The sequence below is a fragment of the Geodermatophilus normandii genome, assembly GCF_003182485.1.
GTDB classification, from domain to species: domain Bacteria; phylum Actinomycetota; class Actinomycetes; order Mycobacteriales; family Geodermatophilaceae; genus Geodermatophilus; species Geodermatophilus normandii.
Genome location: NZ_QGTX01000001.1, coordinates 1 through 56,063 on the forward strand (window position 1 = coordinate 1; position 56,063 = coordinate 56,063).

Below are 56,063 nucleotides of genomic sequence, written 5' to 3' on the forward strand. Positions count from 1 at the left end.
TCCACCTGCACCTGCTCCAGGGTGAAGCGCGCCCGTCGAGGACGGTGCGGTCGCCGGGCTGCGGGCCGACCGGCTCCGGGGCCGCCGAGGTCGTCGGGGTGCTCGACGGCGGGGCCGCCGCGGCGCCGCCGCTCCCGCCGGTGAGCTCGCCACGGCGACCACCGCGACGACGACCAGCGCCAGCGCGGCGCGGCGAGCAGCACCAGCCGCGCCGGGCCGGGACCGGCGCGCGGACCGACCAGCGGCCGGGGCGGCGGGGCGGGACGGGCGCGGGGTGCGCGACGGGGGCAGGGGCGGCGGCGCGTCGGAGCCGGCGTCGGTGTCACCACTGCCGAAGAGGCCGCCGATGCCGCCGGTCTCGTCGGCCGGCACCTCAGCCACACCCCGCCGAGCTGCACGCCCGCGCCGAGCGGCGCCTCCCCGGCGGACGGCACACCGCCGCCGGACTGGGTGGCGGGCGCGGGGAAGCGGGCGGTGGCCGGGTGCACCGGCGGAGCAGGAGCCGGGCGGGGAGCGGCAGGCGCGGAGCGGCGGCGGGCGGCAGCGGGGGGCGCGGCCAGACCGGCCGCGGCCGGCGCGGCCTCCTCGTCGGCGCGGATGGCGGCCACGGCGACGGCGGCGGCCGCGAGCGGGTCGACCAGCGGCCCGGCCGGGGCGGAGGCGACGCGGTGGACCGGGATGGGCCCCGGCGCGACGGGCGCGGGGCGGCGCGGCCACCGGAGCCGCTGCACCGGCAGAGGCCGCCATCGCCGCGGGCGCGAGCAGCTCGCGCTTGCGCAGCACGTAGGGCGAGTACGGGAAGCCCTCGCCGTTGAGCTCCTCCACCGACGGCCCGCGGCCCTCGAGGCCGAGCGCGGTCAGCGCGGCGCGGACGTCGGCGGTGGTCCACAGCCGCGGGTTGTCCACCCCGGCGTAGCGGGCGGCGCGGAGATGCCCAGCAGAAGGGAGCGGGACTCCAGCAGCGCGACCTGGTCACCCTCGCCGAGGTCGCCGTCGGCCGGGGACCAGGCGGTGAGGTCGCCGACCAGCACGGTCAGCCGGGCGATGCGACCGGGCTCCAGACCGGCCCGCGCAGCCGCACCGCGGCGTCCATGCCGGCCCGCATCAGGCCGTCGAGGGCGTCGAGCCGCCGCCGGCCAGCTGCAGCACCTCGCCGGGACCGGCGCCGGGACCGATCGTCCAGGAGCCCTCCGGGGTCACGGTGACCACGCCGGCCTGCCGGACCACCTCGACCACCCGCACGACGGCGAGGCCCTCGGGCACGAACAGGACGGCGTCGGAGATGCGCCGTTCCATCGGCCCGTCGACCACGGGGATCGACGCGACGACGGCGCCCCGGACCGCACCGCCCCGGTCCCAGCGGGTCAGCTCGGCGAACAGCGCGCGCTCCCCGCCGTCTGCGGCGGCACGGGGGTCAGGGCAGCACGGGGTCCTCCTGGAGCGGGTGGGGTGCGAGGGGGCGCGGCGGTGCGCGGGTGGGGCCCGGGATCGGGGCCCGGGCAGGCGGCCGGGACCGACGTCACGTCAGGGAACGGCCGGTCCGGCTCGTCAGCGGGACGACGCGCCGCCGTCGGGATGGGCGCCGGCGAGGACGCCCTCGGCCGTACCGCCCGGCTCGACCGGACGGCGCCAGCGGGCGGACCAGGTGCTGCGCGCGAGCAGGTCGACCGCGGTCCACAGGGCGGTGAACGCGGCGACGACCAGGGCGATCGACCACCACGACCAGTCCCAGGGCGGCAGGATGCCCGCGGCGTCCTGCAGCCACCCGGCGACGTAGACGAGCGTGGCGGTCGCCGGGGCGGCACTCCATCCCGGCAGGCGGAGGGTCACCGCCAGGTCGATGCAGACGGCCCCGACCAGCAGGACCAGCGGCAGGACCGACGGCGGGAAGCGGTGGCGACCAGCCCGACCCACACGAGCGCGCGGTAGGCGAGGTACGTGCCGGCGATGAGGGTCGCGGTCCAGCGCAGGCCGACCACCTTCCGCGCGACGACGAGGGAGAGCAGGCCGGCGCAGAGGATCCACGCGGGGTGCACCCACGGCGGCACCGGCAGCATGAACGTGGTCGGCGTCTGCCCCTGGGCGGCGGCGAAGTCGAGCAGCTGCGGCTCGGCCGTCGTCTGCCCGGCCTCGTAGGCGCGCAGCGACAGGACGCCGTACTCCTGGTGCTGGTTGGGGAAGACGACGTTCTCGGCGAAGAACAGCCACAGGCCCAGCGCGACGAGGTCGCGGACCCGGCCGGGTGCGCGTACAGCCACCAGCCGCGGATCGCGCCGGCCAGCATGATCGCCGTGCCGATGTAGAGCAGCGCGTGGCTTGGGGCTCCAGCTGGTGATGTCCAGCCCGTTGATCCGGTGGTTGACGATGTCGATCGGGACCGCGACGAGGAAGGTGCCGATCCCCCCACTGCATCAGCCGCAGCGCCCGGCGGTCGACGCCGCGTCCGCTGTAGCTGTGGAAGGCCACCAGCGCGATGACGACCGCGGTGCCCGCCGAGTTGAGCAGGTGCGGGGGCGCCAGGTCGTCACGCAGCCAGCGGAAGTGCCAGGAGACGTCCCACGAGGAGCCCAGCATCTTGAGCAGGAACGCCCCGAGCCACGCGGTGTAGATCCAGCGCAGCTCGGTCTGCGGAGTCGGGCGCCCGGGGCGGCCCGGCGTCACGTAGGCGAGCCACAGCCAGTGCACCAGCGCGACGGGGTGCCGGAGCCCGGCGGCCAGCGAGCCCGGCGCCGGCGGCACCACTCGGGCGCGCGCGGCAGGGGCGGCGGGGTGGGGCACGGGGGGACTCCCAGGGATGCGGGGCGGGATGGCCCGAGACTAACGGCCGCCGCCGGGAAACCGACCCCCTGAGTGGCGCCGGTGTGGCGGGTGCGGTAGTGAGCAGGTACGCGAGGCGGGCGGGACGGACGGGACGTAGGGTCCTTCCACGTGGCGGACGCTGGCGGGCACCTGGTCTGGATCGACTGCGAGATGACCGGGCTGGACCTCACCAAGGACAGGCTCATCGAGGTCGCCGTCGTCGTGACCGACTCGGAGCTGCGCGTCCTCGACCCGGGCCTGGACCTGGTGATCTCCGCCGACGACGCCGACCTCGACGACATGGCCGACGTCGTCACCGAGATGCACGCGAAGTCCGGCCTCACCGAGGCGGTCCGCGCCTCCACGCTCACCGTGGCCGAGGCGGAGCAGCAGCTTCTCGCCTACATCAAGCGGTGGGTGCCCGAGCGGCGCACCGCTCCGCTGTGCGGCAACTCGATCGGCACCGACCGCGGCTTCCTCGCCCGCGACATGCCCGAGCTCGACGACCACCTGCACTACCGGATGGTCGACGTCAGCTCGATCAAGGAACTGGCCCGCCGCTGGTTCCCGCGGGTCTACTTCGCGCAGCCGCCCAAGGGCCTGGCGCACCGGGCGCTGGCCGACATCGTCGAGTCCGTCCGCGAGCTCGCCTACTACCGCCGGACGCTGTTCGTGGACGGGCCCGGACCCTCGACGTCGCAGGCCCAGCGGGCGGCCGGCGAGGTCGTGGCCGGCTTCGCCGACGTGCTCGCGGCGGCGGACGCCACCCCGCCGGCCACCGAGGCACCCCCGGCTGCGCCGGCGAGCTGACCGCCTCCGGTATCCTCGGTCCCGTTCCCGGCGCGCTCGTGCCGCCGGGGGCACGCGGTGGGTGTAGCTCAGCTGGTAGAGCACCAGGTTGTGATCCTGGGTGTCGCGGGTTCGAGCCCCGTCACTCACCCCACGAGGAGAGGCCCTGGTCGGTTCGCTGACCAGGGCCTTTCCCGTTCTCCGGCCCGGGCTGGGGGCAAGATCATGCCCGCTGCCCCTCGCTGGGGGCGGATCTGGGGAGGCAGTGGCGGGGCGATCGCGCACCGCAGGCAGCTCCCGACGGTGCGGCTGGCCGGTCCGGCCGGCGAGACGCCGATGCGCCCAGTCGCCGGGTCGATGCGGTGGGCTCGACGGCGCTCTCCGCATCGGCACCGGCGGCCGTACGCTGCGGTGGCGCGCGAGCTCCGCGCGGACATCCCGCCTCGCGGGGAGGGCACCGTGGCCGAACCGCCGACGCAGGTGGACTCCGCTGTCATCGCCGCCGCGCTGGGACGGCTCAGGGGCGCTCCGCCGGCTCCGGAGGAGCAGCTGTCGGAGGCGCTGGGCGAGCTGGAGGTCGCCTACGAGGAGCTGCGGGTCGCCGAGGAGGAGCTGCGCACCCAGCAGGAGACCATCGCGGAACTGCTGGCCACCGACCGGCGGCGCCGGGAACACCAGCTGGCCGACACACTGCCCGTGGCCCTGCTGCAGACCGACGCCGAGGGGCAGATCCTGCACGGCAACCCGGCCGCGGCGCAGCTGCTCGGCCTGCCCGCCGCGCGGCTGCCCCGGCGGGTGCTGCTGGCCTCGGTCGAGCTGGCCGACCGCGGCCCGCTGCGCCGGGCACTGTCGGTGCTGGCCACCGGCGAGCGCGGCGAGGTCCAGGTCGACGTCACCTTCCACGGCCGGGACGGTCGGGCCCGGCCGGTCCGGTCGTTCGGCTGGCCGGAGACCACCTCGCCGGAGACCACCTCGCCGGAGACCACCTCGCCGGGACCAGCGGTGCTGCGCTGGCTGGGCATCGAAGCGCCCGCTACCGGCAGCCCGGCCGCGCTGACCCCGGCCGGCGAGGCGGCGGCCACCGAGCCGACGCCCACCGCGCCGGTGGCCACGGAGCCAGCCGGCGACGCCGGCGGGGTGGGGATGGCGATGGCCCAGGCGTTCGCCGAGCTGGTCCTGCTGCCGCTGGACGCCGGTGACGAGCAGCGGCTGCTGCACCGGATCGTCACCGTCGTCCGCGGCGCGGTGCCCGGCGCCACTGCGCTGAGCGTCAACGTCGGCCCGCCGCTGGAACCGCAGCTGCTGGCCAGCGACGACACCGTCGCGCAGGTCTTCGACGGCCACCAGATGGTCGCCGGGGAGGGCCCCTGCCAGGACGCCTACGAGCAGCGGGCCGTCGTCGTCACCGCCGACGTCACCGCCGACGACCGCTGGCCGCGGCTACGTGGCCTGCTCACCGACGGCAGCGTGCGCAGTGTGCTGGCCGTGCCGGCGCAGCTGCCCGACCAGCGGTGGATGGTCCTCAACGTCTACAGCGACCGCCCGGGCGTGTTCACCGGCGGCAGCGTCCGGCTGGGTGAGATGGTCGCCGCAGCGGTCGCCGCGATCTTGCGGGAGGTCGCCGAGCGGGCCACACTTTCACAGCTGGCGGCCAACCTGGAACGGGCGCTGACCTCCCGGGCGGTCATCGACCAGGCCAAAGGCGTGCTGATCGCCCGCACCGGCGGCTCCGCCGAGGACGCGTTCGGCCGGCTGGCCCGGCTCAGCCAGGCCCTCAACGTCAAGCTCCGCGACCTGGCCCCGATGGTGGTCGCCGGCCACCCGGACGTGCTGACCATCCTCGACCGCATCTGACCGGGCCGCAGGCCGCCGCCGTCCTCCCCACCTCGCCCAGTCCCCGGCACTGAGCGCTGTGGCGCGGCCTCGCCCGAGTCGGCGGCCTCGTCCGACGTCGGCGGCGTGCTTCGTTTCCGGGCGAGTCCGCGCGGTGTGCCGTTCGCCTCCAGGGATAGCCGGCCGGTGGTCGGCCCGCGCACGCTCACCCCATGACGGCGGCACCCCAGCGGTCCCCGCTCAGCTGTCGGCGGACTGCGGCCGGGCGCCAGTCCGTCGAGGCGATCCGGGCGGCCGCCGCGACCGCCGCGCTGGTGGCACTGACCTACGACCACGTCGCGTTCACCGCGGAGCACGCCGCCAGTGACGCCGACGCACCTCAGCGGCACCGCGACCGGGCGGCGTGGGCGCGCCGGTACGCGGCCGAGGAACGCCGGGAGGCGCTGTACACGTGGGCGCGGGCAGCTGCGCTGGAGGCCGCCGTCGATTGACCCCCGGGGTCGCCGGGACGCGAACCGACACCCCCGCGGTGCGCAGCGACGCACCCCCATCCGTAGCCCGTGCCGGCGGCCGGCCGTTGAGTGGCAGCCGGTGCCGAGCGCCGCCGGCGCGCGAGCGCGGCCGGTGCTCCGACCAGTGGGCGTCGCCCAGGGCAGGTGCGCCCGGCCGCGCTCGGCACCGCCAAGGACGGGCCGGAGAAACCGGGTGGGTGCGATGAGCGAGTGCCGGATGCCGGGCGAGCGTCCCGGCTGGCCCTCGGCCGTCCGGCCGGCTGCCCGCCACGCCGAGGCCGAGCGGGCCCACCGGCGTGCGCGCGACCTCGCCGCCGAGGCCGGCGCCTGCCAGCAGCGGGCAGAGGTGTTGCGCCGGGGCGTGGAGGCCCGCCGGCTCCGGGCGGCTGGCGGCCACCGCTCAGGTGCGCAGGGTGGAGCTGGGGGTCACCCCGTAGGCAGCGCGGTAGTGCGCGGTGAACCGGCTGGGCGTGAACCCCCAGCGGGCGGCGACGGCAGTGACGGTCACTCCGTCCCCGGGGGTGGCCTCGCGTAGCTGACGGTGCGCCTGGGCCAGCCGCACCTGGCGCAGGTAGGCGGTCGGGGTGGTGTCCAGGTGCCGGCGGAAGGCCAGCTGCACCGCCCGCGGGGTGACGTGGGCGGCGCGGGCGATGTCGGCGACGCTGATGTCGAGGTCGGGGTGGGAGTCGATGAACGCGGTCGCGCGCCGCAGCGTGCCGGGGTGGCCGTCGAGGCTGTCGGCGGCCGCGGGTTCGGCGACGGCGGTGTTCGGGAAGATCGTCAGGACGGTGGCCGCGAGCAGCCGCGCGGCCGGCCCGAGCAGCAGCGGCGACGCGGCGGTCTCGGGCTCGGCGAGCAGGTCGTCGACGAACCGGGTGGTCCGGCGCCACCGTCCGTCGCCGCCGTCGATGGGCCGCAGGGACAGCAGCTCCCACGACCAGCCGTCCTGCGCGGGGTCGCTGCCGGCCACCTCGGTGAGCAGGGAGGCCGGCAGGCCGACGGTGTGCAGGTGCAAGGCGTGGGACCGGGCCACCAGGTCCTTCATGTGGGGGTGGTTGCCGATGCCGACGTCTCCGGGCCGGAAGCCGTGGCCGGCCTTGCCGCTGTCGTAGACCATGCTCCCGTCGAGGACGGTGTTGATCATGACGTCGTCCTGGCCCGTGGCCTCGAAGACGAGATCGGACGCCAGCCGGAAGTCGACGAGGGTGAGCGCTCCGGCCTGTACCTGGTCGAGGGTCACCAGCGGGCCGGTGTCAGGAAAGCCGCCCAACCGCAGCCGTGCCCCGTAGGCGCGGTCGAGGAAGTCGCGGGCCTCCATCCGGTCGGCCGTGGCGAACCGGAAGCGCCGCGGTGGGATGGGGGTCCCGGTGGCCATGACGCGTTCCTCCAATGGCTCGTGCCCCGGCACTCAGGTGCGCAGGGTGTGGCTGGGCAGGACGCCGTAGGTGGCGCGGTAGGCGACGGTGAACCGGTCGGGCCTGGCGAACCCCCAGCGCCGGGCGATCGCCGCGACGGTGTCGCCGGTGGTGGGGTCGGCGGCCTGCAGCTCCCGGTGCGCGCACTCCAGCCGCACCCGGCGCAGGTACGCCGTCGGGCTCAGCCCGAGGTGGCGGGCGAAGGCCAGCTGCAGCGCGCGCGGACCGACTCCGGCGGCGCGGGCGATGTCGGTGACGGTGATCGGCAGCGAGGCGTGCCCGTCGACGAACGCCACCGCCCGGCGCAGCACCGCCGGCGCCACCCCACCGGGGCTCCGCAGGTGGTCCGAGGTCATGGTGGTGTTCGGGAACGCCGCCAGCGCGGTCGCGGCCATCAGCTCGGCCAGCTGCGCGGCGACCAGCGGATGGGTCACGCCGGAGGTGGGGTCGGTGACCTGCTGGTGGACGAAGCGCATGAGCCCGAGCCAGGTGCGGCGCATCGGCTCGGACACCGGGCTCGTCCCGTCGAACCGCAGACCGGCCGCGGGTACGCCCAGCTGTTCCTCGGCCACCCGCTCCACCACCGCCAGCGGCAGCCGCACGGTGCTCATGTCCACGTCGTCCCAGTCGTTGGCGAACGGCACGCCGGTCGGGCACCGGAACAGCACACCGGGCCGCATGGCGACCTGCTCCCGGCCGACGAGGTACCGGCTCGCCCCGGCCACCGGACTCGCCACCATGAAGACGTCCAGCGGGGGCACCGCGCAGCGCAGGGCCGCCGAGAAGCGCAGACGGTCGGCGCCCAGGTCCCCGGCCGCTGCGAAGCGGATCTGGCAGGAGAACGACCGGTCGACCCCGGAGAACCCGAGCGGGCGCTCCAGCCGGTACAGAGCGGTCAGCACGGCCTGGGCCACATCCGGCTCGCGGGTGGACAACTCGAAGGTGTCGACGGGCACGATTCGGCTCCTGCGGTTCCCGCTCGTGGGCCGTGGCTGACCCGCCGGCGGCAGCACCGGCTCCGCCGACGCTAGCCCGCAACCCGTCAGGAGCGAAGGCCTCGCCGGGTGGAGCCCCTGTCAGCGCAGACCAGTGCTGGCCCACCTGTCGAGCACGTCGGCGGTGAGCAGCTTCGGCGCGTCCGGCGCCGCGGAGTGCGCGCCGCCGGCCGCAGCCCGCTTCGCCTGACGCTCCGTCATGAGCTCCGGCAGCATCTGGCCGATGGCCAGGATGTCGGCCCAGGTGAACCACACTCCGCGCTGCTGAACGCCGTCGGGGTGGCCGCTGCGCTGGTGCGGGATACACCGGGCGGTGACCCACCGCTTCAGCCAGGTCTCCGGGATGTTCAAGATCTGCGCCGCCTCGGCGCGGTCGTAGCGGCGGAGGGTGTCGAGCTGCTCGTTGGTCACCCTCGGACTGGTCCGGTGTCCGGCATCGGGGGCAGTCACCGCCCGAGCTTCGATGCCCCGGCCGGCGTCGAGACGGGCTTGCTCGAGCCGAGCTGCCGTCGCCGGAAGGCACCCGGGCACTAGGGGGCAGATTGGGGGGTGACTGACCGCTCAGGACCGCTGAAGACCGCTCAGGACCGCTCCACGACGTCCGAGCGCACGCGTAGCCTGCGCATTCGCCGGGCCACCAGGCCCGGGACCGGCCTCACTCGCGGGTTCGAGCCCCGTCACTCACCCCACGTCGAGAGGCCCCGGTCGCACCGACCGGGGCCTCTCCGCGTCCGCAGGGCGGGACGAGCCGGCGGTCAGCGGCGGCGGGTCTCCGGGAACAGCAGGTCCACGACGCGGGCGGCGACCGGTCGTGGGGCGTGGACGGTCAGGTCCGGCCGCGGGTCGGCGGCGACGAGGACGTGCCCCGGCCCGTCGGGAGCGGTCACGCGGAGGTCCAGGCCGGCGACCGGGACCCCGAGGGCCCGGACCGCGCGCAGGGCCGCCGCGGCGACGTCGGGGTGCAGCCGGTCGGTGACGTCCTCGACGGCACCCGGCCGGCGCACGGCGGCGGCGACCACCGCGTAGTCGACGACGAGGACGCGCAGGTCCTCCCCCGCCAGCTGCTCCTCCACGAGCACGTCGGGGCACTCCTGCCGGGCCCGCGCGACGGCCGACCGCAGGCCCGCCTCGTCCCGCACGCCGGCGGTGACACCCCGCCGCCCGCGGGCCGGCCGGACCGCGGCCTCGCCGGAGTGCCCGAGGAGGGCCAGGGCCGGCGCCAGGTCGTCGCCGCGCACCTCGGCGCCGGCGGGCACGCCGACCCCGGCGCCCGCCGCGATCCGGCGGGTCGCCCGCACGTCGTCGCAGCGGGTCATGGCCACGGCCGTGGTCAGGTCCGACAGCGAGCCCCGGGCGAGCACGCTGCGAGCGCCGAGCGCCAGGCGCGTCTCCCCTGCCTCCGCGTCGGTGACCTCGACCCGGATCCCCCGGCGCAGCGCCTCGTCGGCGAGGAGCCGGGCGGACGGCGGCAGCCGGTCGAGCCCGGGCGGGGCCGGGACGAACAGCCGCGCGTTGACCGCGTTGCGGCGCTTGACCACGAGCGCGGGCACCTGGCGGAAGCCGAGCCGGCGGTAGAGCGCGATCGCGCGCTCGTTGTCGTGCAGCACCGACAGGTCGAGGTAGCTGCGTCCCCGTGCGGAGTAGCGCTCGGCGAGCACCCGCACCAGCGCCTCACCGGTGCCCCGCGGCGCCTCGTCCGGATCGGCGGCCAGGCACCACAGGCTGCTGCCGCCCTCGGGGTCCCCGAACGCCCGGACGTGGTCCACCCCCGTGACCGTCCCCACCACCCGCCCGGTGCGCCGGTCCTCCGCCACCAGGTAGCGCACCGTGCGGGTGGAGTGGTTGTGCCAGACGGTGGCGCCGTCCCCGGGGACCATGCCGGTGCGCGTCACGATGCGCTCCATCTCGGCGACGTCGTCCGGGGAGGCGACCGTGCGGACGAAGACGTTCTCGACCAGGTCCCGGCGGGGGCGGTACCGGTGCAGGTCCAGCCGGAAGGTCAGCGACGGGTCGAGGAACAGCTCGCCGGGCGCCAGTCCCAGCAGCACCTGGGGATCGCGCGGGTAGATGCAGATGTCGCGCCGCCCCTCGGCCTCCCGGCCCAGCGCCTCGACCAGGCGCAACGGATCGGCGAAGGTCTGGCCGAACACCAGCCGGCCCCAGCCGAGGTCCAGGGCCGCCTCGGTGTCCATGCCCCGCAACTGGTGCTCCGACGGCGACTGCCAGGGAGCACCGGTGATCGTCGGGACGGCCGCCAGCGGCCGCCGCCGGGGCTCAGAGCGCGCGACCACCGGCCACCTCCCCGCCCTGCCGGGTCCCTGAGGAGGAGGTCGGACGAGCTGTCTCGGTCCACACGATGCGCTGCCACCCGGGGTCGGGCCGGCTCGTGGAGCGACGTGTTGCACCCCGGCCGTGCCGGAGGGACGTGCCCACCGTGCGGCGGACGAAACGGGTCCGGAACGATCAGCGCGGAACCGGGACGAGCCGGGCCGGTCCCGCCGGGACGAACGCCGTCCCGGCCCGCAGCAGTTCGTGCACCCCCTGACCGGCGGTCACCCACCGCCCGGCCGCCGGCTCCCCGCGCAGCCAGGTGGCGGCGGCCGTCAGCAGCTGCAGCCCGGCCATCGCCTCGAGGTTGAGGTGCACGGGCAGCGGGAGCACCCGCAGCAGGCCGGCCGGGTGGTCGGTGAGGAGGGTGTCGGCCAACCCCATCACGCCGGACGCGGACAGCAGCACCCTGGTCCGCGGCCCCCAGGGTCGGGTCCACGGCACGGTCACCAGCGCCACGGTGGTGAGCACGTCGAGGGCGGCGTGCGCCCGCGCCGGCAGCGGGCGGGCCGCTGCCAGCGGGTCCCCGGGCGCCGACCGGGGGACGACGTCGTGTCCGGCGGGGCCGGGAGCGTCCACCTCGCCGGCGAGGAACGCGGACACCAGGCGGGCGGACACGTCGGGCGCCGACCAGTGGGCGTTGTGCGCGGCGCCCTCGATGACGACCAGCCGGCCGTCGGGCAGCAGCCGGGTGACCTCCTCGGCCCACTCCTGCGACAGCGTCCGGTCGTGCCGCCCGCGCACCACCAGCGTGGGCGCCACGACGTCGGGCAGTCGCTGCTCGATCGGGTCGTCGGAGCTGCGCACGAGCTGCTGCACCATGCGGGCCACACCCGTCGACAGGTACTCCGACTGCAGCACCGGCTGCAGGCCGGGGACCTCGAACACCATGTTCCGCAGCACCTGCGGGTACTGCTTCCACGGCCGCCGGTAGCGGGGGTCGGGGGTCGACCCGGACAGGACCAGCCGCTCCACCCGCTCCGGGTGGCGGGCGGCGAGCTCGACGGCGACCTGCGCGCCGATCGAGTTGCCGAAGTAGGACGCGCGGGGCATGCCGTAGGCGTCCAGCCACGCCAGCAGCTGCCCGGTCTGCGTGGCGACGTCGGGCCCGCCGGGCCAGCGCAGGCGCGGGTCGCGGGGCGAGCGGCCGAACCCCGGCAGGTCGGGTGAGACGACGTCGTGGCCGAGCGCGGCCAGCCGGCGCCCGAGCGGGACCAGGTACCGGCTGGACAGACCCAGGCCGTGCAGCAGCACGACCGGCGGCCGGTCCCGGGCCGTTCCGGCGTGCCACGTCCGCGCGTGGACCCGGGCACCGAGCACGGGCACCTCGGTCCAGACGTGTCGCGGCGCGGGGCCGGCCGGACGGAGGGAGGACAGGAGGGGCACGGTGCCTCCGGGGGAGGGTGCGGACGTCCCCGGGGCTCGGGACGCGTCGCCCCTACCCACCGGACCGAGACCTGCACCACACGGTGCGGTTCCGGATTGGAACGGCGGGCGACGGGGCACCGGGAGGGGGCGGCCACGGGTGAACAGCCACCCCGTCCCGCTCCTCCTCCCCTGAGAGCTCCTCTGATGACGTCTGCCCCGACCCGGGCGACGGCCGTTGCCGTCCCCCTGTCCGACCGGACCCTCCGCGACCTCCCGCCCGAGGTCTCCGTCCCCACCTACGACCGCTCGGCCCTGCGCCCCGGCATCGTGCACATCGGCGTCGGCGGCTTCCACCGCGCCCACCAGGCCGTCTACCTCGACGAGCTCGCCCGCCGCGGGTCGACCGAGTGGGGCGTGGTGGGCGTCGGGCTGCACAGCCGCGAGATCGGCGAGGTCCTCGCCGGCCAGGACCGCCTGTGGACCGTGGTCGAGCGCGCCGCCGACGGCGACCGCGCCACCGTCGTCGGTGCGATGACCCGGTACCTGTACGGCCCGGACGACCCCGAGGCGGTGCTGACCGCGCTGACCGACGAGCGCACCCGCGTGGTGACGCTGACGATCACCAGCACCGGCTACCGCGTCGACGCGCACAGCGGCGAGTTCGACGCCGAGGACCCCCACGTCGCCTCCGACCTGGAGGACCCCGGCCACCCCGAGACGGTGTTCGGCTACCTCGTCGAGGCGCTGCACCGGCGGCGGCAGGCGGGGACCGCGCCCTTCACCGTGCTGTCCTGCGACAACATGCAGTCCAACGGCGCGGCGGCGCGCACCGCGGTGGTGTCCTTTGCCCGGCTGCGCGACGAGGACCTCGCCGGCTGGATCGAGGAGCACGTCACCTTCCCCAGCAGCATGGTCGACCGCATCACCCCCACCACCACCCCCGAGGACCGCGACGCCGTCGTCGCGCAGACCGGCGTCGACGACCGGTGGCCGGTGGTCACCGAACCGTTCCGCCAGTGGGTGGTGGAGGACTCCTTCTGCAACGGGCGGCCGCCGCTGGAGGAGGTCGGCGTCCGCTTCGTCGACGACGTCTCGCCGTACGAGACCGTCAAGACGCGGCTGCTCAACGCCGGGCACAGCGCGATCGCCTACCTGGGCTACCTGGCCGGCCTCCGGACCACCGCCGACGTCATGACCGACCCGGTGTTCCGCACGTTCCTCACCCGGCTGATGGCCGAGGAGATCGCCCCGTCCCTGCCCGAGGTACCCGGCGTCGACCTCGCCGACTACCAGGCCACGCTGCTCGACCGGCTGGCCAACCCCCGGATGGCCGACCAGCTGTCGCGGCTGTCCCGGCGCGGCTCGAGCAAGATCCCGAGCTACCTGCTGCCGTCGGTGCGGGCCGCGGTGGAGGCCGGCCGCCCGCACCGGCTGCTGTGCCTGGCGGTGGCCGGCTGGCTGCGCTTCCTGCGCGGTCACGACTACGCCGGCGAGGAGGTCCCGATCCAGGGCCCGCGCCCGGACCTCGTGCCGCTCGCGCAGGAGGCCGGCGGCGACGCCGGGCCGCTGCTGTCGGAGCGGTCGGTGTTCGACCACATCGGCCGGGACCCGCGCTTCGCCGACTGCGTGCAGGGGGCGCTGTCCGCGCTGGACCGGCAGGGGCCGCGCGAGGTCATCGAGCTGTTCCTCGCCGACGGGCGGGACCGGTGACGGCCGGGCGGTCCCGGCCGCTGGACCCGTCCGCGGTCACCACCCTGCTCTGCGACGCCGACGGCACGCTGTTCCCGTCCGAGGAACCCGCGTACGCCGCGTCGGCCGACGTCACCAACCGGTTCCTCGCCGGGCTGGGGGCCGGGCGCAGCTACGCCCCCGAGGAGCTCCAGCGCATGACCAACGGCAAGAACTTCCGGGCCGCCGCGGGTGAGCTGGCCACCGCGCACGGGCGGGAGCTCACCCGCGCCGACCTGGAGGACTGGGTGGCCGAGGAGAAGGACGTCGTCACCGCGCACCTGCGCACGGTCCTGCGCCCCGACCCCGCGGTCCGCGAGCCGCTGCAGCGCCTGGCCGGCCGGTTCGCGCTCGCGGCGGTGACCTCCAGCGCCGCGTCCCGGCTGGCCGCCTGCCTGGAGACGACCCGCCTGGCACCGCTGTTCCCCCCGGCGGGCCGGTTCAGCGCCGAGGACTCGCTGGCCGAGCCCACGAGCAAGCCGGACCCGGCGGTCTACCTGTACGCCGGCGCGACGCTCGGGGTCGGCCCGGCCGAGGCGGTCGCCGTGGAGGACTCGGTGAACGGCGCCCGCTCGGCCGTGGCCGCCGGCCACCCCACGATCGGGATCCTGCAGTTCGTCCCCGAGGCCGACCGGCGGGGCCGCGCCGAGGCGCTGCGCGAGGTCGGCGTCGCCGCGGTCGTCGGGTCGTGGGCCGAGGTGGAGGACCTGCTGGCCTGACCCGGCGGCCGGCCCGGGCGGGCTCCGTGGTCCGATCGGGACTGCACGGCACGCCCCCGCTGTTGCACTCGGTGACAGCGGGGGCGCGTGCCGCCGTGCCCTCCGCCGGACCGGCGACGACCGCACCAGGAGACCGACGCATGACCACGACCGCCCCGCCGCGCGCCGACGACGCAGGCCCGGCGCCGGCCGACGTCGTCGCCGAGGCCGCGCGGCGGCGCACGTTCGCCGTCATCAGCCATCCCGACGCCGGCAAGTCGACGCTGACCGAGGCGCTGGCCCTGCACGCCCGGGTGATCGGCCAGGCCGGCGCGGTGCACGGCAAGGCCGGCCGGCGCGGCACGGTGTCGGACTGGATGGACATGGAGAAGGCCCGCGGGATCTCGATCACCTCGGCCGCGCTGCAGTTCTCCTACCGCGACACCGTGGTCAACCTGCTCGACACCCCGGGGCACGCCGACTTCTCCGAGGACACCTACCGGGTGCTCACCGCCGTCGACGCCGCGGTGATGCTCATCGACGCCGCCAAGGGCCTCGAGGCGCAGACGATGAAGCTGTTCGCCGTCTGCCGGCACCGGGGCATCCCGGTCATCACGGTCGTCAACAAGTGGGACCGCCCCGGCAAGGACGCCCTGGAGCTGATGGACGAGGTCGCCGAGCGGACCGGGCTCACGCCGACGCCGCTGACCTGGCCGGTGGGCATCGCCGGGGACTTCCGCGGCGTGCTCGACCGGCGCGACGGCAGCTACCGGCGCTACACCCGGACCGCCGGCGGCGCCACGGTCGCCCCCGAGGAGGTCCTCCCCGCCGCCGCGGCCGCCGCGCGCGAGCCCGACGCGTGGCCGCAGGCCCTCGAGGAGGCCGACCTGCTGGCCGCGACCGCGGGCGAGCACGACCAGGACCTGTTCCTGTCCGGCGTCACCACCCCGGTGCTGTTCGCCTCCGCGATCTCCAACTTCGGCGTCGGCGCGCTGCTCGACGTCCTCGTCGACCTCGCGCCCGCGCCCGCCGGCCGGCCCGACGCCGACGGGGTGCCCCGGCCCGTCGACGCGCCGTTCAGCGCGTTCGTCTTCAAGGTGCAGTCGGGCATGGACGCCGCGCACCGGGACCGGCTGGCCTACATCCGCATCTGCTCGGGCGTCTTCGAGCGCGGGATGGTGGTCACCCATGGGCCGACCGGACGCCCCTTCGCCACGAAGTACGCCCAGCACGTGTTCGGCCGCGAGCGGGAGAGCATCGACGTCGCCTACCCCGGCGACGTCGTCGGGCTGGTCAACGCCTCCGCGCTGCACGTCGGGGACACGCTCTACGCGCAGCAGCCGGTGGCCTTCCCGCCGCTGACCACGTTCGCGCCCGAGCACTTCGCCGTGGTCCGCAGCCTCGAGACGGCCAAGCACAAGCAGTTCCGCCGCGGGATCGAGCAGCTGGAGTCCGAGGGCGTCGTCCAGGTGCTGCGGTCGGACCGGCGCGGGGAGCAGGCGCCGGTGTTCGCCGTCGTCGGCCCCATGCAGTTCGAGGTGGCCACCCACCGCATGGAGCACGAGTTCTCCGCGCCCGTGCGGCTCGAGCCGCTCCCCTACGCCCTCGCCATGCGCACCGACGAGGCCTCGGCCCCGCGGATCACCGCCACCACGGGCACCGAGGTGATGCAGCGCAGCGACGGCGAGCTGCTCGCGCTGTTCACGAACAAGTGGGTCATGGGCATCGTGCGCAACGGCAAGCCCGACCTGACCCTCGAGCCCCTGGTCGCCGCCCAGCTCGCCTGACGGCTCCGGCGTGACCCAGGTCGCAACACGCGATCGGATGTGTTGCGATGCAGGGAGGGGACCACCGAGCGCACCGGGAGCCCACGTGGACCGGAGTCAGCACACCGTCGCGGTCATCGGGGCCGGGACCATCGGACTGTCGTGGGCGGCGCTGTTCGCCGCCCACGGGCACACCGTCCGGGTGCAGGACCCGCGGCCGGGCATCGGCCCCGACGTCGAGGCGGCCGTGCGCCACCTCACCCGGCTCCAGCCCGACACCGGGGACGCCGCGGACCTGCTGACCCGCATCGAGGTCGTCGACGACGTCGAGGCCGCCGTCGCCGGTGCCGACGTCGTCCAGGAGAACGCCCCCGAGCGGCTGCCGCTCAAGCAGGAGCTGTTCGCCCGCATCGAGGCGGGGGTCGGCGAGCGGACGCTGATCGCGTCGTCGACGTCGGCGCTCATGCCCAGCGACCTCGCGCGGGAGATGCGCACGCCCGAGCGGCTCGTGGTGGGCCACCCCTTCAACCCGCCGGAGGTGCTGCCGCTGGTCGAGGTGGTGCCCGGCGAGCGCACCGCGCCGTGGGCGGTCGAGGCGGCGGTCGACTTCTACCGCTCGGTGGGCAAGAAGCCCGTCGTCCTGCACCGGGAGATCAACGGGTTCGTGGCCAACCGGCTGCAGTCGACGCTGTTCCGCGAGTGCGTGTGGCTGGTGACCCAGGGCGTCGTCAGTGCCGCGGAGCTCGACGAGATCGTCACCGAGTCGATCGGGCCGCGCTGGGCGACGGCCGGCCCGTTCGAGAGCTTCCACCTCGGCGGCGGCCCGGGCGGCATGCGGCACTTCCTCGAGCACCTCGGCCCCGGCATGGCGCGGCGGTGGAAGGTCGTCGAGCAGCCGGAGCTGGACGAGGCGACCAAGGAGCTGGTCAGCAGCCAGCTGGAGGAGCGCTTCGCCGGGCGGACCTACGAGCAGCTCACCGAGGCCCGCGACCGGGCGCAGCTGGCGGTCATCGAGGCGCGGAACGCGACGCGGGAGCGGAACGCCTGATGGACGCGGACGAGGTCCGCCGGCAGTCGACGACGCCGCTCGGGGCGCCGGCCTACCCGGCCGGCCGGTACCGCTTCACCGGCCGCGAGTACCTCAACATCCTGTACCGCACCGACGCCGAGGCGATGCGGCGCGTGGTCCCCGAGCCCCTGACCGTCGGCGACCCGCTGGTCAAGTTCGAGGTCATGCGGATGCCCGACGTCACGGGGCTGGGCTCGTTCACCGAGTCCGGGCAGGTGCTGCAGGTCGAGTACGAGGGCGAGAGCGCCGACTACCTGCACGCCATGTACGTCGACAGTCTGGCCTCGATCGCGAGCGGGCGGGAGATCAGCGCCTTCCCGAAGAAGTCGGGGACGCCGAGCCTCTACGTCGACTCCGACACCCTCGTCGGCACCCTGGACTACGGGACGCTGCGGGTGGCCACCGCGACCATGGGTTACAAGCACGCGCCGATGAGCGACGAGGACGCGATCGCCCAGATCGGCCGGCCCACCTTCGGCCTGAAGATGCTGCCCGGCTACGACCGGCGTCCCCGGGTCCTGGAACTGGCCCGCAGCCAGATCACCGACATCACGATCCGCGGCGCCTGGACCGGGCCGGCCCGGCTGCAGCTGTTCGAGCACGCGCTCGCCCCGCTCGCCGACCTGCCCGTGCGGGAGATCGTCGCGGCCAGCCACATCCTGACCGACCTGACGCTGGGCCGGGCGAGCCTCGTCTTCGACTACCTGAGCGACTGACGGCAGGAACGGACGGCGGAGAACGGAGGCACGGCGATGGTGGCACCGCTCGAGGGCGTGCGCGTGGTCGAGGTGGCCAACTGGATGGCCGCTCCCGGGGCCGCGGCGCTCATGGCCGACATGGGAGCCGACGTCGTCAAGGTCGAGCCGCTGTCCGGGGACGCGATGCGCGGGGCGACCCGGCAACCGCAGGTCCCCGAGGGGCAGGAGCCGATCGACGCCGCGTTCCAGATGGACAACCGCGGCAAGCGCAGCATCGCCGTCGCGCTCAACGACCCGCAGGGCGCCGACCTGGTGCGGCGGCTGGCCGCCCGCGCCGACGTCTTCCTCTGCAACCTGCTGCCCGGCCGGCAGTCCCGGTTCGGCCTGGACGCGCCGGCCCTGCACGCCCTCAACCCGCGGCTGGTGCACGCCACCCTCACCGGCTACGGCCCGGGCGGGCCCGACGCCGCCCGCCCCGGCTACGACCTCACCGCCTTCTTCGGGCGCGGCGCCGTCCTCGACGCGATGAGCGAGCCGGCCAACCCGGCGCCGCCGCGGCTGCGCCCGGCGCAGGGCGACCACACCGCGGCGCTGGCCCTCTTCGGCGGCGTCCTCGCGGCCCTGCGCGTGGTCGACGCCACCGGCGAGGGGCAGGTCGTGGACGTCAGCCTGCTCGGCGCCGCCGCGTGGACGATGTCCAGTGACCTGTCGGGCACGCTCATCGACGGCGTCCGGCCCACGCCCCAGGGCCGGGTGGCCCGGCCGCACGCCCTGCACGGCGGGTTCCGCTGCGCCGACGGCCGCTGGATCCTGCTGTTCATGCCCGAGCCCCGCTGGTGGGCGCCGTTCTGCGAGGCCGTGGGCCACCCCGAGTGGGCCGAGGACGAGCGCTTCGCCGGCTGGGCCGACCGGGCCCGGAACATGCCCGAGCTGACCCGGCTCATGGACGAGGCGTTCGCCACGCGGCCCTTGGCGGAGTGGTGTGCGGAGTTCGACGAGCGGGGCTTCATCTGGGGCCCGGCGTCGACCGTCTCGGAGTTCGCCGCCGACGAGCAGGCCGCCGCCGACGGGCTGTTCCCCGAGATCGCCGACGCCTCCGGCCGGCGGTTCCGCACCGTCCGCGCCCCGCTGCGCCTGCAGGGCGGCGACGTCGCCCCGCGCGGGCCGGCCCCCGCGGTCGGCGAGCACACCGAGGCCGTGCTCAGCGAGCTCGGCGTCGGCGGGGACGAGCTCGCCGCTCTGGCCCGCGACGGCGTGGTGGGCCTGCCCCGCTGAGCCGCTCAGGCCAGCCCGTCCACCGACACCCCGGCAGCGGCGAGCACCGGCAGCGGCAGCGCGCCGGCCAGCGACGGCGCGGCGGGACCGCCGCCGCGGGCGACCACCTGCCGGACGGCGGTGACCGCCCACGAGCCGTTGACCACGAGCGACAGGACCAGCGGGAGCGCTCCTGGCGCGAGCAGCTGGACGGCCTGCCCCTGCAGAGCCGGCTCACGGCCCTGCTGGTCCACGAGCTCGCGGCGGACCGCGTGCCGGGGCAGCCGCTGGACGTGACGACGGCGGCCGTGCGGGCCGTGGCGACGGCGGAGGGTCTCGACGCCGGGCAGCCCTGGATCGACGCGGCCGCCGCCCGGATCAGCGCGGGACCGCTCGGGAGCCCCGGGGCCTGACCCTCGTGTGCCCGGTGGGGCGGCTGGGACGCCTGCGCCGCCGCGATCCGGACACGCACGGCGCCGGTGCTGGCCCGGCGCGGTACCGCCTCGGACCCTGGGGTCATGACCACTGCCTACGCCTACGGAACCGCCCACGCGGTCGTGATGGTCGGCTCGGTCGGCAGCCCCGACGGCCTGCAGCCCCGGCAGATCGGTCCGGCGCACGCCACGATCGGCCGGGTCACCGGACGCAGCCGCAAGTCGCTGTGCGGCGCCTACGTGGCCGTGGACGAGCAGACGGTGTGGCCCCCGGAGGAGTACGAGGACTCCCAGCTCTGCGCCGAGTGCGCCGAGCTGGCCCGCCTCTGACCGGCGGTCAGCCCCCGGCCACCGAGGGCAGCACCTGCACCACCGCACCGGCCGGCACCGGCGTCGCCGGACCCGCGGCGAAGCGGACGTCGTCGCCGTCGACGTAGACGTTGACGAACCGGCGCACCTGCCCCGCCTCGTCGCGGATGCGCCGCTCCAGGACCGGGTGGGTGGACGCCAGCGCGTCGAGCAGCCCGGCCAGCGTGCCGTCGGCCGGGTCCACCTCGAGCCGCCGCGAACCGCCGGCGAGGTCGGCCAGGACGCCGGGCAGGAGCACCTGCACGCTCACGACGGGCCGCTCACGGCAGCGCCGCCGCCCGGACGCACAGGACGTCGGGCAGGTGGTCGGCGACGAGCGTGAACGAGTCGCCCTCGTCGCGGCTGGAGTAGACGCAGCCGTCACGCGTCCCCACGTGCACGCCTGTCGGGTCGCCCTCGTCGACGCAGACGGCGTCGCGCAGGACCGCCGTCCAGGAGCCGTCGGGCAGGCCCGCGCCGAGCTCGGTCCAGGTGGCGCCGGCGTCGCGGGTGCGGTGCACGCGCAGCCGCCCGCCGGGGGGCACCCGCTCGGCGTCGGCGACCAGCGGCACCACCCAGGCGGTGCCCGGGGTGCGCGGCGAGGCCACGACCGGGAAGCCGAAGTCGACCGGCAGCCCGCCGGCGATCGACGTCCACGACGCGCCGGCGTCGTCGGTGCGGAGGACGCCGAAGTGGTTCTGCGCGTACAGGCGGTCGGGATCGGCGGCGTCGGCGGCGACCTTGTGCACGCACTGGCCGTACTCGGGCGCCGGCCCGGGCAGGAACGGCGTGGGGATGCCGGAGTTCCGCGGCTCCCAATTCTCGGCGCCGTCCTCGCTGACGTAGACGCCGCCGGTGCTCATGGCCACCAGCACCCGGTCGGTCGTGGGGTGCGGGATGACGGTGTGCACCGCTCCCCCACCGGCGCCGGGCGCCCAGTCCGGCCGGTGCGGGTGGTCCCAGAGGCCGCGGACGAGGGCGAAGCTGCGGCCGCCGTCGTCGCTGCGCCACAGCGAGTGCGGCTCGCAGCCGGCCCACACGACGCCGGGACGGTCGGCGGTGTCGGGACGGATCTGCCAGACGCGGGCCAGCGCGGCACCGGTGTCGGCCGGGAAGCGGATCGCGCCGTCGTCGGTCTCGGTCCAGGTGCGGCCCAGGTCGTCGGACCAGGTGACCGTGGGACCCCAGTGGCCGTACTGCACCCCGGCGAGCACCCGCGGGACCGGTCCGCGGGTGTCGACGGCGAGCGCCGCGACCTCCCGCGACAGCAGGTGCGGCCCGTCGAGGGTCCAGGTGCGGCGGTCGTCGTCGCTGCGGGCCAGCCACAGCCCCTTGCGCGTGCCGATGGCGAGCAGGTCGGCCACGGTCCCTCCGAGGGATCGGCGGGGCCCGGCGGACCCCTCCCGACACCTCTGACCGCGGCCGCCCCGGGAACTGAGCGGTGTCCCGCTCAGCGGCGGGTGGCGCCCCCGGGGCCGTCGCCGGTGACCGGGGCGGAGCCGTCCGTGTGCCGGCCGGTGTGCCCGTCGGCCAGCCCCGGGGCGAGGCGCTCGGCCTCCGCGCGCAGCTTCTCCGCCGCCGTGGCGTGCTCCCTGGCCGCCTCGGCCCGCTGCCGGGCCTCCTGCTCGGCCAGGCGGGTGCGCTCCTCGACCTCGGCGCGCTCCCGGCGGGCGCGGGCGGCCTGCTCCTCGGCGGCCGCCTGCTCCTTCTCCGCCTGTGCGCCGCGCAGGCGGGCCTCCTCGAGGTGCTCCCGCGCCTGGATGCGCTGCTGCTCCCGGCGCTTCGCGCCGGCCACCCGGCTGCGCTTGGCCAGCGCCAGACCGACCAGCGCGAGCACCACCAGTGCGACGACGACGATCAGGACGATCAACCAGGTGTCCACGACGCTCCCCTTCCCAGAGACCGTCGGGATCTTCCCGCCGCGCGGTCCCAGGAAACGGAGATCACTTGAGCGCGCTGCCCGCCTGCCACTGGTCCCACGGGATCGTCCAGTCGGCGATGCTCGAGGTCAGCGGTCCGGCGTCGGAGTTCTGGATCTCGACGACGTCCCCGGGCTGGGAGAAGTCGTAGAACCAGCGGGCGTTCTCGGTCGAGAGGTTGATGCACCCGTGCGAGACGTTGGTGTTGCCCTGCTGGGCCACCGACCACGGGGCGGCGTGCACGAACTCGCCGTTGTCCGACAGGCGCACGGCCCACTGGACCGGGGTCCGGTAGCCGCCGGGGCTGTCGGCGGGGACGCCGTAGGTGCTGGAGTCCATGATCCGGTCGGCGTTGAGCTCGGTGACCACGTGCGGGCCGTTGTAGCTCGGGTTGTCCGGGCTGCCCGCGCTCATCGGCCAGTCCTGCACCAGCCGGTCGCCGTCGTAGACCTGCATGCGGTGGGTCGAGGCGTCGGCGACGGAGACGTGCCGGTCGCCCACGTGGAAGGACACCGTGCGGTCCTTCTCCCCCCAGACGCCGTTGCCCATGTCGACGCCGTAGAGGTCGGCGTCGACGGTCACGTCCGTCTGCGCCGGCCAGTACTGCGAGGGCCGGAAGTGCACCTCGGTGTCGCTCAGCCAGCTCCACACCCCGTCGGTCGGGGTGGAGCTGGTGACGCGCAGGTGGCTCTCGACGGCCGCCTTGTCGACGACCGGCTGCTCGAAGTAGACGCGGATCGGCATGCCGACGCCGACGGTCTGGCCGTCCAGGGGGCCGATGGAGGGCGTGGTCACCGTCTCGGGGGTGGCGGTGGTGAAGGTGCTGGTGGCCTCGGCCGGCTCCGCGTCGGCGCCCTCGGCCGTGGCGGTGAGGGTGTAGGTGGTGCCGTAGGCCAGCGGCTCCTGCGGCGTCCACACCTCGGTGCCCTCGGTGGCGCCGTCGGTGACCTCCCCGGGCACGGCGGCACCCGCACCGTCGCTGACGCTGACGCCGGTGAGCTCGCCGTCGGTGACGGAGATCTCCACCGGGTCCGCCGGGGCGACGTCGGCCGCCCCGTCGGCGGGCGCGAGCGAGAGCTGCACGGGCGCGGCGGGCGCCGAGGACGAGGCGCTCGAGGAGGCCGACGACGGGCCGCCGTCGTCCCCGGTGCACCCGCTGAGCAGGGCCAGCGCCCCCACCGCGATCAGCGCAGCTGTCCGTCGCACCCTCGTCGTCCCCTCGTCCCGCCTGACCGGGCCCGGCAGCGGGCACGGCTGTACCCGCACCAGTGTCCACGCTGATCACGGAACCGGGGCGTTCGCCACCCGGGACCCCCGGGCGGGACGCCGCCGGCCGCTGGTATCGTTCTCCCTCGTGGCCCGGTGAGCCGGGAGACACGCGCCATTAGCTCAATTGGCAGAGCAGCTGACTCTTAATCAGCGGGTTCGGGGTTCGAGTCCCTGATGGCGCACCAGGCCGAGAGGCCCATGACCTGCACGTCGACGTACTCCCGTAGCAGAGGCGGGGGCGTTGCGGGGAGCCCGCGTCACGGACCTGGTCGCCGGTCGAAGCGCATGTCCATCCACGGCAGCCAGACGCCGCCCACACCTCGCGTTCCCGGCAGGGGCGCCACGTGCTCGTCGCGCATCCTGCTCACCTCGGTCGTCAGCGGGTGGCGTAGCGCTGCAGGGTGATGCCGCTGACGAAGGCCCGCGAGCCCGTCAGCCGCAGCCGCGGGACCTCGTAGCCGTCGGGGAAGAGCCGGCGCCCGCGGCCCTGCACGGCCGGGTAGACGAAGAGGCGGTACTCGTCGACCAAGCCTGCGGTGATGAGGGTGTGCGCCAGGCTGATGCTGCCGGTCAGCACGATGTCCTGGCCCGGCTGCTCCTCGAGCGCCGCGACCTCGCTCACCGGGTCGCCGGAGAGGACGGTCGAGTTCTCCCACTGCGGGTCGGTCAGCGTCGTGGAGACGACGTACTTGTGCACCCGGTTCAGGTGGTCGCTGACGCCGGTGGGGTACTCGGTCTGCTGCGGCCAGAAGTCGCGGAAGTCCTCGAAGGTCTGCCGGCCCAGCAGGAGGGCGTCGGCCTGGCTGTCCTGCCGGTGGTTCTCCTCGACGAGGTCGCTGGTGTCGGCGTCGCCGGAGCCGAGCGGGGAGAACCAGTCGGTGATCATCTCGATGGACCCGTCGACGGTGGTGTTCTGCGTGATGGCCAGCGTGCGCACGTCGTCCCCTCCTCCGGGCGCACCCACCCGACCCCCGGTGGGCGGTCGGTGAGGCGCCGTCACGGTGCGGTCACCACCAGGGACCCCTCCGCCGGCCGGAACTCGTCGTCCGCACCGACGGACCATCGTTGGCACACCAACCGTTGGCGCCACCGGAGTCATAGGCTGGCCGGGTGACGACCAGCGAGACGCCTCAGTGGCCGCTCGAGTCGGAGGACGTGCTCGCCCTCGACCGGCAGGTGTGCTTCGCCCTGTCGGTGGCCGCGCGCAACGTCGTGGCCGTCTACCGGCCCGTCCTCGAGCCGCTGGGTCTCACGCACCCGCAGTACCTCGTGATGCTGGCGTTGTGGCAGCACGGGTCGCTGTCGGTCAAGAGGCTGTCCGGGCTGTTGCAGCTGGACCCCGGCACGCTCTCGCCCCTGCTCAAGCGGCTCGAGGCCGCCGGACTGCTGCGGCGCGAGCGGGATCCGGAGGACCAGCGCAACCTGGCCCTCACCCTCACCGACAGGGGCCTGGCGCTGCGCGAGCAGGCGGAGAGGATCCCGGCCGGCATCGTGCACCGACTCGGCATGCCGCTGGACGACCTGGTCAGCCTGCACGGGGCGCTCACCCGTGTCATCGCGGCCTCGCAGCAGGCGCTCGCGGGCACGGCGGACGGCGCATCGCCGGAGACGACCGTCGCGTGACCTGCGCGGCGGCGGAGACGGCCTGTTAGCCTGCTAACAGTTGGTGCCCCAATCCTTTGTCCCCCACGGGATGCGGAGGACCATGAGGACGTGGCCGTCATCGAGCAGGAGCACGCGAACGACATGAGCAACCCCACGGCGGGAGCCGCCTCCGACGAGCCGATCGTGCGGCCCGCCGTGCACCGGTGGCTGTGGTACGCCCTCGGCGGCGGCCTCCCCCGGCGCAACCGCGGCTGGGTGCTGTTCGACACCACCACCGGCACCTGGTGGGCGCGGCACGTCGTGCGCAGCCTGGTGCAGATGGCGGTCCCGATCCTCGCCGTGATGCTGGTGCTGCCGGCGGGATGGGGGCTGCGGATCGCCGTCGCCGGCGGTGGCGTCGCCCTCGGGCTCGTGTACTCCCTCGCCTACATGGTCGAGGCCACGGAGAACCGGGTCGTCAAGGCCGGCTACCCCGTGGGCATCGCCGGCGCCATCCGTGAGGAGCGGTGGGAGGCGCGGGAGGAGAAGGACCGCGCGCGCCGCCGGGCCGCCGCGGCGAAGCGGGCCGCCCGCTACCGCGACCGCACCGGTCACTGACCCGACCGGCTCCTCGACGGCGGCCCCAGGGCCGGACGACGGTCACGCGGTCGGCAAGGCGGCGACCCGGCGAGGGCGGGCATACTCGTCCGCTGTTCGGTTGTGCGCGATCGGTCGGGGCGGGTGAGCGTGACGATGACGGGCCCACGGTCCGCGCAGGACGGCACCGTCGACGTGGTGCAGATGCTCGACCGGTTCGAAGGCGTCGCCGGCTTCCTCGACTCCCTGGTCCGGTGGGCGGTGGAGCGGACCCCGGGTGCCGAGGCGTGCGGGTTGACCCTCGAGCAGACCGGCGGACCGCGGACCGTCACCTACAGCGGCGAGCTGGCCGCCCGGGGGGACGAGCGCCAGTACGAGCTCGACGACGGCCCGTGCCTGCAGTCCCTGCGCACCGGTCGGGTCGTCCGGGTTCCCGACATGGCCCGCGAGCAGCGCTGGGGCCGCTATCCCCGGCGGGCCCTGGACGCCGGCGTGCACGCGTCCCTGTCCTTCCCCCTGACGGTGGGCACCCGCGGCCGGGGCGCGCTCAACCTCTACGCCAGCCGGCCGGACGCCTTCACCGACGCCGACGAGCGGCTGGGCCGGTCCTGGGCCGCCCAGGCCAGCGGTGCGCTCTCGGTGGCCTGGCGGATGGCCGCGGGAGAGGAGACGGTGGACAACCTCACCCAGGCCGTGACCACCAGGCAGGAGATCGGCCAGGCCGTCGGGCTGCTGATGGCCCAGCGCCGGTGCACCGCCGACGAGGCGTTCGCCCTCCTCAAGGGCGCCAGCCAGCGCAGCAACGAGAAGCTGCGCGAGGTGGCGCAGCGGATCGTCGCCGGCCACGAGGACGACGTCCGCGCCTCACGCTGACCGACCCACCGGGCCGGGGCGGGTCAGCCGAGGCGCAGACCGTGGGCGGCCAGCGCCTCGTCGAGGACGCGCAGCGCCTTCGGGCCCACGCCGTGCAGCGCGGCCAGCGTCGCGCGCGGGACACCGGCCAGCTGCCCGAGCCCGGTGTAGCCGGCCAGCTGCAGCGCCCGGGTGGCCGGCCGCCCGATCGGGGGCAGCTCGCCGAGCGGCGTCACGGCGCGGACGCTCTCAGCCGCGGACGGCGCGGACCAGCTTCCGCACCCCGAGGACCGCACCGCCGACGCCGGCGACCCACGGCCCCAGGACGACCACCGGGTCGAGCAACTGGTGCCGGACGTCGGAGCGCCCGCGCCGCGACCGCAGCCCGCCGCGGGTGAGCTCCGTCCTCAGCCCGGTCGCCGGCACGTCGGGCCGGCCGGAGGCGAAGGACCGCAGGTGGTGCTCCCACGCGTCCACCCGGTCGCCGACCACCAGCAGTCCCCAGTGCGCCAGCCGGCCCTCGCTGAAGCGGGCGTAGGCGAACCGCCGGATCGCCCCGGACAGGCCCTTCAGCGGCTGGGCGGTGCCGAACACCGGCGTGACGAAGGCGTGCTCGATCGAGTGCTCGCGGCCCTCGCTGCCCGGCTGCCGCTCCGGGAAGTCCCAGTGGGCGCCGGTGTCGGCCGGGTACTGCAGCCGCGGGTACGACGGCCGGTCGGCGGGGTCGAGGTCGGCGCCCCAGCCGGGGATGCGGGCGCGCAGCTCCTCCCGGCTCGGCGGAGGCGTGCGCTTGTCCCGGACGTAGGCGCTCGGGACGTCGCCCGGGACGTCGGTGCTGGTCATCGTCGCTCTCCCTCAGGCCGCGTCGGGCACGATCAGCGGCTTGATGCAGCCGTCGAGCTTGCTGGAGAACACGTGGTAGGCCTCCGCGATGTCCTCGAGCGGGAAGCGGTGGGTGACCACCTCGCGCGGGGTCAGGTGGCCGTTGCGCACGTGCTCGAACATCCGCGGCCACTGCCGCTTCACCGGCGTCTGGTTCATCCGCAGGGTGAGGCCCTTGTTCAGGGCGTCGCCGAACTTCACCGCGTTGGGGATCGGCCCGTAGGCGCCCACCACCGAGACGGTGCCGCCCTTGCGGACGCCGTCGATCGCCCAGTTGAGCGCGACCGGCGACCCGCCCTGCAGCTTGAGCTTGGTGCCCGTGACCTGCTGGAGGAAGTTGCCGTCGGCCTCCGCGCCCACCGCCTCGATGACGACGTCGGCGCCCAGGTAGTCGGTCTGCTTCTTCAGCTCGACGACGACGTCGTCGTACTCGTCGTAGTCCAGCGTCTCGGCGTGGGCCATCGTCCGCGCCTTCTCCAGCCGCTCCTGCAGGTGGTCGACGACGATCACCCGGCCCGCGCCCATCAGCCACGAGGACTGCGCCGCGACCAGTCCGACCGGCCCGGCGCCGAGCACGACGACGGTGTCCCCCTCGGCGATCTCGCCGAGCTGGGCGCCGAAGTAGCCGGTCGCGGCGGCGTCGGTGAGGCAGACGGCGTCCTCGTCGTGCATCCAGTCGGGGATCCTCGCGGGGCCGACGTCGGCGAACGGGACGCGCACGTACTGCGACTGGCCGCCGTCGTAGCCGCCGGTGGTGTGCGAGTAGCCGTAGATGCCGCCGACCGCCGTCGCGTTGGGGTTGACGTTGTGGCAGTTCGAGTACAGCCCGCGGGCGCAGAACCAGCAGGAACCGCAGAAGACGTTGAACGGCACCATCACCCGGTCGCCGACCTGCAGGTTCTGCACCGACGGGCCGACCCGTTCCACCACGCCGATGAACTCGTGGCCGAACGTGTGGCCGATCCGGGTGTCCGGCATGAGCCCGTGGTAGAGGTGCAGGTCGGAGCCGCAGATCGCGGCCAGCGTGACCCGGACGATCGCGTCGTTCGGGTGCTCGATCGCCGGGACGTCCTTGTCCTCGACCCGGATCTTGTACGGGCCTCGGTAGACCATCGCGCGCACGCCGTACCCCTCTCGTTCGTCGTGCCGGGCCCCGGTCCTCGGCGTCCCCGCAGCCGTGCCCGCCGTCTAGAGCCCGGAAACCGCTCGACGCGGTCCCTAACGTCGGGCGCATGACCACTCCCCCCGTGCTCGAGCCGGTGCACCGTCCGGAGGACGGCGAGCTCGTCGGCCACCTGACCGCTGCCGCCGGCCGCGACGGGTGGACCGCGCACGCCGTGTTCGGCGCACCGCTGCGGACCCTCCGCACCCGCGAGGAGGCCGTGTCCTTCCTGCGCACCCGCGGGCTGGCGCTGCTCGCCGACCGCTGGACCTACACGCCCGCCGACGGCGAGCCGCGCACCGCGTGGCTGGTCGAGGCCCGCCCCGGCGCCGTCGTCGTCCGGTTCGGGTACGACCCGGCGTCGGTGCCGCTCACCGGCCCGGAGCTGGAGCGGCTGACCCCGGCATAGCCGGCGGGCCCGCCGGCGTTCCGCGGGTGTGAGCAGCCCGCGGGACGTCGACGTCGTGGTGATCGGTGCGGGCCAGGCCGGCCTGTCCGCCGCGTACCACCTGGCGCGGCAGGGGTTCGCGCCCGGCAGCGGCTCCGTCGTCCTCGACGGCGACGCCGCACCGGGCGGGGCCTGGCAGCACCGCTGGCCCTCGCTCACCCTGGCGACGACGCACCGGGTGCACGAGCTGCCCGGCCTGCCCTTCGCCCCGGCGTCGGAGGAGCTGCCCGCGGCCGAGGCGGTGCCGGCCTACTTCGCCGAGTACGAGCGGCGCTTCGGCCTGGCGGTGCAGCGGCCGGTGCGGGTGTCCGCGGTCCGCCGCGGCGGTGACGGGCGCTTCCTCGTCGAGTCCGACCGCGGGGTGTGGCGGGCGCGCGGCGTCGTCAACGCCACCGGCACCTGGACCCGGCCGTTCGTGCCGCACTACCCGGGCCGGGAGACCTTCCGCGGCCGGCAGCTGCACACCGTCGGCTACCGGGGCGCGGCGGAGTTCGCCGGGCGGTCGGTGGTGGTCGTGGGCGGCGGGGCCTCGGCGGTGCAGCTGCTCGGCGAGATCGCCCCGGTCGCGCGCACCACCTGGGTGACCCGCCGCCCGCCGGTGTGGCGCCAGGGCCCCTTCGGCGAGCAGCAGGGCCGGGAGGCGGTGGCGCGGGTCGAGGCCGCCGTCCGCGCCGGCCGGATGCCCGGCAGCGTCGTCGGCGTGACCGGCCTCGTGGTCACCCCGTGGGTGCGCCGGGCCCTGGACGACGGCGTCCTCACCCGGCTGCCGGTCTTCGACCGCCTCACCCCCGACGGCGTGGCCTGGGACGACGGCCGCTTCGTGCCCGCCGACGTGGTCCTCTGGGCCACCGGCTTCCGCGCCGCGGTGGGCCACCTCGCGCCGCTGCGGCTGCGCACCCGCGACGGCGTCATCCCGGTCGAGGGCACCACCGCCGTCGACGAGCCGCGCCTGCAACTGGTCGGCTACGGGCCGAGCGCGAGCACCATCGGCGCCAACCGGGCCGGGCGCAGCGCGGCGGTGGCGCTGCGCCGCCAGCTCGGCGCCGGCCTCGCCCGGACCGCCTGACCCGGGCGATCCCCCGGAGCCGGGTGGGGGTCGGTCCAGGGTCGGGTCGGGGGTCCTCCCGGATGTGCCGGGGACACCCCTGCCGGGAGCCTTCCCGTCCATGACCTCCTCGCCCTGCCCCACCCCGGCGGTGACCCGGTGATCGTCGCCAGCGGACTCACCAAGCGCTACGGCGACCGGGTCGCCGTCGACCGCGTCTCCTTCACCGTCCGGCCCGGCCGGGTCACCGGTTTCCTCGGGCCCAACGGCGCGGGCAAGTCGACGACGATGCGCATGGTCATCGGCCTGGACCGGCCCACCGAGGGCACGGTCACCGTCGACGGCGTCCGCTACCTCGACTGCCCCGCTCCCCTGCGCGCGGTCGGCGCCCTGCTCGAGGCGCGGGCACTGCACCCGGGCCGCACCGCCTGGGCGCACCTGCGCTGGATGGCCGCGTCCAACGGCATCCCCGCGTCCCGCGTCGACGAGGTGCTCGGCCTGGTCGGCCTGGAGGGGGTGGCCGGCCAGCGGGTCGGCCGGTTCTCACTCGGCATGGGCCAGCGGCTGGGCATCGCGGCCGCGCTGCTCGGCGACCCGCCGGTCGTCGTCCTCGACGAGCCGGTCAACGGCCTGGACCCCGAGGGCATCCGCTGGGTGCGCACCCTGGCCCGCGACCTCGCCGCCGAGGGCCGCACGGTGCTCGTCTCCAGCCACCTCATGGCCGAGATGGCGCTGACCGCCGACCACCTGGTCGTCATCGGCCGCGGCCGGGTGCTCGCCGACCTCCCGACCGCCGACTTCATCGCCGAGCACGCCGCCTCCCACGTGCGCGTGCGCACCCCGCAGCCCGGCGAGCTCGCCGAGCTGCTGCGGCGCTCGGGCGCCGACGTCACCCGCGACGGCGACGAGCTGCGCGTGCAGGGCGTCGACGCCGCCGCCACCGGCGAGCTCGCCGCGGGCGCGGGCCTCGTCCTGCACGAGCTCGGCCTCGTCCGCTCCTCCCTCGAGGACGCCTTCATGACCCTGACCGCCGGCAGCGTCGAGTTCGCCGCCGCCCGTCCCGCCGAGGTGACCCGGTGACCGCTCCCGCGCTGACCTCCCCCCGCACCGCGCCCGCGCCCGCCCGGGGCGCCGGCCTGCCCCGCGCGCTGCACGCGGAGTGGATCAAGCTCTGGACGGTGCGCTCGACCGGCTGGTCGGTGGCCGCGATGGTCGCCCTCGGCGCCGGGCTCACCACGCTGGTGTGCGCGCTGGTGGCCCCGGAGCTGGCCGGCGGCCAGGAGAGCGAGCCGATCGGGGCCTTCATCACCTGGGGGCTGCTGTTCGCCCAGGTGACCGCCGTGGTGCTCGGCGCGCTGACCGTCACCGCCGAGTACGGCACCGGGATGATCCGCGCGACGCTCGCCGCCACGCCGCGCCGCGGCACGGTGCTGGCCGCCAAGGCGCTGGTGCTCAGCGGCACGCTGTTCGTCGCCGGCGTCGTCACCGCGTTCCTCGGCTGGCTGGGCGGCAACGCGTTCCTGTCCGCGGAGGGCATCGGCATCTCCCTCGGCGACGACGGGATGCTGCGCTCGCTGCTCGGCAGCGGCCTCTACATGGCCGGGCTGGGCCTGCTGGCGATGGCCGTCGGCCTGCTGCTGCGCTCCACCGCGGCGGCGGTGTCGGTGGTGCTCGCGCTGGTGTTCCTGGTGGGCAACCTGGTGATGCTGCTGCCCGGCTCCCTCGGCGAGTGGCTGACCAAGCTGATGCCGGGCAACGCCGGGTCGCGGATCGCCATGCCCGAGTCGTTCAACCCGCTGCTGCTCGACCCGTGGCCCGGGTTCGCCGTCTTCGCCGCCGAGGTCGCCGTCGTCCTCGCCGTCGCGGCGGTGACCTTCTCCCGCCGGGACGCCTGACGAAGGACCCCCTCGCCCCCGGACCTCGCACGCTCGGTCCGGGCCCCTGCGAGGGGGCCTTCCCCGCACGGCACAGTAGGGGGGTGACCTCCCCCGACCCCACCGCCCTCGGCCGCGAGCGCGCCGACCAGTTGCTGGCCCGGCTGGAGGACGGCGACGGCCCCGGTGCCGACGCCGTCCTCGCCGACGTCGACGAGGTGCGCGACCTCGTCTACGTCGGCGCCGCGCTCACCTCGCGGGCACGCAGCGAGGCGCGGGCGCTGCCGCCGGCCCAGCGGGCGCAGGCCAACACGCGGCAGCTCAACCTGGGCACCGTCCGCGACGCCGCCCGCAACGACCCCGCCGCGCTGCGCGCCTGGCTGCGCCGCTCGGCGGAGGAGCTGCTCCTGCTGCGCTCCCTGAAGGCCGCCGCCGACCGCATCGCCGGCTGAACCCGTCGGGTCAGGACGGGATGGGGCTGAAGGCCGACACCATGCCGAAGAGGTCCTTGGGGTCCTCCGGCTCGGCCACGAGGTCGATGTCGTCCACCCAGGGGGTGCCCCGGACGGCGTCGCGCACGTAGCGCAGGGCCGAGAGGTCCTCGATCGCGAAGCCGACCGAGTCGAAGACGGTGACCTGCGACGGCGAGGTGCGCCCGGGCGCGCGGCCGGTGAGGACCTGCCAGAGCTCGGTGACCGGGAAGTCGGCCGGCATCGCCTGGATCTCGCCCTCGATGCGGGTCTGCGGCGGGAACTCGACGAAGACCTCGACGTCGTCGCGCAGCAGGATCGTGGGGTCGAGCTCGGTCTTGCCCGGGCAGTCGCCGCCGATGGCGTTGACGTGCACCCCCGGCTCGATCCAGTCGGCCGACAGCACGGTGGCGCGGGCCTTGTCGGCGGTGCAGGTGGTGACGACGTCGGCGCCGCGCACCGCCTCGCGGCCGGACGCGGCCACGTGCACGTCGAAGCCGAGTGGCTCGAGGTTGCGGGCCAGCTTGGCCATGGCCGCCGGGTCGGTGTCCCAGACCGCCACCTCGCGGATGCCGAGGGCGGCGCGCATGCCGAGGGCCTGGAACTCCGACTGGCTGCCGGCGCCGATGAGCGCGAGGCGCCGGGAGCCGGGCCGGGCGAGGGCGCGGGCCACCATCGCCGAGGTCGCCGCGGTGCGCAGCGCGGTCAGCAGCGTCATCTCGGCGAGGAACACCGGGTAGCCGTTGGAGACGTCGGCGAGGGCGCCGAAGGCGCTCACCGTCTGGAAGCCGCGTGCCGGGTTGCTGGGGTGCCCGTTGACGTACTTGAAGGCGTAGGTCTCGCCGTCGCTGGTGGGCATCAGCTCGATGACGCCGAACGGCGTGTGGCTGCCGACCCGGGCGATCTTGTCGAAGGACTCCCACCGCCGGAAGTCGTCCTCGATGTACCGGCTCATCCCGGCGATGATCGCCTCGGGGCCGGTCTCGGCGGTCCAGCGGACCATGTTGCGCACGTCGACGAACAGCGTCATGGCCGAACGCTATTGCTGGGCGATCTGCACACACAATGAGCGAAGAGCGCGCGTTGTGCGCAGGGACTGCTCAGATCGTGGTGATCATCTGTACCTTCCGTGCATGGCTGACCTGAGCGACCTCGACCGTCGGCTGCTCGCGGCCCTGCGCGAGGACGGCCGCGCCCCGGTGGCCGGGCTGGCCCGCCGCCTGGGGGTCACGCGGGCCACGGTGACCAGCCACCTCGACCGGCTCGTGGCCGAGGACGTCATCGTCGGGTTCACCGCGCGGGTGCGGGACGAGTCCGCGGCCGGCGGCGTGCGGGCGGTCTCGCTCATCGAGGTCGAGGGCCGCTCCACCGACGACGTCATCCGGCGGCTGCGCGGCTTCCCCGAGATCGAGTCGATGCACTCCACCAACGGCGCCTGGGACCTCGTCGCCGAGCACCGCACGACCGACCTCGTCGAGTTCGACCGGCTGCTCAACCGGATCCGGTCGGTGCCCGGCGTGATCAACAGCCAGACGAGCCTGCTGCTGACCTCCGTCCTGCGCTGAGCGGTCAGGCCGGCCGGGTCGCCGTCCGCGCCAGCGGCAGCCCGACGAGCAGCAGGCCGGCGACGAGCACGAGGGTCCACGGCAGGCCGACGCCGGCCGCGACCAGCCCGAGGACCAGCGCGCCGATGGCCGTGCCGGTGTCGAACGAGGCGTTCCACATCGCGCTGGCCGCCGTCGACCCGCCCTCCCCCGCGCGGGCGAAGGCGGTGACCAGCGTCAGGTTCTGCACCGCGCCGTAGCCGGCGCCGAACACCGCCGCACCGGCCAGCACGACGGCGTCGGCGGTGCCCAGGCCCAGCGCCACGGCGGCCAGCCCGGCCGCCCCCACCGCCAGCGCCCCCGGCAGCAGCCGCCCGGTGCCGAGCCGGTCGGCCAGCAGGCCGGCCCGCCAGCGGGTCAGCGCGCCGGTGACGCCGAACAGGAGCAGGGCGGCCGTGGCGAGGGCGCCGTCGGGGCGCTCGATCGGCAGGAACGTCAGCAGCCCGCCGCCGGCGAGGGTGACCAGCAGCAGCACCGCCGAGGGCGCCAGCGCGGACCGCACCGCCGCGCGGGAGGACCCGCCGGCCGCGCCCTCCCAGTGCACGGTGCGTGCCAGCTGCGGGACCAGCGGCACGGCCAGCACCGGCGCGGCCGACAGCCAGGCCAGCCAGCCGGCGTGCCCGTCGAGGACCAGGGCGACGCCGGCGGGCACGGCCAGCAGGTTGGGGACGGCGATCGCCAGCCCGTAGAGGCCGATCGACTCCCCACGGCGCTCCGGCGGCGCCACCTGCGCGGCGAGCACCGCGCCGAGGACGGTCAGCACGGCGAACCCCGCGCCGCGCACCGCCGAGACCGCCGACAGCCACAGGACGCCGTCGCCGAGCACGTAGAGCGGCGACGGCGCACCCAGGGCGAGCAGGCCGCCGGCGAGCACCGGCCCGAGGCCGAACCGCGCGGTCAGGGCGGGGACAACCGACTGGCCGGCGACGGTGACCAGCAGGAAGACGGCGGTGACGACGCCGGCGGTGTCGGCCGAGGCGCCGCTCGCGACCGCGTACGCCGGGAGCGAGGCCAGCGTCAGGCAGTAGCCGACGAAGCCGAGCCCGGTCGCGCCCACCAGCGCGCGCATCGCCGGCAGCCGCCACAGCGAGCCCCGCGGCGTCGTCGTCCCCCTGGTCACACCGCTCCCCTCCGCGGGCGTCCTCACCCGGCCGTCCAGCATGACCCGCCGTCAGCGGCGCGTGGGTAGGGGGTGCCCGTGCTGCTCACCGTGGGCCACGGGCCCGACGACCGGACCGCGCTCGGGGCCCGGCTGCGGGGCGCCGGCGTGGAGCGGCTGGTCGACGTCCGCCGCTTCCCGGGCAGCCGCAGCAACCCCGACGTCCGCCGCGAGGAGCTCGCCGGCTGGCTGCCCGACGCCGGCATCGGTTACCGGTGGGAGGAGCGCCTCGGCGGCCGCCGCCGGCTGCCGCCGGGCGAGCCGGTGACCGACGGCTGGTGGACCGTCGGGCAGTTCGCCGCCTACGCCGCGCACACCCGGACGCCGGAGTTCGCCGCGGCGCTCGACGAGGTGCTCGGCGAGGCGGCCGCGGCGACCGTCGCCGTCATGTGCAGCGAGAGCGTGTGGTGGCGCTGCCACCGGCGGATCGTCGCCGACGTCGCCGTCCTGGCGCGGGGTGTGCCGGTGACCCACCTGATGCCCGACGGCCGGCTCGCGCCGCACGTGCCCTCCGCCGGCGCCGTGCTCGCCGAGGACGGCGCGGTGCACTGGCCGGGGCCGGGGTGACCGCCGGCCCCGGGCAGGTCAGCGCGGACCGCTGGAGCGCGCCACCGAGCGGGCCAGCGCCCAGGCGGTCAGGGCCAGGAACACCGCCGCCTGGGCGGCGAGCACCCCGAGGTCCAGAGCCCAGCGCGCCGCGGTGGGCGTGAACAGCGGGTCCGGCTGGGGGCCGGCCAGCGGCTGCAGCTGGGACGTCGAGGCCATCGCGGCGTAGCCGGCCCGGGCGGGCAGCACCCAGGCGAACTGCTCCAGGCCGGCCCGGCCGGCCACCGGGAACAGGCCGCCGCAGAAGACCAGCTGCCCCATGACGAGGGCGACGAGCGCCGGCATGGTCTGGTCGGTGGACCTCGCGAGCGCGGAGACGGCCAGCGCGGCGATGGCCATCGTCACGCCCACCGCGGCCGCGGCCACGGCGATCTCGAGCCGGCCCCAGGGCAGCACCCGCGGGTCGTCGGGCCCCGGCAGCCCGACGAGGGCCAGCAGCGTGAACGCCACCGACTGCAGCGCCACCGCCCCGCCCAGGACGACGACCTTGCTGGCCAGGTAGGCGGCGGGCGAGAGGCCGACGGCGTGCTCGCGGCGGTAGATCGGACGCTCCGCGACGAACTCCCGGACCGCGAGCGCGGTGCCCATCAGCGCCGCGCCCACGACCAGCACGATGATCCGCTGCTGCGCCTCGGCGGGGTCCCCGCCGGCGGCGCGCACCGACAGTCCGCCCTCTCCCGGGAAGGCGTGCGCCATCAGCGCGAGGAGCGCCGGCATCCCGACGAGCAGGGCCAGGAAGAGCCGGTCGGCGGCCACGACGGCGAGGTTGCGCCGGACGAGCGTGACCAGCTGGCGGACCGGGGCCGGCCGCATCGGCGGGGGCGCCTCGCCGGCCGGCGGCGGCATCGGGCCCGCCACGGACGTCGCGCCCACGTAGTCCCGGCGCAGCGACGACCCGGCGAAGCGGCCGACCCACCCGGGATCGTCGAGCGCGCGGAAGACCGCCGCGTGGTCGGGCACCCCGAAGAAGGTCAGCAGCTGCTCCGGCGGGCCGTAGAAGGCGACCCGGCCCCCGGTTGCGAGCAGCAGCACCCGGTCGCACTGGTCCAGGGCGAGCACGCTGTGGGTGACGACGAGGACGACCCGGCCGGCGTCGGCGAGTGCCCGCAGCCCCTCCATGACCTGCCGGTCGAGCCCGGGGTCCAGGCCGGAGGTGGGCTCGTCGAGGAAGAGCAGCTGCGGCGCGGTGAGCAGTTCCAGCGCGATCGACGTGCGCTTGCGCTGGCCACCCGAGAGGGAGTCGATCCGCTGGTCGATCTGCTCGGTGAGGCCCACCTCCGCGAGGACCCGGCGCACCCGCTCGTCGCGGTCGGCGGCGGGAGTGTCCTGCGGCAGCCGGAGGCGCGCGGCGAACCCGAGCGCCCGACGGACGGTGAGCTGCCGGTGCAGGACGTCGTCCTGGGGCACGAGTCCGATCTGGTGGCGCAGGTGGTCGTACTCCGCGTAGAGGTCCCGGCCGTCCCACGTCACCCGCCCCATCCCGGCCGGGCGCAGGCCGGTGAGCGCGCCCAGCAGCGTGGACTTGCCGGCGCCGGAGGGGCCGATGACCGCCACCAGCTGGCCCGCGCGGACGGTGAGCGAGACGTCGTCGAGCAGGCGCTTGCCGCCCCGGGTGGCCACGGCGAGGTGGCGGGCGCTGAAGGTCGGGGTGCGCCGCCCGGGGAGGGTGGCCACGCGCCCGTCCCAGGTGATCGTCGTGCCGCCGACCCCGATCGTGTCGCCGGGGGTCAGGGCCGCCGGGGCCGACAACCGGGACCCGTTGAGGTGCGTGCCGTTGGAGCTGCCCAGGTCCCTGACCAGGGCGGTGCCGGGTCCGGTGACGGAGATCGCGGCGTGGCGGCGCGACACCATGGGGTCCCCGGCGACGACGAGGTCGCAGCCGGGGTCCCGACCGATGACGACGACCCGCTCCGCGGCCGACGCGGCGACCGCCGGGCGGCGGGGCGGGACGGGCGCGTACCGGATGAGCAGCTCCGGACCGGCGTCCCCGCCCACCCGCACTCGGTGCTCCGGCCCGGGCTCGAGCGGCCGCTCGGCGAAGCCGTGCCCGTCCGCCGTGCCGGGCGGGAGCACCGTCCCGTCGACGACCGTGCCGTTGCTGCTCCCGAGGTCCCGCAGCACCCAGGCCCGTCCCTCGTGCCGCAGCGCCAGGTGCATCCGGCTGACCTGGACGTCGGCCAGCTGCACGTCGCACCGCGGGTCCCGGCCGACCACCACCGGCCGCGACCCGTCGAAGGTCCACACCCGGCCGTCGACGGACAGCTGCAGGGCCGTGCCGTCCGGTGGTCGGTCGGTCATGACCGGGACTCCTCGCTCGGGGGCGTCGGGTCGAGGGCCTGGCGTCCCTGCGCTGCCAGGACCGCCCGGCACGGTCCCCGCCGGTCCCGGTCGGCGTCAACCGCCCCCCGGCCGCCGCTCCCGCCGGACACCGCCGGCCGGGGCCCCGGCCTGCACGCCGTCACGCTGCGCCCCGGGCCGGGTCCGGTCCGGCACCCCGCCGCCGACCGCCGGGCGGTCAGCCCATGTGCGGGTAGCGGTGGTCGGTCGGCGGGTCGAACGTCTCCTTGATCGAGCGGGTCGACGTCCAGCGCTGCAGGTTCTGCGCCGCGCCGGCCTTGTCGTTGGTGCCCGAGGCGCGCCCGCCGCCGAAGGGCTGCTGGCCCACGACGGCGCCGGTCGGCTTGTCGTTGACGTAGAAGTTGCCCGCCGCGAAGCGCAGGACGCGCTGGGCGTGCGCGATCGCCGCGCGGTCCTGGGCGACGACCGCGCCGGTCAGCGCGTACGGCGCCGCCGACTCCATCTGGGTGAGCACCGCGTCGTAGTCGGCGTCGTCGTAGACGTGCACCGCCAGCACCGGGCCGAAGTACTCGGTGGTGAAGACCTCGTGGCCGGGGTCGGTGCCCTCGATGACCGTCGGGCGCACGAAGAAGCCCTCGGAGTCGTCCTTCTGCCCGCCCGCCACGATCGACAGCGCGGGGTCGTCGTCGACGCGGTCGATGACGCCGGAGAGCTTGGCGTACGACCTGCGGTCGATCACCGCGCCCATGAAGTTCGAGAAGTCGGTGACGTCGCCCACCGGGAGGGACTCGGTGACGCCGACCAGGTCGTCGCGCAGCCGCGTCCACACCGACCGCGGCACGTAGGCGCGCGAGGCCGCCGAGCACTTCTGCCCCTGGTACTCGAACGCGCCGCGGACCAGCGCGGTGCGCAGCACGTCGACGTCGGCCGAGGGGTGGGCGACGACGAAGTCCTTGCCGCCGGTCTCCCCGACGATCCGCGGGTAGCCGCGGTAGGAGGAGATGCGCTCCCCCACCGTGCGCCACAGGTGCTGGAACACCGGGGTCGACCCGGTGAAGTGGATGCCGGCGAGGTCGCGGTCGGCCAGCGCGACGTCGGAGACGGCGATCCCGTCGCCGGTGACCATGTTGACGACGCCCGGGGGCAGGCCCGCCTCCTCGAGCAGCCGCATGAGGAAGTGCGCGGCGAACTGCTGGGTGGGCGCGGGCTTCCACACCACGGTGTTGCCCATGAGCGCCGGCGCGGTGGGCAGGTTGCCGGCGATCGCGGTGAAGTTGAACGGCGTGACGGCGTAGACGAAGCCCTCGAGCGGGCGGTGGTCGCTGCGGTTCCACACGCCGGGCGCGGACTCCGGTTGGGCGGAGAGGATCTCGCGGGCGAAGTGCACGTTCCAGCGCCAGAAGTCGACGAGCTCGCACGCGGAGTCGATCTCGGCCTGGTACGCGGTCTTCGACTGCCCGAGCATCGTGGCGGCGTTGAGCGTCTGCCGCCACGGCCCGGCCAGCAGCTCGGCCGCGCGCAGGAACACCGCGGCACGGTCGTCGAAGGACAGCTCCTGCCAGCCCGGCGCGGCGGCCTTGGCGGCGGCCACGGCCTCCTCGGCGTCGGCGTGCGTGGCGTTGGCGGCGGTCCCGAGGACGGCGGCGTGCCGGTGCGGCTGGACGACGTCGAACCGCTCGCCGCCGGCCATCCGCTGCTTGTCGCCGATGGTCACGGTCAGCTCGAGCGGGTCGGCGGCCAGCTCGGCGAGGCGGGCCTCGAGCGCGGCGCGCTCGGGCGCCCCGGGTGCGTAGGTCAGCACCGGCTCGTTGCGCGGCGGGGGGACGCGGGTGGTGCCGTCCATGGGGTCCTCCTGGGGAGAGGCGGCAGGAACGGCCGTTCCTGCCGCGGGGGGTCAGCGGGAGACGAGGGCGCGGAGGAAGAAGCGCAGGTTGGCCGGGCGCTCGGCCAGCCGGCGGACGAGGTAGCCGTACCAGTCGGCGCCGTACGGGACGTAGGCCCGCACGCGGGTGCCGGCCGCGGCGAGCCGGCGCTGCTCGTCGACCCGGATGCCGTGCAGCATCTGCACCTCCCACGAGTCGGCGGCGCGCCCGTGCTCGGCGGCCAGCCGCTGCGCCAGCGCGAGCATCGCCGGGTCGTGGCTGCCCACCATGGGGTAGCCCGGCCCGCGCATGAGGACGCCGAGGCAGCGGGCGTAGGCGGCGTCGACGTCGTGGCGGCCCTGGTGGGCCACCGACGGCGGCTCGTCGTAGGCGCCCTTGACCAGCCGCACGCGCGAGCCCGGGGTGGCGAGCGCGGCGGCGTCGTCCTCGGTGCGGTGCAGCGCGGCCTGCAGCACCGCACCGGTCTGCGGGTGCTCGCGGCGCAGCTCGGCGAGGACGGCGAGGGTGGCGTCGACGGTGGAGGACTCCTCCATGTCGAGGGTGACCGTGGTGCCGATCCGCGCGGCGCACTCCACCACCGGCCGGACCAGCTCCAGCGACAGGTCCTCCCCGCCCGGCAGCGCCTGCCCGAAGGCGGAGAGCTTGACCGACACCTCCGCGCGCGGGCCGAGGTCCAGCGGCGCGAGCGCCTCGAGCAGGGCCAGGTAGGCGTCGCGGGAGGCGCGCGCCTCGCCGGGGTCGGTCACGTCCTCGCCGAGGTGGTCGAGGGTGACCTCGATGCCCTCGCCGGTCAGCCGGCCGACGACGGTCAGCGCCTCGGGCAGCGTCTCCCCGGCCACGAACCGCTCGACCACCCTGCGGGTGACCGGGGTGCCCACGAGCACGCGGCGCAGCGCGGGGCGGCGGGAGGCCCCCAGCAGCAGGGTCTTCGTGGAGAGCACGCACCCACCTCCGTCGTCGTCCGTGACCCCAGACGCTAGGAGCGCGCGGCCCCGCCCACCAGCGACGGACGTACGGATTCCCGCAGCCCGCTCTCATACAGTCGTACGGTGCGCGACGACCTGCAGGACGTGGTGGACGAGGTCGCCCGGCTGCTCGGGGCCCCGGCCACGCTCGAGGACGTCGACTTCACCCTGCTCGCCTTCGCCGCTCACCCGCTCGACGACGGCGAGACCGCGATGGACGCCGTCCGCACCCGCTCGATCCTGGGCCGCGGCTCCGCCCCGGCCACGCGCCGCTGGTTCGAGGACCTCGGCATCGCCCGTGCGGAGCGCCCGGTGCGCACGCCCGCCGACCCCGCCGCCGGGATCCTCACCCGCCTCCTGCTGCCCGTGCGGTCCGGCGGCCGCACCCTCGGCTACCTCTGGCTGCTCGACGGCGGCCGCACCGACCCCGACGACGACGCCGACCCGGCGCTGGCCGCCGCGGTCGCCCTCGCCGCCCGCGCCGGGCGGCTGCTGGCCGGGCGGGACGACGACGGAGAGGTCGGCGACGCCCTGGCCGCGGCGCTCACCGGCACCACCGCCGCGCGCGAGCGGGCGCAGCGGACGCTGACCGCCCGCCTCGGCGAGGACACCCCGCTGGCCCTCGTGGCACTGCGCCCGCCGCCGGGCGGCCTGCCCGGGGGGTGGCGGCTGCCCCCGGCCGCGGCGGTGGTGGCCGGCGGGGACCCCGCCGTCGCCGTCCTCGTGCGGCTGGCCCGCGCCGGCGACCTGCGCCCGGCCGCGACCACCGCGTCGGCCGCGCTGGCCCGGCTGCCGGGCGCCTCCGCCGGGGTGTCGGAGCCGGCCACCGGCCCGGCCGACCTGGTCGCGCGCTGGGCGCAGGCGCACACGGCGGCCCGGGTCGCGGCCGTGGCGCCGGGGCTCGCACCCGTGGCCCGGTGGTGCGAACTCGGCGGCTGGCGGGTCGCGGCGGCGCTGCCGGCGCCCGACCCGGCGGTGGCGCCGCTGCTGGCCGACCCGGTCATGGCCGCCACCGCCGAGGCCTACCTCGACGCGGCCGGCAGCGTCGTCCGGACCTCGGCGGTCCTGTCGGTGCACCGCCAGACGCTGTACTACCGGCTGGGCCGGATCACCGCGCTCACCGGCCTCGACCTCGCCGACGGCGACACCCGGCTCCTGGTGCACGCCTCGCTGCGCCGCGCGCGGCTGCCCTGAGCCGTCAGCCCCGGGACCGCAGCCGGCGCTCGGCGTCGCGGAGCACCCGGGGCACCAGCCGGCGGTGGACGGCGGACGCCGGCGGCCACACGACCCGGCCGCGGAGGCCCTCGGTGTGCAGGCAGGTCGTCCACGACACGCGGCCGGGCCCGGTCTCGACGTGCATCTCGGCGCGGAGGAACGGGGACGCCGTGTCGAGCCGGACGGCGTCCGCGGTGCGCGCGCCGACCCGCCACCCGCCCACGGTGTCCGGCGAGCGCCCGGAGCTCAGCCGGAAGCCGAGCAGGCCGCGCCAGATGGCCGTCTCCGCCGCGCTCGGGACGTCGCCGAACATCGCCCGCGCCCACTGCTCGGGGGTTGCCCGCACGTCGGTGGGCAGGTCGAACCGGTCGGCGTAGTCGATCGCGGGCAGCGAGCTGGCCGCACGGAGCGACGCGGGGACACCCCGCACCACCCCGGCACTGCTGAGGACGTCCACGGTCTGCCTCCTGTGTCGTATACGGTTCCGTACAGAGGACGCTAGCGCGTTTATACGGTGGCGTACAGAAGACAGGGGGTCCCGTGGCCAGGATCCGCACGACGCGTGAGCGGTGGATCGAGGAGGGCCTGCGGGCGCTGGCCGCCGGCGGTCCCGACGCCGTCCGCGTCGAGGCGCTGGCCAAGGACCTCGGCGTCACCAAGGGCGGGTTCTACGGGTCCTTCGCCGACCGGGACGCGCTCCTCGAGGCCATGCTCGACACCTGGGAGCGGGAGGCCACCGACGAGGTGCTCGCCCGCGTCGAGCGCGAGGGCGGCGATCCGCGCACCCGCATCACCCGCGCCGGCGTGCTCACCTTCTCCAGCGACCGGCTGCTGCCCCTGGACCTCGCGGTCCGCGACTGGGCCCGGCGCGACGCGGCGGTGGCCGAGCGCCTGCGCCGGGTGGACGAGCGGCGCATGGGGCTGCTCCGCGAGCTGATCGGCACGCTGTGCACCGATCCCGACGAGGTCGAGGCCCGCAGCCTGCTCGCCTTCTGCCTGGCCATCGGCGAGCACCTCCTCACCACCGGCCACGGCGACCGCACCCGGGCACAGGTCCTCGCCCGCGCCGCCGACCTGCTCGTCGCGCCGTCCTCCTGACCGGGACGGGCGAGACTGTTGCGTATCGCACCCGTCCTGCCGCGACGCTGTCCCGGGGGTGACCTACCCTCGGGGGGCTGATGGCTGCGGGAGGAGAGGCGTTGCCTCGAGACGCGGGCGGCGCCGGCGACGTCCTCCGGGACCTGCGCACGGCCACCGCCGCAGAGCACGAGCAGGTGGAGGCCCTCCTCGACCTGATGGACCCCGCGCTGGACCGCGACCGCCTGGTGGGCGTCCTCGCGCGGCTGCACGCCTTCTGGGCCGCGGCCGAGGCCGGGCTGGACGAGTGGGCCGCCCGGCACCGCACCGACGCCGCCGCCCTCGACTGGACCCGCCGCCGCCGCACCGGGCTGTACGCCGCCGACCTGGCAGCGCTCGGCGGCTCCACCGTCGACGACCGGCCGGACCTGCCCGCCGTCGGCGGCACCGACGAGGCGCTGGGGCGGCTCTACGTCCTGGAGGGCTCGACCCTCGGCGGCACCGTCATCGACCGCCACCTCGCCACCCTGCCCGGGCTCGCCGGCGGGCCCCGGGTGCGGGCGTTCAGCCCCTACGGCGGGGACACCGGCGCCATGTGGGCGGCGTTCCGCCGGTTCACCCGCGCCCACGTCGAGGGCGGCGGCGACGCCCGGCGCGTGGTCGACGCGGCGCGCCAGACCTTCGCCGTCCTCGCCGGGTGGTGCGCCCCGGCCGCCCGGGCGCGGGAGGCCTGCGCGTGACCGACGTCGACGCCACGTCCGGTCCCGATGTCGCGTGGCTGTCGCCGGACGAGCCGGTCGACCTCGACAACTGCGCCCGCGAGCCGATCCACGTCCCGGGCAGCATCCAGCCGCGCGGCGTGATGGTGGCCGTCAGCGAGCCCGATCTCGTCGTCGTGCAGGCCTCGGAGAACCTCGCCGGGCTGACCGGCGTCGTGTGGTCCGACGCGCTGGGCCGGCCGCTGGCCGACGTGCTCGGCGTGGCGCAGACCGGGGCCGTCGTCCGCTCGGCCAGCGCCTTCGGCGACCTGCGCGAGCGCAACCCGGTGGAGATCACCCTCGAGGTCGACGGCGACCCCGTGCCGGTGGACGCGATCCTGCACCGCGCCGTGCTCTCCGGCGGCCGCGACGAGCACGGGCAGCCCCGCGACGGCAGCCCGCCGCTGACCAACCTCGTCGTGGAGCTGGAGCCGTCGCGCGGGCCGCGGCCGTTCTCCTTCCCGAACACCTACCAGGCGGTGCGCGGGACGGTCGCCGAGCTGAACCGGGCCTCCTCGCTGCAGGACCTCTACGACATCACCGCCCGCGCGATCCGCAGCCTCACCGGGTTCGACCGGGTGATGGTCTACCGCTACGACGCCGACTACAACGGCGAGGTCGTGGCCGAGGCGAGGGCCGAGCACCTCAACTCCTTCCTCGGCCTGCACTACCCCGCCTCGGACATCCCGGCGCAGGCGCGGGCGCTGTACGAGAAGAACTGGATCCGGCTGATCAGCGACGTCGACTACGTCCCCAGCCGCCTGCAGCCGGTCGCCCACCCGGCCATCGGCCGCCCGCTGGACCTCACCTACTCGACGCTGCGCAGCGTCTCCCCCATCCACGTCGAGTACCTGCAGAACATGGGCGTGCGCGCCTCGATGTCGATCTCGCTGCTGCGCGACGACCGGCTGTGGGGGCTCATCGCCTGCCACCACTACTCCGGCCCGCACCAGCCGCCCTACGCCACCCGGGCCGCCGCGGAGTTCCTGGGCTCGACGCTGTCGCTGCGGCTGGTCGACCGCACCGCCGAGGACGAGGTGCACCGGGCGCTGCAGGTCCGCTCCACCCTGGCCTGGCTGACCGCGGCCACCCTCGACGAGGACCGCCCGCTGGCCGACACGCTGCTCGGCACCACCAGCCTGCTCGACGTCCTGCCCGCCGACGGCGTCAGCGTCTGCCTGCAGGGCAGCACCGGCACCAAGGGCGCCGAGCTGCCGGACGACGTCGTCGAGCGGGTCGTCGCCTGGGCCGTCGCGCGCGGCGGCGACGTGGTGGCCACCGACGCCCTGCAGCGCGAGGCGCCGGAGCTCGGCATCCCGGTCGACGTCGCCTGCGGCGTGCTGGTGCTGCCGCTGCCCGACGGCCAGCACGTGCTGTGGCACCGCCGCGAGGCCGTGCGGCACGTCGACTGGGGCGGCGACCCGCACAACAAGGCCCTGGCCGAGCGCGAGGGCGACGACGTCCGGCTCAGCCCGCGCAAGAGCTTCGACCGCTGGCGGGAGACCGTCCGCGACCGCTCCCTGCCGTGGACGGCGCAGGAGCGCGCCGAGGTGCTGCAGCTGCGCGGCAACCTGCTGGAGGCCCTCTACGCCCGCTCCCGCAGCATCGTGCGCGCCGCGGAGACGCTGCAGCGCAGCCTGCTGTCCGAGCCGCCGGAGCCCGACTCGCTGGAGATGGCGGTGCGCTACGTGCCCGCCACGCGGGAGGCCCAGGTCGGCGGCGACTGGTACGACGTCTTCGTCCAGCCCGACGGCTCGACCATGCTGGTCATCGGCGACGTCGTCGGGCACGACGTGCAGGCCGCCGCGTGCATGGCGCAGCTGCGCGGGCTGCTCCGCGGGATCGCCTACGACAGCGGCCAGAGCCCCGCGCAGGTGCTCGCCCGCCTCGACGCGGCGATCGAGGGGCTGGGTCTGGGCGCCATGGCCACCGTGCTGGTCGGCCGGCTGGAGCAGACCGACGACGAGCGCGCGGCCGGGGTCAGCCGGCTGCGCTGGGCCAGTGCCGGCCACCTGCCGCCGCTGGTCGTCGGCCCCGACGGCACCGGCACCACGCTCACCGGCGGGCGCCCGGGCCTGCTGCTGGGCGTGAGCCCGCAGGCGGTGCGCGCCGACGCCGAGGTGGTGCTCGCGCACGGCTCGACCGTCCTGCTCTACACCGACGGCCTCGTCGAGCGCCGCGCCGAGGGCTTCGACGACGGCGTCGCCCGGCTGGGGCAGGCCCTCGCCGAGCTGCGCGGGCGGCCGGTCGGCGAGGTGTGCGACGAGGTGCTCGCGCGGATGGTCCCCGACGGCGCCGAGGACGACGTCGCGCTGGTCGCCGTCCGCCTGCTCGGCTGAGCGGCCCCGCGGACCGGGGCCGCTCAGGCGTCACTCCGGGTCGCTGAACTCCGCAGTCAGCCCGTCGTCCTGCGGGCCGCCGTCGTCGGGCAGCGGAGCCTCGTCCTCGGCGGCGCGCACCTGCGCCTCCGTGCCGGCGGGCGCGGCGTCGTCGACACCGCGCTCGAGCTCGGCGAGCAGGCGCTCCTCGTCGGGGCGCAGGTCGCCGGCGCCGAGGTGCTCGCCGGGCTGACCGGCGTCCGAGCCGGAGGCCATGCCGCTGTCGGGGAGGTCGGGATCAGTCATCGCAGGCCCTCTCAGCGGGGGAAGTTCGGCTCGAGGCGCGGCACGATCTGCATCTCCGGCACGAACGCGGCCGGGTGCAGCAGCAGCAGCGTGCGCACGGTGTCGGCCACCGCCGACGGCGGCATCATCAGGTGCCCCGGGATGCCCCACTGCTCCATCATCGGCGTGTCCATGGCGGCCGGGATGACGGCCTGCACCCGGCACGGGAAGGGCCGCTCGCTGCCGTCCTCCTGCGTCACGGCCTTCTCCCGCAGCTCGCGCTGGATGCAGCGGGTGGCGTTGAGGAAGCCGGCCTTGGACCCGTTGTAGGCGATGGCGCCGCTGCCCGAGGTGATCGCCGACAGCGACACGATGTGCACGACGTCGGCGGTGCGGCCCTCGGGCAGGTGCTGCACCCGCTTGACGAACTCGCTGGTCAGGAAGATCGGCCCCTCGCAGTTGACCGCCATGACCCGGCGGTAGTCGTCGAGGTCGATGTCGGTGACGTAGCCCGGCCGGTCGATGCCGGCCACGTTGACCAGGACGTCGAAGGCGTCGCCGTGCTGCTCGAAGAGCTGGGCCACCACCGCGCGGCGGCTGGCGTCGTCGGTCACGTCGAGCGCGACGACGTCGGCACTGCCCCCGGCGTCGGCCACCAGCGCCCGGGTGCGCTCGCTGCCGTCGGCGTCGATGTCCGCGACGACGACGTGCGCCCCCGCCTCGGCCAGCGACACGCACGTCGCCCGGCCCAGCCCGCTGGCCCCGCCGGTGACCAGCGCCACGCGGCCCTTGAGCTCCCCTGCCACCCGTTCCTCCGTCCTCCGGCCCCGGCGGGGCCGTGATCACGATCCGTGCCGCCACTCTCGCCGACGTGGCCCGGACCCGCAGGTCGGGGCCGGCTCAGGCCGGGGAGGACCAGACGTCGGCGAGGGTCACCGTCTGCAGCTGCCGCGACTCGACGAGGGCGAGCAGCTGGTCGAGCACGGTGGTGATGGCCGGCTGGTTGGCGTGGCCGACGACGATCGCCTGCGCGGCGAACCACTGCTGCGCCGCGGCCATGAGCTCCTCCGCGCCGATCGCGCGGCCGTCGTCGAGGGTGCCGTTCCACAGCACGGTGGTCGGGTGGCCGACGTCGGCGGCGATCGCGTCGGTGCGCTCGTCGTGCGAGCCGAACGGCGGCCGCCAGAACGGGGTGGCCGTCACGCCGAGGGTGCGGCGCATGAAGTCCTGGTTGTGCCGCAGTTCCTCGGCCACCTCGGCGTCGGACAGCGTGGTCGCGTCCGGGTGGGACCAGGTGTGGTTGCCGAAGGCGACCTGGCCGGACTCGATGAGCGGCCACAGGTCGCGGGCGTTGTCGCCCCACGTGCGGTAGCTGCCGTTGGGGAAGAACGTCAGCCGCGTGCCGGTCTCGCGGGCGAGGGTGACCAGCGCCGCGACCACCTCGCCGTTGCTGCCGTCGTCGATGGTGAGGGCCAGCTGGTTGCCCGTGCCCGGCAGCCGGTCGACGACCCCGAGCGGCGCGGGCACGGCCACCAGGCCGCCCGGGCCGGTCGGGGTGGCCGGCGCGGCCGGCGGCGGCGCGACGGGGTCGGGGGCGCCGAGGTCCATCGCGGCGGCACCGCGGCCCACGGCCGCCCCGGCGAGCCCGGTGGCGAGCAGGAGGAGGAAGCCCCGGCGGTCCACGCGGCGGACGCTAGGTCGGCGCCCCGGCGCGTCCGGTGCAGCGACACGGCGCGGCGGGCGCGCCCGACACCGTCCGTGCCCGCCCCCTCACCGCCCCGGGGAGCCAGTAGCGCCACGAAGGCCCCCTACGGGGACGGGACCAGGCCGGCCTGCTCGAGGAGCCGCGCCTGCTCGCGGCACCAGGGCGACCACTCGTCGCGCTCGGAGTCCTCCTGGCGACGGCGGAAGTCGGCCCACTCCAGCAGCTCCCACTCCCCCACCTCGCTCGGGTCGGGGGCCGGCGTCCCGGCGTAGCGGCCCAGGTAGACCGGGCACACCTCGTTCTCCACGACGCCGCGGAACTCCGCGCGGTAGCGGTAGCCGGGCAGCCCCGGGCGCAGGTCGGCCACCTGCAGGCCGAGCTCCTGCGAGGCGCGGCGGGCGATCGCGGCGGCGTCGTCCTCGCCGGGGCCGGGGTGCCCGCACACGGTGTTGGTCCACATGCCGGGGAAGGTCTGCTTGCCCGCGGCCCGGCGGGTCACCAGCAGCCGGCCGTCGTCGGCGAAGAGGTAGGCGGAGAACGCGCGGTGCAGCGGCGTCTCGCCGTGGTGCACCAGCGGCTTGGGCATGGTGCCGATCGGCGTCCCGTCGTCGTCGACCAGCACGATCAGCTCTGCCGCGGTCACCGTCACCGGTCCATCCTCCCCGACGTCCGGGGTTCGGGCACGCCTCCGGCCGGGCAGGGAGCGGGCATGCAGCGGTTCGAGCGCGACGGCCTGGTCTTCGACGTCCGGGACGGCGGTCCCCCCGACGGCGAGCCGGTGGTGCTGCTGCACGGCTTCCCGCAGGACTCCTCCGCCTTCGACCGGATGGCCCCGCTGCTGCACGGCGCGGGCCTGCGGACGCTGGCGCCCGACCAGCGCGGCTACTCCCCCGGCGCGCGGCCGTCCGGGCGGTCGCCCTACCGGCTGCGCGAGGTCACCGGCGACGTCGTGGCCCTCCTCGACGCCGCGGGCCTGGGCAGCGCGCACGTCGTCGGCCACGACTGGGGCGGCCTCGTCGCGTGGGCGATGGGCGCCTGGCACCCCGAGCGGGTGCGCACGCTGACCGCGCTGTCGGTGCCGCACCCCGCCGCGATCGGCCGGGCGGTGCTCACCAGCGACCAGGGGCTCCGGTCGGCCTACGTGGCCGCGTTCCAGGTGCCGGTGCTGCCCGAGCTGCTGCTGCGCGCCGGGAACGGGCGGGCGCTGCGGCAGCTGCTGGCGAGCAGCGGGCTGCCCGGGGACGCCGTCGAGCGCTACGTCGCCCGGATGCGCGAGCCGGGCGCGCTGTCCAGCGCGCTGGCCTGGTACCGGGCGGTGCCCCTCGCCGCCCGCGACCGGGTGGGGACGGTCACCGTGCCGACGCTGCACGTGTGGAGCACCGGCGACGTCGCCCTCGGCCGTGCCGCCACCGAGGCCACCCGCGACCACGTGAGCGGGCCCTACCGGCTCGAGGTGCTCGAGGGCGTGCCGCACTGGATCCCCGAGCTGGCCGCCGAGCGGACAGCGGAGCTGGTCGTGGCGCACACCCGCACGGCGGCCTGAGGATCAGCCCGGCAGCGGGACCTCCGACAGCGGCAGCCGCACCACGAAGCGCGTCTCCCCGGGCCGCGACCGGACCTTGAGCACCCCGCCGTGCCGGGTGGTGACGATGCGCCAGGCGACGTCGAGCCCCAGGCCGGTGCCCTGCCCCACCGGCTTGGTGGTGAAGAACGGCTCGAACACCCGCCGCCGCAGCGGCTCGGGGATGCCCGGGCCGGTGTCGACGACCTCCACCACGGCGTGCTCGCCGTCGACGGCGGTGCGCAGGGTGAGCGTGCCCTCCCCGGCCATCGCGTCGAGCGCGTTGTCGATGAGGTTGGTCCAGACCTGGTTGAGCTCGGCGGCGTAGGCCGGGACCGGCGGCAGCGACCGGTCGTACTCCTTGACCACGCGGATCCCCGGGCCGGTCTTCGCGCTGAGCATGACCAGCGTCGCGTCCAGGCCGGCGTGCACGTCGGTCGGCTGGTGCGGCGTGCGGTCCAGCTGCGAGTACTGCTTGGCCGCGCCGACCAGGTGGGAGATCCGCGAGGTGCTGTCGAGGATCTCGCCCAGCAGCAGCTCGGTCTCCACGGTGTAGGACAGCCACCGCAGCGCCGGCTCGAGGACGTCGGCGTCGACGGCGTCGGCCACCAGCTCCAGGGCCGCCGGGTCCAGCCCGGCCGGGACGAACACCGCGGCCAGCTCCCACGGCCGCTCGACGTCGTGGTCGTCGAGCCAGTCACCGAGCTCGTCCTCGCGGTCGGACCGCTCCAGCGCGCTGAGCTCGGGCACCGCGCCGATGCCCGCGACGAAGCGCTCCTGCAGCTCGGTCAGCCGCCGCAGCTGCTCGCCGTCGAAGGCACCCCCGGCCAGCAGCGCGAGCTTGTGCCGCATCCCCGCCACCCGCTCGCGCAGCGCGGCGGTGGCCCGCGACGCCGCCGCGGCCGGGTTGTTCAGCTCGTGGGTCAGCCCGGCGGTGAGCTTGCCGAGCGCCAGCAGCCGCTCGCGCTGGCCGACCAGCTCGTCGGAGTTCCGCGTGCCCAGGAACAGTCCCTGCAGCAGGTGGACGGCCATCGGGTACCAGCGGCGGAAGACGGCGGCGAACTCGGCGGCCGGCAGCGCCAGGAAGCTGCAGTCGGTCACCGCGCGCACGGTCGCCGGGTACACCTGGCGGACCTGGTCGCCGAGGTAGAACTGCACCGCGCCGCTGAAGACCCCCGGCTGGTCGGTGCGCACGGTCTCCACCTCGTCGCGGCCCACCCGCCGGACCATCCGCAGCGTGCCCGACAGCAGCACGTAGAAGCACTCGGCCGGCTCGCCCTCGGTGGAGACGTCGCTGCCGGCGGGGAAGGCGACCACGTCCCCGGTCCCGGCCACCCAGTCGAGCTGGTCAGGGGTGAGGTCGGTGAACAGGAACAGCTCGCGCAGCTGCTCGGGGCCCAGGCGGGCGGGCGCGGTCACCGCTCCTCCAGGTACCGGTGGACCAGGGTGACCGCCATGGCGCCCTCCCCGACGGCGGAGGCGACCCGCTTGACCGACTGGGAGCGCACGTCCCCGGCGACGAACACCCCGGGGACGCTGGACTCCAGGAAGAACGGGTCGCGCTGCAGCCGCCAGCCCGGCGGCCGCTCGCCGTCGACGAGCAGATCCGGCCCGGTGAGCACGAACCCGCGCGCGTCGCGGGCCAGCACGCCGTCGAGCCAGTCGGTCCGCGGCTCGGCGCCGATGAAGACGAACAGGTGCGACGTCGGGACGGTCTCCACCCGGCCGGCGGAGTCGAGGAGCTCGATCTCCTCGAGGTGGTCCCCGCCGCGGGCGGCGGTCACGGTGGTGCCGGTGCGGACGACGACGTTCGGGATGTCGGCGAGCTGCCGCACGAGGTAGTGCGACATCGACGCCTCCAGGGAGCTGCCGCGGACGACGAGGGTCACGCAGCTGGCGTGACGGGAGAAGAACACCGCCGACTGCCCCGCCGAGTTGGCCCCGCCGACGACGTAGACGGGCTGGTCCTGGCAGGCGGCGGCCTCGGTGAGCGCGGAGCCGTAGTAGACGCCGCGGCCGGTGAACCCGTCGGCGCCGTCGGCGGGCAGCGTCCGGTAGGCGACGCCGGTGGCGAGGACCACGGAGTGCGCGGCGATGCTGCCGCCGTCGGCGAAGTGCACCACCCGCGCCGGGCCGCGGACCTCCAGCGCGGTCACCTTGCGGGCGGTGAGCACCTCGGCGCCGAAGCGGGTGGCCTGCCGCCGGGCGCGGTCGGCCAGCTGCCCGCCGGAGACGCCGTCGGGGAAGCCGAGGTAGTTCTCGATGCGGCTGCTCTGCCCGGCCTGCCCGCCGGTGGCCGAGCGCTCGACGAGCACGGTGCGCAGCCCCTCGGAGGCGGCGTAGACGGCGGCGCCGAGGCCGGCCGGGCCGCCGCCGACCACGACGAGGTCGTAGAAGTCGGTGCTCGGCTCGACGGTGAGCCCGACCGCGGCGGCCAGCTGCGCCTCGGTGGGCGCCAGCAGGGCCGCGCCGCCGGGCGGCACGACGACGGGGACGTCGTCCGGACCCGCGCCGGCGGCGGCCAGGATCCGCCGGCCGTCGTTGTCCTCGACGCTGTACCACCGGTACGGGACGGCGTTGCGGGCCAGGAAGTCGCGGGCGGCGAAGGACGGCGCCGACCAGTGGTGGCCGACGAGCTTGACCTCCTCGACGGCGGTGTCGGGGCTGGCCGCCCAGGTCTCGATCATCGCGTCGACCACCGGGTAGAGCTTCTCCTCGGGGGGCTCCCACGGCTTGAGCAGGTAGTGGTCGACGTCGACGAGGTTGATCGCCTGGATGGCGGCGTCGGTGTCGGCGTAGGCGGTGAGCAGCGCCCGGCGTGCGCGGGGGAAGAGGTCCATCGCCTGCTCGAGGAACTCGATGCCGTTCATGCCCGGCATCCGGTAGTCGGCGAGCACCGCCGCGACGCGGTCGCCGCGCAGCGTGAGCTCGCGCAGGGCCTCCAGCGCCTCCTCGCCCGAGGACGCGCGGACGACGCGGAACCGCTCGCCGTAGTGGCGGCGCAGGTCGCGGGCCACCGCCCGGGACACCCCGGGGTCGTCGTCGACGGTGAGGAGCACGGGACGGGCCCGCGCACCGGCCTCGGGGGTCTGGGTCATGGTTCCTCCTGGGGGACGGAGCGGGGCGCGGCGTCCCCGGGCGGTCCGCCCACGGGGACCCGGGGGTGCAGCTGGGGGGCGTCGACGCCGCAGTGCAGGCACTCCTCCACGGCCATCCGGCCCCGGGCGGGTGCGGTCCCCGTGCGCGCGGGAGCCAGCGGGCGGCGGATGCCGGCGAGGGCCACCAGGGCACCGGCGGCCAGCAGCCCGGCGCAGATGAGCACGGCCGTCCGGAAGCCCGAGCCGAACGCGGCCGGGTCGGCGTAGTCGTCGCCGCCGATGCCGGCCGCGACGGGGACCACGGCCACCGCGAGCAGGCTCGCCGCGCGCGCGACCGCGTTGTTGACCCCGGAGGCGACACCCGCGAAGCGGTCCTCGGCGGAGTCGAGCACGGTCGCGGTCAGCGGCGCGACCAGCAGCGTCAGCCCCGCGCCGAACAGCACGGTCGCGGGCAGGACGTCGAGCACGTAGGACGCGCCCTCGCCGATCCGCAGCATGGCCAGCAGGCCGGCGGCCGACAGCAGCGGCCCGGCCGTCATGAGCGGGCGCGGGCCGATGCGCTGGGCGAGCGCGCCGGTCCGGGCGGAGAACAGCAGCATGAGCACTGTCACCGGCAGCAGCGCGGTCCCGGCCAGCAGCGGGCTGTAGCCCGACACGACCTGCAGCTGCAGCACCAGGAGCACGAACACCACCCCGAGGGGCGCGTAGACCAGCAGGGTCACCCCGTTCGCCGCGGTGAACTGCCGGCCGAACAGCGCGGGCGGCACGAGCGGGTGCGGCGACCGGCGCTGGACGGCGACGAAGGCCCCCAGCGCCACGGCTCCGGCGACCCCCCAGGCAAGGACGCCCGCTCCCGCGGCGGTGCCGCCGGCCGCGGTCAGGGCGTAGGTCAGGCCGCCGAGGCCGGCGACCACCAGGACCGTCCCGGTCCAGTCCAGCGACGGCGCGGCGGCGGGGTCCCGCGTCTCGGGGACGTGCCTGGCCGCGACGGCCACGATGAGGACGGCCACCGGGAGGTTGACGAGGAACACCGCCCGCCAGTTCCACTCGACCAGCCAGCCGCCGAGGAACGGGCCGACGGCGCCGGCGACCCCGCCGAGCCCCGACCACGCGCCGACCGCCGCGGCGCGGTCCTCCCCGGCGAAGGACGCCGAGATGATCGCCAGGCTCCCCGGCGTCAGCAGCGCTCCCCCGACCCCCTGCAGCGCCCGCGCCAGCACGAGGGTCGTCACGTCCGGCGCCAGGCCGCACAGCAGCGAGGCCACGGCGAACCAGACCACCCCGACGACGAACACGCGCCGCCGGCCGAACCGGTCGCTCAGCGAGCCGCCCAGCAGGATCAGCGAGGCGAGCGTGAGCGTGTAGGCGTTCACGGTCCACTGCAGGCCGGTGAAGCCGGCGTCCAGGTCGGCCCCGATCCGCTCCAGGGCCACGTTCACCACGGTGCCGTCGAGCATCGCCAGGCTCGAGCCCAGGACCGTGGTCAACAGCACCCACCGACCCTGGGGCGTGCCCATCCGCAGCCCGCCGGCCGGGGCCGGCTGCACCCGGGACGTCACCTGCGCGCCACCTCGTTCCTGCCCGTGCCGGGCAACGGGAGGTCCGCTGCTCCGAGGCCCGGCGACGTCGGCGGATGCCTGTTGAGGCGAGCCTCGTCCCGGGGTTCTCGGGCTGTCAATCGCCACTCGACGACGGCGCGGCCGCGTCCGGCGCCGGTCCGCCGGTCGGTCCAGGTTGCGTCCTGCTCGACGACGACCGCGTCCGGCCACGCCTCCACGACCGCGAGCCGCCCCTCGTGCCGCGACCGCGGCGGCCTCCGGCATGGGCGCCGGCCTTCCAGGGCATGACTGCTCCCCACCGTCCGCGAGCCAGGGAGCCGCCATGTCCACCGCCACGACCCCCCGCCGCCGCTGGCGCCTGGCCGCCGTCGGCCTGGCCCTCGCCGCCGCACCCCTCACCGCCGCCTGCGGCTCCGACGTCGTCGACGACGACGTCCAGCAGAACGTCGAGGAGGGCGTGGACGACGCCGAGCAGGAGGTCGAGGACGCGACCGACGGCGAGGACTCCGACGGCTGACCCCGCCGGTGACGGGTGCAGAGGACTCTTTGCAGAGAGTCCTCTGCACCCGTAGCCTCGGGGCATGGCCGAGCTGCCGCCGGAGGAGACCGTCGACGTCACCGACCCGCGCACCCTGCGGGCGCTGGCACACCCGCTGCGCACCGGCCTGCTGGCCCTGCTGCGGTCCGAGGGACCCTCGACGGCCTCGCGTCTCGGCCAGCGCCTCGGCGAGAGCAGCGGGACGACGAGCTACCACCTGCGCCAGCTGGCCGACCTCGGCTTCGTCGAGGAGGTCGCCGGTCAGGGCACCGCGCGCGAGCGCTGGTGGCGGGCACGGCACCGCAGCACCCGCTGGCGCACCGAGGACCTCGTCGCCCAGCCCGGCGGCCGGGAGGTCGTCGAGGAGCTGACCCACCAGTCCCTGGGCCGTCAGCGCCGGATGCTGGCCGCGCACGCCGAGCAGCGGGAGGGTCTCGAGCCGGCCTGGCGCGACGCCGTCTCGCTCAACGACTGGGCGCTGCACCTCTCCCCCGAGGGGGTCGCCGCGCTGACCGAGGAGCTCAACGGCGTGCTCGCCCGCTGGCGCGCCGAGCACGAGGAGCCCGGCCGGCCCCTCGTGCACGTGCTCGTCGACCTCTTCCCGCTCACCGAGGACCCGGCGTGAGCGCGCCGCTGACGGTCGCCGCAGCCGGGCGCCGCTTCGTCGGCCTCACCGCGCTGCGCTGGCTGCCGATCGGCCTGAGCGCGCCGGTTTCGGTGCTGCTGGCCGCCTCCCGCGGGCTCTCCCCCGCCGACATCGGGGTCGTCGTCGCCGTCTACTCGCTGGTCACGCTGCTGCTCGAGCTGCCCACCGGCGGGCTGGCCGACGCCATCGGCACCCGGCAGGTGCTCGTCCTCTCCGGCCTGGCCACCGCCGCCGGGCTGCTGACCTCGGCCGTCGCGCAGAGCACCGCGGTCTTCGCGGTGGCCTGGGCGCTCAAGGGCGTCGGGCGGGCACTGGACTCCGGCCCGCTGGAGGCCTGGTACGTCGACGCCGTCCGCACGGCCGACCCCGACGCCGACGTGACCCCGGGGCTGTCCCGCGCCGGCGCGGCCGACGGCGCGGGCCTGTGCCTGGGCGCCGTGCTCGGCGGGCTGCTGCCGCTCCTCACCGACGGGCTGCTCGTCCTGCCCGTGCTGGTGGCCGGGGCGCTGGCACTGGTCGCGGTGGCCGCGGTGGCGCTGCTCGTCGTCCCGGTCGGTCCGCACCGCGGCTCCGGCGTCGCCGCGCTGCGGGCCGGCGTCGCGCAGGTCCCCGCCGTCGTCCGGGACACCGCCCGGCTGGTGACCCGCGACGG

At 75.9% G+C, this 56,063-nt stretch carries 58 protein-coding genes, 2 tRNA genes and 1 pseudogene (1 of these 61 running past the window's edge); 30 read left to right on the plus strand and 31 right to left on the minus strand.

The annotated features are described in order from the left end of the window. The 4 genes and pseudogenes from JD79_RS22900 to JD79_RS23245 all read right to left on the minus strand — a co-directional run. A pseudogene (locus JD79_RS22900) lies at positions 1–731 on the minus strand (hypothetical protein); the annotation flags it as partial. 373 nt (positions 732–1,104) lie between these two features. Continuing rightward, on the minus strand, positions 1,105–1,311 hold the full coding sequence (locus JD79_RS22100; protein ID WP_146220349.1) for a hypothetical protein: 207 nt from the start codon (positions 1,309–1,311) through the stop codon (positions 1,105–1,107). Positions 1,312–1,548: 237 nt separating this feature from the next. After that, the gene (locus tag JD79_RS23240) at positions 1,549–1,830 is read right to left on the minus strand and encodes a hypothetical protein (protein WP_245899448.1); all 282 of its coding nucleotides are present in this window, start codon (positions 1,828–1,830) and stop codon (positions 1,549–1,551) included. Then, the gene (locus tag JD79_RS23245; protein ID WP_245899450.1) at positions 1,827–2,258 is read right to left on the minus strand and encodes a hypothetical protein; all 432 of its coding nucleotides are present in this window, start codon (positions 2,256–2,258) and stop codon (positions 1,827–1,829) included. Before JD79_RS23245 ends, JD79_RS23240 begins: the two co-directional genes overlap by 4 nt. 670 nt (positions 2,259–2,928) lie before the next feature. Between JD79_RS23245 and orn the strand changes: the two genes are divergently transcribed. The 4 genes from orn to JD79_RS00030 all read left to right on the plus strand — a co-directional run bounded on the left by orn (position 2,929) and on the right by JD79_RS00030 (position 5,912). After that, entirely contained in the window at positions 2,929–3,609 is a 681-nt protein-coding gene (gene orn, locus JD79_RS00015) for an oligoribonuclease (protein WP_110003876.1), read from the plus strand. A gap of 57 nt (positions 3,610–3,666) precedes the next feature. Then, positions 3,667–3,742 (plus strand) — tRNA-His (locus JD79_RS00020). Between the two features lie 305 nt (positions 3,743–4,047). Next, on the plus strand, positions 4,048–5,442 hold the full coding sequence (locus JD79_RS00025) for an ANTAR domain-containing protein (RefSeq protein ID WP_170149058.1): 1,395 nt from the start codon (positions 4,048–4,050) through the stop codon (positions 5,440–5,442). Positions 5,443–5,633: 191 nt separating this feature from the next. Next, positions 5,634–5,912: a hypothetical protein gene (locus JD79_RS00030; RefSeq protein WP_110003878.1), complete on the plus strand. Its 279-nt coding sequence runs from the start codon at positions 5,634–5,636 to the stop codon at positions 5,910–5,912. A 421-nt stretch (positions 5,913–6,333) separates the two neighbouring features. On the opposite strand, the gene JD79_RS00035 is transcribed toward JD79_RS00030, so the two are convergent. From JD79_RS00035 to JD79_RS22105, 5 genes are all read right to left on the minus strand, one after another. Beyond that, the gene (locus JD79_RS00035) at positions 6,334–7,308 is read right to left on the minus strand and encodes a helix-turn-helix transcriptional regulator (protein WP_110003879.1); all 975 of its coding nucleotides are present in this window, start codon (positions 7,306–7,308) and stop codon (positions 6,334–6,336) included. 33 nt (positions 7,309–7,341) lie between these two features. Next, positions 7,342–8,304: a helix-turn-helix transcriptional regulator gene (locus tag JD79_RS22905; protein ID WP_211307798.1), complete on the minus strand. Its 963-nt coding sequence runs from the start codon at positions 8,302–8,304 to the stop codon at positions 7,342–7,344. 120 nt (positions 8,305–8,424) lie between these two features. Then, positions 8,425–8,754: a hypothetical protein gene (locus tag JD79_RS00045; RefSeq protein WP_110003880.1), complete on the minus strand. Its 330-nt coding sequence runs from the start codon at positions 8,752–8,754 to the stop codon at positions 8,425–8,427. Between the two features lie 344 nt (positions 8,755–9,098). Next, positions 9,099–10,634 carry a GNAT family N-acetyltransferase gene (locus JD79_RS00050; RefSeq protein WP_245899452.1) on the minus strand — a complete coding sequence of 512 codons (1,536 nt, stop codon included), beginning with the start codon at positions 10,632–10,634 and terminating at the stop codon, positions 9,099–9,101. Positions 10,635–10,806: 172 nt separating this feature from the next. Then, positions 10,807–11,991, minus strand: a complete 1,185-nt coding sequence (locus JD79_RS22105; RefSeq protein WP_211307799.1) for an alpha/beta fold hydrolase — start codon at positions 11,989–11,991, stop codon at positions 10,807–10,809. Positions 11,992–12,243: 252 nt separating this feature from the next. Between JD79_RS22105 and JD79_RS00065 the strand changes: the two genes are divergently transcribed. From JD79_RS00065 to JD79_RS00090, 6 genes are all read left to right on the plus strand, one after another. Continuing rightward, entirely contained in the window at positions 12,244–13,749 is a 1,506-nt protein-coding gene (locus JD79_RS00065; protein WP_110003882.1) for a mannitol dehydrogenase family protein, read from the plus strand. After that, complete coding sequence (locus JD79_RS00070; RefSeq protein ID WP_110003883.1) at positions 13,746–14,486, plus strand: HAD family hydrolase; 741 nt, start codon at positions 13,746–13,748, stop codon at positions 14,484–14,486. The genes JD79_RS00065 and JD79_RS00070 overlap by 4 nt, the downstream gene beginning before the upstream one ends. Before the next feature lie 140 nt (positions 14,487–14,626). Then, complete coding sequence (locus tag JD79_RS00075; protein WP_110003884.1) at positions 14,627–16,252, plus strand: peptide chain release factor 3; 1,626 nt, start codon at positions 14,627–14,629, stop codon at positions 16,250–16,252. 85 nt (positions 16,253–16,337) lie between these two features. Then, entirely contained in the window at positions 16,338–17,279 is a 942-nt protein-coding gene (locus JD79_RS00080) for a 3-hydroxyacyl-CoA dehydrogenase NAD-binding domain-containing protein (RefSeq protein WP_211307800.1), read from the plus strand. Next, positions 17,279–18,016 carry an acetoacetate decarboxylase gene (locus JD79_RS00085; protein WP_110003886.1) on the plus strand — a complete coding sequence of 246 codons (738 nt, stop codon included), beginning with the start codon at positions 17,279–17,281 and terminating at the stop codon, positions 18,014–18,016. The genes JD79_RS00080 and JD79_RS00085 overlap by 1 nt, the downstream gene beginning before the upstream one ends. Positions 18,017–18,052: 36 nt before the next feature. After that, a complete protein-coding gene (locus tag JD79_RS00090) occupies positions 18,053–19,273 on the plus strand; it encodes a CaiB/BaiF CoA transferase family protein (protein WP_110003887.1) in 1,221 nt (406 codons plus the stop codon). Between the two features lie 5 nt (positions 19,274–19,278). Here the strand turns inward: JD79_RS00090 and JD79_RS00095 are convergent, their stop codons facing one another. Next, positions 19,279–19,506: a hypothetical protein gene (locus tag JD79_RS00095; RefSeq protein ID WP_110003888.1), complete on the minus strand. Its 228-nt coding sequence runs from the start codon at positions 19,504–19,506 to the stop codon at positions 19,279–19,281. 264 nt (positions 19,507–19,770) lie between these two features. On the opposite strand from JD79_RS00095, the gene JD79_RS00100 reads away from it, so the two are divergent. Beyond that, positions 19,771–20,016, plus strand: a complete 246-nt coding sequence (locus tag JD79_RS00100) for a hypothetical protein (RefSeq protein ID WP_110007262.1) — start codon at positions 19,771–19,773, stop codon at positions 20,014–20,016. Between the two features lie 7 nt (positions 20,017–20,023). On the opposite strand, the gene JD79_RS00105 is transcribed toward JD79_RS00100, so the two are convergent. From JD79_RS00105 to JD79_RS00120, 4 genes are all read right to left on the minus strand, one after another. Next, positions 20,024–20,305 carry a MoaD/ThiS family protein gene (locus tag JD79_RS00105; protein ID WP_110003889.1) on the minus strand — a complete coding sequence of 94 codons (282 nt, stop codon included), beginning with the start codon at positions 20,303–20,305 and terminating at the stop codon, positions 20,024–20,026. A gap of 10 nt (positions 20,306–20,315) precedes the next feature. Then, positions 20,316–21,398 (minus strand): sialidase family protein, encoded by a 1,083-nt coding sequence (locus JD79_RS00110; RefSeq protein WP_110003890.1) that lies wholly within the window; start codon positions 21,396–21,398, stop codon positions 20,316–20,318. Between the two features lie 86 nt (positions 21,399–21,484). Beyond that, complete coding sequence (locus JD79_RS00115) at positions 21,485–21,916, minus strand: hypothetical protein (RefSeq protein WP_110003891.1); 432 nt, start codon at positions 21,914–21,916, stop codon at positions 21,485–21,487. A gap of 61 nt (positions 21,917–21,977) precedes the next feature. Further along, complete coding sequence (locus JD79_RS00120) at positions 21,978–23,159, minus strand: L,D-transpeptidase (protein WP_245899454.1); 1,182 nt, start codon at positions 23,157–23,159, stop codon at positions 21,978–21,980. Between the two features lie 172 nt (positions 23,160–23,331). Between JD79_RS00120 and JD79_RS00125 the strand changes: the two genes are divergently transcribed. Next, positions 23,332–23,407 (plus strand) — tRNA-Lys (locus JD79_RS00125). Between the two features lie 191 nt (positions 23,408–23,598). Here the strand turns inward: JD79_RS00125 and JD79_RS00130 are convergent. Further along, a complete protein-coding gene (locus tag JD79_RS00130; RefSeq protein ID WP_110003892.1) occupies positions 23,599–24,159 on the minus strand; it encodes a dihydrofolate reductase family protein in 561 nt (186 codons plus the stop codon). A gap of 173 nt (positions 24,160–24,332) precedes the next feature. Here JD79_RS00130 and JD79_RS00135 point away from each other — a divergent pair, with 173 nt between their 5' ends. From JD79_RS00135 to JD79_RS00145, 3 genes are all read left to right on the plus strand, one after another. Then, the gene (locus JD79_RS00135) at positions 24,333–24,845 is read left to right on the plus strand and encodes a MarR family winged helix-turn-helix transcriptional regulator (RefSeq protein ID WP_110003893.1); all 513 of its coding nucleotides are present in this window, start codon (positions 24,333–24,335) and stop codon (positions 24,843–24,845) included. A 90-nt stretch (positions 24,846–24,935) separates the two neighbouring features. Then, complete coding sequence (locus JD79_RS00140; protein ID WP_245899456.1) at positions 24,936–25,424, plus strand: DUF5313 family protein; 489 nt, start codon at positions 24,936–24,938, stop codon at positions 25,422–25,424. Between the two features lie 135 nt (positions 25,425–25,559). Beyond that, on the plus strand, positions 25,560–26,276 hold the full coding sequence (locus JD79_RS00145; RefSeq protein WP_110003894.1) for a GAF and ANTAR domain-containing protein: 717 nt from the start codon (positions 25,560–25,562) through the stop codon (positions 26,274–26,276). A 23-nt stretch (positions 26,277–26,299) separates the two neighbouring features. Here the strand turns inward: JD79_RS00145 and JD79_RS00150 are convergent, their stop codons facing one another. The 3 genes from JD79_RS00150 to JD79_RS00160 are packed head-to-tail and all read right to left on the minus strand — an operon-like array spanning position 26,300 to position 28,250. Then, on the minus strand, positions 26,300–26,491 hold the full coding sequence (locus JD79_RS00150; RefSeq protein WP_110003895.1) for a DNA-binding protein: 192 nt from the start codon (positions 26,489–26,491) through the stop codon (positions 26,300–26,302). A gap of 13 nt (positions 26,492–26,504) precedes the next feature. Beyond that, positions 26,505–27,098, minus strand: a complete 594-nt coding sequence (locus JD79_RS00155; RefSeq protein WP_110003896.1) for a hypothetical protein — start codon at positions 27,096–27,098, stop codon at positions 26,505–26,507. A 12-nt stretch (positions 27,099–27,110) separates the two neighbouring features. Further along, complete coding sequence (locus JD79_RS00160; protein WP_245900293.1) at positions 27,111–28,250, minus strand: zinc-dependent alcohol dehydrogenase; 1,140 nt, start codon at positions 28,248–28,250, stop codon at positions 27,111–27,113. Positions 28,251–28,369: 119 nt separating this feature from the next. Between JD79_RS00160 and JD79_RS00165 the strand changes: the two genes are divergently transcribed. From JD79_RS00165 to JD79_RS00185, 5 genes are all read left to right on the plus strand, one after another. Next, positions 28,370–28,708: a hypothetical protein gene (locus JD79_RS00165; RefSeq protein WP_146220351.1), complete on the plus strand. Its 339-nt coding sequence runs from the start codon at positions 28,370–28,372 to the stop codon at positions 28,706–28,708. Between the two features lie 28 nt (positions 28,709–28,736). Beyond that, positions 28,737–29,813, plus strand: coding sequence for an NAD(P)-binding domain-containing protein (locus tag JD79_RS00170; RefSeq protein WP_110003899.1), 1,077 nt, complete (start codon positions 28,737–28,739; stop codon positions 29,811–29,813). Positions 29,814–29,951: 138 nt separating this feature from the next. Next, positions 29,952–30,872 carry an ABC transporter ATP-binding protein gene (locus JD79_RS00175; protein ID WP_110003900.1) on the plus strand — a complete coding sequence of 307 codons (921 nt, stop codon included), beginning with the start codon at positions 29,952–29,954 and terminating at the stop codon, positions 30,870–30,872. Further along, positions 30,869–31,687, plus strand: coding sequence for an ABC-2 transporter permease (locus tag JD79_RS00180; protein ID WP_245899458.1), 819 nt, complete (start codon positions 30,869–30,871; stop codon positions 31,685–31,687). The genes JD79_RS00175 and JD79_RS00180 overlap by 4 nt, the downstream gene beginning before the upstream one ends. 83 nt (positions 31,688–31,770) lie before the next feature. Continuing rightward, complete coding sequence (locus JD79_RS00185; protein WP_110003901.1) at positions 31,771–32,118, plus strand: hypothetical protein; 348 nt, start codon at positions 31,771–31,773, stop codon at positions 32,116–32,118. A 10-nt stretch (positions 32,119–32,128) separates the two neighbouring features. Here JD79_RS00185 and JD79_RS00190 read toward each other — a convergent pair whose 3' ends face one another. Continuing rightward, a complete protein-coding gene (locus JD79_RS00190) occupies positions 32,129–33,166 on the minus strand; it encodes an ornithine cyclodeaminase (protein ID WP_110003902.1) in 1,038 nt (345 codons plus the stop codon). A gap of 103 nt (positions 33,167–33,269) precedes the next feature. Here JD79_RS00190 and JD79_RS00195 point away from each other — a divergent pair, with 103 nt between their 5' ends. Beyond that, complete coding sequence (locus JD79_RS00195; RefSeq protein ID WP_110003903.1) at positions 33,270–33,701, plus strand: Lrp/AsnC family transcriptional regulator; 432 nt, start codon at positions 33,270–33,272, stop codon at positions 33,699–33,701. Between the two features lie 4 nt (positions 33,702–33,705). Here JD79_RS00195 and JD79_RS00200 read toward each other — a convergent pair whose 3' ends face one another. Continuing rightward, positions 33,706–34,860 carry an MFS transporter gene (locus tag JD79_RS00200; RefSeq protein ID WP_110003904.1) on the minus strand — a complete coding sequence of 385 codons (1,155 nt, stop codon included), beginning with the start codon at positions 34,858–34,860 and terminating at the stop codon, positions 33,706–33,708. Positions 34,861–34,938: 78 nt separating this feature from the next. On the opposite strand from JD79_RS00200, the gene JD79_RS00205 reads away from it, so the two are divergent. Continuing rightward, positions 34,939–35,466 carry a DUF488 domain-containing protein gene (locus JD79_RS00205; protein ID WP_110007266.1) on the plus strand — a complete coding sequence of 176 codons (528 nt, stop codon included), beginning with the start codon at positions 34,939–34,941 and terminating at the stop codon, positions 35,464–35,466. Positions 35,467–35,484: 18 nt separating this feature from the next. Here the strand turns inward: JD79_RS00205 and JD79_RS00210 are convergent, their stop codons facing one another. The 3 genes from JD79_RS00210 to JD79_RS00220 all read right to left on the minus strand — a co-directional run bounded on the left by JD79_RS00210 (position 35,485) and on the right by JD79_RS00220 (position 40,627). Then, entirely contained in the window at positions 35,485–37,803 is a 2,319-nt protein-coding gene (locus JD79_RS00210) for an FHA domain-containing protein (protein WP_110003905.1), read from the minus strand. Between the two features lie 217 nt (positions 37,804–38,020). After that, positions 38,021–39,646, minus strand: coding sequence for an L-glutamate gamma-semialdehyde dehydrogenase (gene pruA, locus JD79_RS00215; RefSeq protein ID WP_110003906.1), 1,626 nt, complete (start codon positions 39,644–39,646; stop codon positions 38,021–38,023). 51 nt (positions 39,647–39,697) lie between these two features. After that, a complete protein-coding gene (locus JD79_RS00220) occupies positions 39,698–40,627 on the minus strand; it encodes a proline dehydrogenase family protein (protein ID WP_110003907.1) in 930 nt (309 codons plus the stop codon). Between the two features lie 108 nt (positions 40,628–40,735). Between JD79_RS00220 and JD79_RS00225 the strand changes: the two genes are divergently transcribed. Beyond that, positions 40,736–41,845: a PucR family transcriptional regulator gene (locus JD79_RS00225; RefSeq protein ID WP_110003908.1), complete on the plus strand. Its 1,110-nt coding sequence runs from the start codon at positions 40,736–40,738 to the stop codon at positions 41,843–41,845. 4 nt (positions 41,846–41,849) lie between these two features. Here JD79_RS00225 and JD79_RS00230 read toward each other — a convergent pair whose 3' ends face one another. Next, positions 41,850–42,323 carry a DUF2867 domain-containing protein gene (locus tag JD79_RS00230; protein WP_110003909.1) on the minus strand — a complete coding sequence of 158 codons (474 nt, stop codon included), beginning with the start codon at positions 42,321–42,323 and terminating at the stop codon, positions 41,850–41,852. A gap of 83 nt (positions 42,324–42,406) precedes the next feature. Between JD79_RS00230 and JD79_RS00235 the strand changes: the two genes are divergently transcribed. From JD79_RS00235 to JD79_RS00245, 3 genes are all read left to right on the plus strand, one after another. Next, the gene (locus JD79_RS00235; RefSeq protein ID WP_110003910.1) at positions 42,407–42,964 is read left to right on the plus strand and encodes a TetR/AcrR family transcriptional regulator; all 558 of its coding nucleotides are present in this window, start codon (positions 42,407–42,409) and stop codon (positions 42,962–42,964) included. An 80-nt stretch (positions 42,965–43,044) separates the two neighbouring features. Next, the gene (locus JD79_RS00240) at positions 43,045–43,683 is read left to right on the plus strand and encodes a biliverdin-producing heme oxygenase (protein WP_110003911.1); all 639 of its coding nucleotides are present in this window, start codon (positions 43,045–43,047) and stop codon (positions 43,681–43,683) included. Next, entirely contained in the window at positions 43,680–46,040 is a 2,361-nt protein-coding gene (locus JD79_RS00245; RefSeq protein ID WP_110007267.1) for a SpoIIE family protein phosphatase, read from the plus strand. The genes JD79_RS00240 and JD79_RS00245 overlap by 4 nt, the downstream gene beginning before the upstream one ends. Before the next feature lie 30 nt (positions 46,041–46,070). Here JD79_RS00245 and JD79_RS00250 read toward each other — a convergent pair whose 3' ends face one another. The 4 genes from JD79_RS00250 to idi all read right to left on the minus strand — a co-directional run bounded on the left by JD79_RS00250 (position 46,071) and on the right by idi (position 48,658). Then, a complete protein-coding gene (locus JD79_RS00250) occupies positions 46,071–46,325 on the minus strand; it encodes a hypothetical protein (RefSeq protein ID WP_110003912.1) in 255 nt (84 codons plus the stop codon). Between the two features lie 11 nt (positions 46,326–46,336). Next, complete coding sequence (locus JD79_RS00255) at positions 46,337–47,110, minus strand: SDR family NAD(P)-dependent oxidoreductase (protein WP_110003913.1); 774 nt, start codon at positions 47,108–47,110, stop codon at positions 46,337–46,339. A 94-nt stretch (positions 47,111–47,204) separates the two neighbouring features. Then, complete coding sequence (locus JD79_RS00260) at positions 47,205–47,987, minus strand: polysaccharide deacetylase family protein (RefSeq protein WP_110003914.1); 783 nt, start codon at positions 47,985–47,987, stop codon at positions 47,205–47,207. Positions 47,988–48,112: 125 nt separating this feature from the next. Beyond that, complete coding sequence (idi, locus tag JD79_RS00265) at positions 48,113–48,658, minus strand: isopentenyl-diphosphate Delta-isomerase (RefSeq protein ID WP_110003915.1); 546 nt, start codon at positions 48,656–48,658, stop codon at positions 48,113–48,115. A 60-nt stretch (positions 48,659–48,718) separates the two neighbouring features. Between idi and JD79_RS00270 the strand changes: the two genes are divergently transcribed. Next, entirely contained in the window at positions 48,719–49,552 is an 834-nt protein-coding gene (locus JD79_RS00270; RefSeq protein ID WP_110003916.1) for an alpha/beta fold hydrolase, read from the plus strand. Between the two features lie 3 nt (positions 49,553–49,555). Here JD79_RS00270 and JD79_RS00275 read toward each other — a convergent pair whose 3' ends face one another. The 3 genes from JD79_RS00275 to JD79_RS00285 are packed head-to-tail and all read right to left on the minus strand — an operon-like array spanning position 49,556 to position 54,227. Beyond that, positions 49,556–50,989: an ATP-binding protein gene (locus JD79_RS00275; protein WP_110003917.1), complete on the minus strand. Its 1,434-nt coding sequence runs from the start codon at positions 50,987–50,989 to the stop codon at positions 49,556–49,558. Further along, positions 50,986–52,668 carry an NAD(P)/FAD-dependent oxidoreductase gene (locus JD79_RS00280; protein ID WP_110003918.1) on the minus strand — a complete coding sequence of 561 codons (1,683 nt, stop codon included), beginning with the start codon at positions 52,666–52,668 and terminating at the stop codon, positions 50,986–50,988. The genes JD79_RS00275 and JD79_RS00280 overlap by 4 nt, the downstream gene beginning before the upstream one ends. Further along, positions 52,665–54,227 (minus strand): MFS transporter, encoded by a 1,563-nt coding sequence (locus JD79_RS00285; RefSeq protein WP_245899460.1) that lies wholly within the window; start codon positions 54,225–54,227, stop codon positions 52,665–52,667. The genes JD79_RS00280 and JD79_RS00285 overlap by 4 nt, the downstream gene beginning before the upstream one ends. A gap of 322 nt (positions 54,228–54,549) precedes the next feature. On the opposite strand from JD79_RS00285, the gene JD79_RS00290 reads away from it, so the two are divergent. From JD79_RS00290 to JD79_RS00300, 3 genes are all read left to right on the plus strand, one after another. Next, positions 54,550–54,744 (plus strand): hypothetical protein, encoded by a 195-nt coding sequence (locus JD79_RS00290; protein WP_110003919.1) that lies wholly within the window; start codon positions 54,550–54,552, stop codon positions 54,742–54,744. 64 nt (positions 54,745–54,808) lie between these two features. Beyond that, the gene (locus tag JD79_RS23250) at positions 54,809–55,390 is read left to right on the plus strand and encodes a winged helix-turn-helix domain-containing protein (RefSeq protein WP_110003920.1); all 582 of its coding nucleotides are present in this window, start codon (positions 54,809–54,811) and stop codon (positions 55,388–55,390) included. Then, positions 55,387–56,063, plus strand: the 5' portion of a protein-coding gene (locus JD79_RS00300; RefSeq protein ID WP_170149061.1) for an MFS transporter. The gene runs 574 nt beyond the window's last position; the window shows 677 of its 1,251 coding nt (coding positions 1–677); the start codon lies at positions 55,387–55,389; its stop codon lies beyond the right edge, outside the window. The genes JD79_RS23250 and JD79_RS00300 overlap by 4 nt, the downstream gene beginning before the upstream one ends.

Coding starts and splice junctions, on each gene's coding strand:
- JD79_RS00085 (WP_110003886.1), top strand. CDS start 17,279: ATGGACGCGGACGAGGTCCGCCGGCAGTCGACGACGCCGCTCGGGGCG.
- JD79_RS00280 (WP_110003918.1), bottom strand. CDS start 52,668: ATGACCCAGACCCCCGAGGCCGGTGCGCGGGCCCGTCCCGTGCTCCTC.
- JD79_RS00090 (WP_110003887.1), top strand. CDS start 18,053: ATGGTGGCACCGCTCGAGGGCGTGCGCGTGGTCGAGGTGGCCAACTGG.
- JD79_RS00190 (WP_110003902.1), bottom strand. CDS start 33,166: ATGACGCTGTTCGTCGACGTGCGCAACATGGTCCGCTGGACCGCCGAG.
- JD79_RS00160 (WP_245900293.1), bottom strand. CDS start 28,250: ATGGTCTACCGAGGCCCGTACAAGATCCGGGTCGAGGACAAGGACGTC.
- JD79_RS00065 (WP_110003882.1), top strand. CDS start 12,244: ATGACGTCTGCCCCGACCCGGGCGACGGCCGTTGCCGTCCCCCTGTCC.
- JD79_RS00035 (WP_110003879.1), bottom strand. CDS start 7,308: ATGGCCACCGGGACCCCCATCCCACCGCGGCGCTTCCGGTTCGCCACG.
- JD79_RS00100 (WP_110007262.1), top strand. CDS start 19,771: ATGACCACTGCCTACGCCTACGGAACCGCCCACGCGGTCGTGATGGTC.
- JD79_RS00210 (WP_110003905.1), bottom strand. CDS start 37,803: ATGACCGACCGACCACCGGACGGCACGGCCCTGCAGCTGTCCGTCGAC.
- JD79_RS00250 (WP_110003912.1), bottom strand. CDS start 46,325: ATGACTGATCCCGACCTCCCCGACAGCGGCATGGCCTCCGGCTCGGAC.
- JD79_RS23250 (WP_110003920.1), top strand. CDS start 54,809: ATGGCCGAGCTGCCGCCGGAGGAGACCGTCGACGTCACCGACCCGCGC.
- JD79_RS00240 (WP_110003911.1), top strand. CDS start 43,045: ATGGCTGCGGGAGGAGAGGCGTTGCCTCGAGACGCGGGCGGCGCCGGC.
- JD79_RS00155 (WP_110003896.1), bottom strand. CDS start 27,098: ATGACCAGCACCGACGTCCCGGGCGACGTCCCGAGCGCCTACGTCCGG.
- JD79_RS00030 (WP_110003878.1), top strand. CDS start 5,634: ATGACGGCGGCACCCCAGCGGTCCCCGCTCAGCTGTCGGCGGACTGCG.
- JD79_RS00145 (WP_110003894.1), top strand. CDS start 25,560: ATGACGGGCCCACGGTCCGCGCAGGACGGCACCGTCGACGTGGTGCAG.
- JD79_RS00075 (WP_110003884.1), top strand. CDS start 14,627: ATGACCACGACCGCCCCGCCGCGCGCCGACGACGCAGGCCCGGCGCCG.
- JD79_RS00195 (WP_110003903.1), top strand. CDS start 33,270: ATGGCTGACCTGAGCGACCTCGACCGTCGGCTGCTCGCGGCCCTGCGC.
- JD79_RS00165 (WP_146220351.1), top strand. CDS start 28,370: ATGACCACTCCCCCCGTGCTCGAGCCGGTGCACCGTCCGGAGGACGGC.
- JD79_RS00290 (WP_110003919.1), top strand. CDS start 54,550: ATGTCCACCGCCACGACCCCCCGCCGCCGCTGGCGCCTGGCCGCCGTC.
- JD79_RS00270 (WP_110003916.1), top strand. CDS start 48,719: ATGCAGCGGTTCGAGCGCGACGGCCTGGTCTTCGACGTCCGGGACGGC.
- pruA (WP_110003906.1), bottom strand. CDS start 39,646: ATGGACGGCACCACCCGCGTCCCCCCGCCGCGCAACGAGCCGGTGCTG.